Origin of the sequence: Bacillus sp. MZGC1, from assembly GCF_002998605.1 — a bacterium.
Classification (GTDB): Bacteria; Bacillota; Bacilli; order Bacillales; family Bacillaceae; genus Bacillus.
In genome coordinates this window covers 228126-282945 of sequence record NZ_PVRE01000006.1, presented here as the reverse complement: position 1 = coordinate 282945, position 54820 = coordinate 228126, and the positions used below count along the sequence as shown (strand labels likewise).

The 54820-nt window shown below is 39.5% G+C and carries 74 protein-coding genes and 1 pseudogene (2 of these 75 only partly in view); 58 read left to right on the top strand and 17 right to left on the bottom strand.

All coding sequences use genetic code 11. From position 1 onward, the window contains the following. Positions 1–529, bottom strand: the 5' portion of a protein-coding gene (locus tag C6Y06_RS17995) for a DUF1643 domain-containing protein (RefSeq protein WP_106037346.1). 158 nt of this gene lie to the left of the window's left edge; 529 of the gene's 687 nt are visible here — the first part of the coding sequence; the start codon lies at positions 527–529; the stop codon falls past the left edge of the window. Between C6Y06_RS17995 and C6Y06_RS17990 the strand changes: the two genes are divergently transcribed. From C6Y06_RS17990 to C6Y06_RS17955, 9 genes are all read left to right on the top strand, one after another. Beyond that, positions 487–1296 carry a thymidylate synthase gene (locus C6Y06_RS17990; protein WP_106037345.1) on the top strand — a complete coding sequence of 270 codons (810 nt, stop codon included), beginning with the start codon at positions 487–489 and terminating at the stop codon, positions 1294–1296. The two genes, C6Y06_RS17995 and C6Y06_RS17990, sit on opposite strands and share 43 nt — an antisense overlap. Continuing rightward, positions 1293–1808: a dihydrofolate reductase gene (locus tag C6Y06_RS17985; RefSeq protein WP_106037344.1), complete on the top strand. Its 516-nt coding sequence runs from the start codon at positions 1293–1295 to the stop codon at positions 1806–1808. Before C6Y06_RS17990 ends, C6Y06_RS17985 begins: the two co-directional genes overlap by 4 nt. Before the next feature lie 88 nt (positions 1809–1896). Then, entirely contained in the window at positions 1897–2265 is a 369-nt protein-coding gene (locus C6Y06_RS17980) for a YopX family protein (protein ID WP_142395343.1), read from the top strand. 69 nt (positions 2266–2334) lie between these two features. Beyond that, positions 2335–2637, top strand: coding sequence for a hypothetical protein (locus C6Y06_RS17975; protein ID WP_106037342.1), 303 nt, complete (start codon positions 2335–2337; stop codon positions 2635–2637). A gap of 131 nt (positions 2638–2768) precedes the next feature. Further along, entirely contained in the window at positions 2769–3095 is a 327-nt protein-coding gene (locus C6Y06_RS17970; protein WP_106037341.1) for a hypothetical protein, read from the top strand. 62 nt (positions 3096–3157) lie between these two features. Beyond that, positions 3158–3700 (top strand): hypothetical protein, encoded by a 543-nt coding sequence (locus C6Y06_RS17965; protein WP_106037340.1) that lies wholly within the window; start codon positions 3158–3160, stop codon positions 3698–3700. A gap of 235 nt (positions 3701–3935) precedes the next feature. Further along, entirely contained in the window at positions 3936–4091 is a 156-nt protein-coding gene (locus tag C6Y06_RS20125; protein WP_189288387.1) for a hypothetical protein, read from the top strand. Further along, positions 4088–4855, top strand: a complete 768-nt coding sequence (locus tag C6Y06_RS17960) for a nucleotidyltransferase domain-containing protein (protein ID WP_106037339.1) — start codon at positions 4088–4090, stop codon at positions 4853–4855. Before C6Y06_RS20125 ends, C6Y06_RS17960 begins: the two co-directional genes overlap by 4 nt. Further along, positions 4855–5067, top strand: a complete 213-nt coding sequence (locus tag C6Y06_RS17955; protein WP_106037338.1) for a hypothetical protein — start codon at positions 4855–4857, stop codon at positions 5065–5067. The genes C6Y06_RS17960 and C6Y06_RS17955 overlap by 1 nt, the downstream gene beginning before the upstream one ends. A gap of 14 nt (positions 5068–5081) precedes the next feature. Here C6Y06_RS17955 and C6Y06_RS17950 read toward each other — a convergent pair whose 3' ends face one another. Beyond that, positions 5082–5774: a hypothetical protein gene (locus C6Y06_RS17950; protein WP_106037337.1), complete on the bottom strand. Its 693-nt coding sequence runs from the start codon at positions 5772–5774 to the stop codon at positions 5082–5084. A 309-nt stretch (positions 5775–6083) separates the two neighbouring features. Here C6Y06_RS17950 and C6Y06_RS17945 point away from each other — a divergent pair, with 309 nt between their 5' ends. The 9 genes from C6Y06_RS17945 to C6Y06_RS17915 all read left to right on the top strand — a co-directional run bounded on the left by C6Y06_RS17945 (position 6084) and on the right by C6Y06_RS17915 (position 8939). Beyond that, entirely contained in the window at positions 6084–6602 is a 519-nt protein-coding gene (locus C6Y06_RS17945) for a hypothetical protein (RefSeq protein WP_106037336.1), read from the top strand. Beyond that, positions 6603–6815 carry a hypothetical protein gene (locus C6Y06_RS17940; protein WP_106037335.1) on the top strand — a complete coding sequence of 71 codons (213 nt, stop codon included), beginning with the start codon at positions 6603–6605 and terminating at the stop codon, positions 6813–6815. 1 nt (position 6816) lies between these two features. Beyond that, entirely contained in the window at positions 6817–7197 is a 381-nt protein-coding gene (locus tag C6Y06_RS17935) for a hypothetical protein (RefSeq protein WP_106037334.1), read from the top strand. 4 nt (positions 7198–7201) lie between these two features. Continuing rightward, the gene (locus C6Y06_RS20120; protein WP_189288385.1) at positions 7202–7372 is read left to right on the top strand and encodes a hypothetical protein; all 171 of its coding nucleotides are present in this window, start codon (positions 7202–7204) and stop codon (positions 7370–7372) included. Further along, complete coding sequence (locus tag C6Y06_RS17930; protein WP_106037333.1) at positions 7369–7557, top strand: hypothetical protein; 189 nt, start codon at positions 7369–7371, stop codon at positions 7555–7557. The genes C6Y06_RS20120 and C6Y06_RS17930 overlap by 4 nt, the downstream gene beginning before the upstream one ends. Positions 7558–7638: 81 nt before the next feature. Beyond that, positions 7639–7809 (top strand): hypothetical protein, encoded by a 171-nt coding sequence (locus C6Y06_RS20115; RefSeq protein ID WP_169510695.1) that lies wholly within the window; start codon positions 7639–7641, stop codon positions 7807–7809. After that, positions 7803–8363 carry a thymidine kinase gene (locus tag C6Y06_RS17925; RefSeq protein WP_317615048.1) on the top strand — a complete coding sequence of 187 codons (561 nt, stop codon included), beginning with the start codon at positions 7803–7805 and terminating at the stop codon, positions 8361–8363. Before C6Y06_RS20115 ends, C6Y06_RS17925 begins: the two co-directional genes overlap by 7 nt. A gap of 14 nt (positions 8364–8377) precedes the next feature. Beyond that, complete coding sequence (locus C6Y06_RS17920) at positions 8378–8563, top strand: hypothetical protein (RefSeq protein WP_106037331.1); 186 nt, start codon at positions 8378–8380, stop codon at positions 8561–8563. Next, the gene (locus C6Y06_RS17915) at positions 8556–8939 is read left to right on the top strand and encodes a hypothetical protein (protein WP_106037330.1); all 384 of its coding nucleotides are present in this window, start codon (positions 8556–8558) and stop codon (positions 8937–8939) included. Before C6Y06_RS17920 ends, C6Y06_RS17915 begins: the two co-directional genes overlap by 8 nt. 27 nt (positions 8940–8966) lie before the next feature. Here C6Y06_RS17915 and C6Y06_RS17910 read toward each other — a convergent pair whose 3' ends face one another. Continuing rightward, a complete protein-coding gene (locus tag C6Y06_RS17910; protein ID WP_106037329.1) occupies positions 8967–9236 on the bottom strand; it encodes a hypothetical protein in 270 nt (89 codons plus the stop codon). Positions 9237–9312: 76 nt separating this feature from the next. Between C6Y06_RS17910 and C6Y06_RS17905 the strand changes: the two genes are divergently transcribed. The 9 genes and pseudogenes from C6Y06_RS17905 to C6Y06_RS17860 all read left to right on the top strand — a co-directional run bounded on the left by C6Y06_RS17905 (position 9313) and on the right by C6Y06_RS17860 (position 19802). Continuing rightward, positions 9313–9843 (top strand): Holliday junction resolvase RecU, encoded by a 531-nt coding sequence (locus C6Y06_RS17905; RefSeq protein WP_223251477.1) that lies wholly within the window; start codon positions 9313–9315, stop codon positions 9841–9843. 91 nt (positions 9844–9934) lie between these two features. Then, on the top strand, positions 9935–11422 hold the full coding sequence (locus C6Y06_RS17900; RefSeq protein WP_106037327.1) for a recombinase family protein: 1488 nt from the start codon (positions 9935–9937) through the stop codon (positions 11420–11422). 29 nt (positions 11423–11451) lie between these two features. Beyond that, positions 11452–12387, top strand: a pseudogene (locus C6Y06_RS17895) (nucleobase:cation symporter-2 family protein); the annotation flags it as partial. A 435-nt stretch (positions 12388–12822) separates the two neighbouring features. Continuing rightward, positions 12823–13923 (top strand): type III polyketide synthase, encoded by a 1101-nt coding sequence (locus C6Y06_RS17885; RefSeq protein ID WP_106037326.1) that lies wholly within the window; start codon positions 12823–12825, stop codon positions 13921–13923. Continuing rightward, the gene (locus tag C6Y06_RS17880; RefSeq protein WP_034661005.1) at positions 13920–14429 is read left to right on the top strand and encodes an isoprenylcysteine carboxyl methyltransferase family protein; all 510 of its coding nucleotides are present in this window, start codon (positions 13920–13922) and stop codon (positions 14427–14429) included. Before C6Y06_RS17885 ends, C6Y06_RS17880 begins: the two co-directional genes overlap by 4 nt. Positions 14430–14493: 64 nt before the next feature. Then, a complete protein-coding gene (gene fbpC, locus C6Y06_RS17875; protein WP_306172627.1) occupies positions 14494–14601 on the top strand; it encodes a Fur-regulated basic protein FbpC in 108 nt (35 codons plus the stop codon). A gap of 133 nt (positions 14602–14734) precedes the next feature. Then, on the top strand, positions 14735–18334 hold the full coding sequence (gene dynA / locus C6Y06_RS17870; protein WP_106037325.1) for a dynamin GTPase: 3600 nt from the start codon (positions 14735–14737) through the stop codon (positions 18332–18334). Between the two features lie 41 nt (positions 18335–18375). Continuing rightward, on the top strand, positions 18376–18639 hold the full coding sequence (locus tag C6Y06_RS17865) for a YpbS family protein (RefSeq protein ID WP_034661003.1): 264 nt from the start codon (positions 18376–18378) through the stop codon (positions 18637–18639). Positions 18640–18914: 275 nt separating this feature from the next. Next, entirely contained in the window at positions 18915–19802 is an 888-nt protein-coding gene (locus C6Y06_RS17860; protein WP_034661001.1) for a 5'-3' exonuclease, read from the top strand. Positions 19803–19818: 16 nt separating this feature from the next. Here the strand turns inward: C6Y06_RS17860 and C6Y06_RS17855 are convergent, their stop codons facing one another. Genes C6Y06_RS17855 through C6Y06_RS17845 form a run of 3 tightly spaced genes read right to left on the bottom strand, consistent with a single transcriptional unit; the run spans position 19819 to position 21075 of the window. Further along, complete coding sequence (locus C6Y06_RS17855; RefSeq protein ID WP_003215584.1) at positions 19819–19944, bottom strand: hypothetical protein; 126 nt, start codon at positions 19942–19944, stop codon at positions 19819–19821. A gap of 44 nt (positions 19945–19988) precedes the next feature. Next, the gene (locus C6Y06_RS17850) at positions 19989–20384 is read right to left on the bottom strand and encodes a reverse transcriptase-like protein (protein ID WP_034660999.1); all 396 of its coding nucleotides are present in this window, start codon (positions 20382–20384) and stop codon (positions 19989–19991) included. Between the two features lies 1 nt (position 20385). Further along, complete coding sequence (locus C6Y06_RS17845; protein ID WP_003215661.1) at positions 20386–21075, bottom strand: queuosine precursor transporter; 690 nt, start codon at positions 21073–21075, stop codon at positions 20386–20388. Positions 21076–21169: 94 nt separating this feature from the next. Here C6Y06_RS17845 and C6Y06_RS17840 point away from each other — a divergent pair, with 94 nt between their 5' ends. The 3 genes from C6Y06_RS17840 (at position 21170) to C6Y06_RS17830 (ending at position 22377) form a co-directional block, all read left to right on the top strand. Further along, complete coding sequence (locus tag C6Y06_RS17840) at positions 21170–21841, top strand: ribonuclease H family protein (RefSeq protein ID WP_034660998.1); 672 nt, start codon at positions 21170–21172, stop codon at positions 21839–21841. Position 21842: 1 nt separating this feature from the next. Continuing rightward, entirely contained in the window at positions 21843–22025 is a 183-nt protein-coding gene (locus C6Y06_RS17835) for a zinc-finger domain-containing protein (RefSeq protein ID WP_003215998.1), read from the top strand. Between the two features lie 169 nt (positions 22026–22194). Beyond that, positions 22195–22377 carry a hypothetical protein gene (locus tag C6Y06_RS17830; RefSeq protein ID WP_034660997.1) on the top strand — a complete coding sequence of 61 codons (183 nt, stop codon included), beginning with the start codon at positions 22195–22197 and terminating at the stop codon, positions 22375–22377. 51 nt (positions 22378–22428) lie between these two features. On the opposite strand, the gene cspD is transcribed toward C6Y06_RS17830, so the two are convergent. After that, positions 22429–22629, bottom strand: coding sequence for a cold-shock protein CspD (cspD, locus tag C6Y06_RS17825; protein WP_003215784.1), 201 nt, complete (start codon positions 22627–22629; stop codon positions 22429–22431). Positions 22630–22888: 259 nt separating this feature from the next. Here cspD and C6Y06_RS17820 point away from each other — a divergent pair, with 259 nt between their 5' ends. Further along, positions 22889–23590 (top strand): AIM24 family protein, encoded by a 702-nt coding sequence (locus C6Y06_RS17820; RefSeq protein ID WP_034660996.1) that lies wholly within the window; start codon positions 22889–22891, stop codon positions 23588–23590. A 33-nt stretch (positions 23591–23623) separates the two neighbouring features. On the opposite strand, the gene C6Y06_RS17815 is transcribed toward C6Y06_RS17820, so the two are convergent. Then, on the bottom strand, positions 23624–24775 hold the full coding sequence (locus C6Y06_RS17815; RefSeq protein ID WP_106037324.1) for a diglucosyl diacylglycerol synthase: 1152 nt from the start codon (positions 24773–24775) through the stop codon (positions 23624–23626). 228 nt (positions 24776–25003) lie between these two features. Then, on the bottom strand, positions 25004–25912 hold the full coding sequence (gene metA, locus C6Y06_RS17810) for a homoserine O-acetyltransferase MetA (protein WP_034660994.1): 909 nt from the start codon (positions 25910–25912) through the stop codon (positions 25004–25006). Positions 25913–26050: 138 nt separating this feature from the next. Here metA and C6Y06_RS17805 point away from each other — a divergent pair, with 138 nt between their 5' ends. From C6Y06_RS17805 to C6Y06_RS17750, 12 genes are all read left to right on the top strand, one after another. Further along, positions 26051–27733 (top strand): formate--tetrahydrofolate ligase, encoded by a 1683-nt coding sequence (locus C6Y06_RS17805; RefSeq protein WP_034660993.1) that lies wholly within the window; start codon positions 26051–26053, stop codon positions 27731–27733. 74 nt (positions 27734–27807) lie between these two features. After that, positions 27808–28290 carry a glutathione peroxidase gene (locus C6Y06_RS17800; RefSeq protein WP_003216059.1) on the top strand — a complete coding sequence of 161 codons (483 nt, stop codon included), beginning with the start codon at positions 27808–27810 and terminating at the stop codon, positions 28288–28290. A gap of 13 nt (positions 28291–28303) precedes the next feature. Beyond that, entirely contained in the window at positions 28304–28915 is a 612-nt protein-coding gene (locus C6Y06_RS17795) for an HD domain-containing protein (protein WP_066030751.1), read from the top strand. A gap of 30 nt (positions 28916–28945) precedes the next feature. Next, on the top strand, positions 28946–30082 hold the full coding sequence (locus tag C6Y06_RS17790; RefSeq protein ID WP_034660989.1) for a conserved virulence factor C family protein: 1137 nt from the start codon (positions 28946–28948) through the stop codon (positions 30080–30082). Positions 30083–30389: 307 nt separating this feature from the next. Beyond that, positions 30390–32066, top strand: a complete 1677-nt coding sequence (gene ilvD / locus C6Y06_RS17785; RefSeq protein ID WP_012010311.1) for a dihydroxy-acid dehydratase — start codon at positions 30390–30392, stop codon at positions 32064–32066. Positions 32067–32148: 82 nt separating this feature from the next. Beyond that, positions 32149–32583, top strand: a complete 435-nt coding sequence (locus C6Y06_RS17780) for a BrxA/BrxB family bacilliredoxin (RefSeq protein ID WP_034660988.1) — start codon at positions 32149–32151, stop codon at positions 32581–32583. A gap of 66 nt (positions 32584–32649) precedes the next feature. Continuing rightward, complete coding sequence (locus C6Y06_RS17775) at positions 32650–33438, top strand: class I SAM-dependent methyltransferase (protein WP_106037323.1); 789 nt, start codon at positions 32650–32652, stop codon at positions 33436–33438. Positions 33439–33868: 430 nt separating this feature from the next. After that, the gene (locus tag C6Y06_RS17770; RefSeq protein ID WP_060596585.1) at positions 33869–34486 is read left to right on the top strand and encodes a YpjP family protein; all 618 of its coding nucleotides are present in this window, start codon (positions 33869–33871) and stop codon (positions 34484–34486) included. 18 nt (positions 34487–34504) lie between these two features. Next, complete coding sequence (locus tag C6Y06_RS17765) at positions 34505–35032, top strand: phosphatidylglycerophosphatase A family protein (RefSeq protein ID WP_034660983.1); 528 nt, start codon at positions 34505–34507, stop codon at positions 35030–35032. Positions 35033–35135: 103 nt separating this feature from the next. Beyond that, positions 35136–35930 carry a thymidylate synthase gene (locus C6Y06_RS17760; protein WP_066030754.1) on the top strand — a complete coding sequence of 265 codons (795 nt, stop codon included), beginning with the start codon at positions 35136–35138 and terminating at the stop codon, positions 35928–35930. Then, positions 35927–36412, top strand: coding sequence for a type 3 dihydrofolate reductase (folA, locus tag C6Y06_RS17755; protein WP_060596580.1), 486 nt, complete (start codon positions 35927–35929; stop codon positions 36410–36412). Before C6Y06_RS17760 ends, folA begins: the two co-directional genes overlap by 4 nt. Positions 36413–36431: 19 nt before the next feature. Beyond that, on the top strand, positions 36432–37055 hold the full coding sequence (locus tag C6Y06_RS17750) for a lysophospholipid acyltransferase family protein (RefSeq protein ID WP_060596578.1): 624 nt from the start codon (positions 36432–36434) through the stop codon (positions 37053–37055). Between the two features lie 35 nt (positions 37056–37090). On the opposite strand, the gene trhA is transcribed toward C6Y06_RS17750, so the two are convergent. Further along, positions 37091–37729 carry a PAQR family membrane homeostasis protein TrhA gene (gene trhA / locus C6Y06_RS17745; protein WP_060596575.1) on the bottom strand — a complete coding sequence of 213 codons (639 nt, stop codon included), beginning with the start codon at positions 37727–37729 and terminating at the stop codon, positions 37091–37093. A 14-nt stretch (positions 37730–37743) separates the two neighbouring features. Further along, positions 37744–38712, bottom strand: coding sequence for a sigma 54-interacting transcriptional regulator (locus C6Y06_RS17740; protein ID WP_106037322.1), 969 nt, complete (start codon positions 38710–38712; stop codon positions 37744–37746). A 181-nt stretch (positions 38713–38893) separates the two neighbouring features. Between C6Y06_RS17740 and ilvA the strand changes: the two genes are divergently transcribed. From ilvA to ypmT, 7 genes are all read left to right on the top strand, one after another. Further along, positions 38894–40162, top strand: coding sequence for a threonine ammonia-lyase IlvA (ilvA, locus tag C6Y06_RS17735; RefSeq protein WP_060596699.1), 1269 nt, complete (start codon positions 38894–38896; stop codon positions 40160–40162). Between the two features lie 36 nt (positions 40163–40198). Further along, positions 40199–40450 carry a YpmP family protein gene (locus tag C6Y06_RS17730; protein ID WP_034660976.1) on the top strand — a complete coding sequence of 84 codons (252 nt, stop codon included), beginning with the start codon at positions 40199–40201 and terminating at the stop codon, positions 40448–40450. 187 nt (positions 40451–40637) lie between these two features. Beyond that, the gene (locus C6Y06_RS17725) at positions 40638–41480 is read left to right on the top strand and encodes a DegV family protein (RefSeq protein WP_034660975.1); all 843 of its coding nucleotides are present in this window, start codon (positions 40638–40640) and stop codon (positions 41478–41480) included. Positions 41481–41503: 23 nt separating this feature from the next. Next, a complete protein-coding gene (locus tag C6Y06_RS17720) occupies positions 41504–42094 on the top strand; it encodes an SCO family protein (RefSeq protein WP_060596571.1) in 591 nt (196 codons plus the stop codon). A 69-nt stretch (positions 42095–42163) separates the two neighbouring features. After that, the gene (locus tag C6Y06_RS17715; protein WP_223251476.1) at positions 42164–42925 is read left to right on the top strand and encodes an SGNH/GDSL hydrolase family protein; all 762 of its coding nucleotides are present in this window, start codon (positions 42164–42166) and stop codon (positions 42923–42925) included. 9 nt (positions 42926–42934) lie between these two features. After that, a complete protein-coding gene (locus tag C6Y06_RS17710; RefSeq protein WP_034660973.1) occupies positions 42935–43501 on the top strand; it encodes a YpmS family protein in 567 nt (188 codons plus the stop codon). 22 nt (positions 43502–43523) lie between these two features. Further along, positions 43524–43721: a protein YpmT gene (gene ypmT / locus C6Y06_RS17705; protein WP_034660972.1), complete on the top strand. Its 198-nt coding sequence runs from the start codon at positions 43524–43526 to the stop codon at positions 43719–43721. 31 nt (positions 43722–43752) lie between these two features. On the opposite strand, the gene C6Y06_RS17700 is transcribed toward ypmT, so the two are convergent. From C6Y06_RS17700 to C6Y06_RS17690, 3 genes are all read right to left on the bottom strand, one after another. Further along, positions 43753–44469, bottom strand: a complete 717-nt coding sequence (locus tag C6Y06_RS17700; RefSeq protein WP_223251475.1) for a DUF4397 domain-containing protein — start codon at positions 44467–44469, stop codon at positions 43753–43755. Between the two features lie 69 nt (positions 44470–44538). Then, positions 44539–44799, bottom strand: coding sequence for a hypothetical protein (locus C6Y06_RS17695; RefSeq protein WP_034660970.1), 261 nt, complete (start codon positions 44797–44799; stop codon positions 44539–44541). Between the two features lie 54 nt (positions 44800–44853). Further along, a complete protein-coding gene (locus C6Y06_RS17690) occupies positions 44854–45285 on the bottom strand; it encodes a MarR family transcriptional regulator (RefSeq protein ID WP_034660968.1) in 432 nt (143 codons plus the stop codon). A 137-nt stretch (positions 45286–45422) separates the two neighbouring features. Between C6Y06_RS17690 and msrA the strand changes: the two genes are divergently transcribed. After that, a complete protein-coding gene (msrA, locus tag C6Y06_RS17685; RefSeq protein WP_066030756.1) occupies positions 45423–45959 on the top strand; it encodes a peptide-methionine (S)-S-oxide reductase MsrA in 537 nt (178 codons plus the stop codon). Beyond that, positions 45956–46387, top strand: coding sequence for a peptide-methionine (R)-S-oxide reductase MsrB (msrB, locus tag C6Y06_RS17680; RefSeq protein ID WP_060596568.1), 432 nt, complete (start codon positions 45956–45958; stop codon positions 46385–46387). The genes msrA and msrB overlap by 4 nt, the downstream gene beginning before the upstream one ends. Before the next feature lie 51 nt (positions 46388–46438). On the opposite strand, the gene C6Y06_RS17675 is transcribed toward msrB, so the two are convergent. Beyond that, the gene (locus C6Y06_RS17675; RefSeq protein WP_106037320.1) at positions 46439–47467 is read right to left on the bottom strand and encodes an SDR family NAD(P)-dependent oxidoreductase; all 1029 of its coding nucleotides are present in this window, start codon (positions 47465–47467) and stop codon (positions 46439–46441) included. Between the two features lie 242 nt (positions 47468–47709). Here C6Y06_RS17675 and C6Y06_RS17670 point away from each other — a divergent pair, with 242 nt between their 5' ends. After that, positions 47710–48432: an acylneuraminate cytidylyltransferase family protein gene (locus C6Y06_RS17670; protein WP_066030758.1), complete on the top strand. Its 723-nt coding sequence runs from the start codon at positions 47710–47712 to the stop codon at positions 48430–48432. A 28-nt stretch (positions 48433–48460) separates the two neighbouring features. Here the strand turns inward: C6Y06_RS17670 and C6Y06_RS17665 are convergent, their stop codons facing one another. Both C6Y06_RS17665 and C6Y06_RS17660 read right to left on the bottom strand, forming a co-directional pair. Then, the gene (locus C6Y06_RS17665) at positions 48461–49423 is read right to left on the bottom strand and encodes a CgeB family protein (protein WP_060596564.1); all 963 of its coding nucleotides are present in this window, start codon (positions 49421–49423) and stop codon (positions 48461–48463) included. A gap of 15 nt (positions 49424–49438) precedes the next feature. Further along, positions 49439–49840 carry a hypothetical protein gene (locus C6Y06_RS17660; protein WP_106037319.1) on the bottom strand — a complete coding sequence of 134 codons (402 nt, stop codon included), beginning with the start codon at positions 49838–49840 and terminating at the stop codon, positions 49439–49441. Positions 49841–50047: 207 nt separating this feature from the next. Here C6Y06_RS17660 and cgeC point away from each other — a divergent pair, with 207 nt between their 5' ends. The 5 genes from cgeC to C6Y06_RS17635 all read left to right on the top strand — a co-directional run. Then, the gene (gene cgeC / locus C6Y06_RS17655) at positions 50048–50368 is read left to right on the top strand and encodes a spore maturation protein CgeC (protein ID WP_034660957.1); all 321 of its coding nucleotides are present in this window, start codon (positions 50048–50050) and stop codon (positions 50366–50368) included. Between the two features lie 17 nt (positions 50369–50385). Continuing rightward, positions 50386–51681, top strand: a complete 1296-nt coding sequence (locus C6Y06_RS17650; protein WP_106037318.1) for a glycosyltransferase family A protein — start codon at positions 50386–50388, stop codon at positions 51679–51681. Positions 51682–51839: 158 nt separating this feature from the next. Beyond that, entirely contained in the window at positions 51840–53216 is a 1377-nt protein-coding gene (locus C6Y06_RS17645) for a sigma-54 interaction domain-containing protein (RefSeq protein WP_066030761.1), read from the top strand. Positions 53217–53333: 117 nt separating this feature from the next. Next, positions 53334–54734 carry a lysine 2,3-aminomutase gene (gene kamA / locus C6Y06_RS17640; RefSeq protein WP_034660953.1) on the top strand — a complete coding sequence of 467 codons (1401 nt, stop codon included), beginning with the start codon at positions 53334–53336 and terminating at the stop codon, positions 54732–54734. A 2-nt stretch (positions 54735–54736) separates the two neighbouring features. Continuing rightward, positions 54737–54820, top strand: the beginning of a protein-coding gene (locus tag C6Y06_RS17635) for a YokU family protein (RefSeq protein WP_080869528.1). The gene runs 198 nt beyond the window's last position; 84 of the gene's 282 nt are visible here — the first part of the coding sequence; the start codon lies at positions 54737–54739; its stop codon lies beyond the right edge, outside the window.

The window sequence follows — 54820 nt, the reverse complement described above, 5'->3', positions numbered from 1 at the left end:
ATCCCCAACCGCAAATAAACACATCTTCAGATTTTGTGTTTAAGTACTTTTCGATAACAGTATAGTTTTTCAAAACAGCATCATCATAATCTTTTTTGTCGTTTTCCATAAGTTCTTTTAAATAAGTTATTAGTTGATTAGAATCAGTTAAATAAAATGGAAGCACATTAAAGATAAAAATTTTGGATGCATCTTGTTTGTAAGCTGCGGCTATTATTTTATTTATGGTGAGGTCTGATTCATGCTCATCAGCTTTACTAGGATTTTTAAGAATATAGGTTATTACCTTATTAGTATCTTTATCAGTTTTTATGACTAATGATGTTCTAACATTAATCGTTTTTCCTTGCTGACTTACAAATGAGTGGCAATCACAGTTTTTTTCAATTACATACTCAGGATAAGAAATGGATTTGTTAGTTCTTTTAGCTATAGAAAGCACCGCCTTTATTATTGTCAGTCTATTATAACCTAAGGAGAGATAATTTGGAAAAAGAATATTTGGAATTATTACAAAAAATTTATACATATGGTCATGACTCAGGAGACAGAACGGAAACGGGCATGAGAAGCCTTTTCGGAGAAACAATGGAGTTTAATTTGTCTGAAGGGTTTCCATTGGTTACAACTAAGAAAATGTTTACTAGAGGAGTCTTTGGTGAGTTGCTATGGTTTTTAAGTGGCTCAACATCTAATACAGAACTAGAAGAAAAGTATGGAATTAAGTTCTGGAAAGAATGGGCGAATGAAGCTGGACAGCTGCCAAACATTTACGGCAAACAATGGACTAGATGGGAAGACGGCCGAGGGAACATTTTTAATCAGATTAAGTATGTGATTGACCAAATTAAAAACAATCCAACAAGCAGACGCATCTTATTTACAGGATGGAACGCCCCAGAGATGCAATGGGAAGATACTGCATTACCATGTTGTCACAGTACTGTTGTTCAGTTTTACGTGGAAGGTGAATACTTGCATATGTATCACTATCAACGTTCAGGAGACATGTTTCTAGGTGTTCCAGTTAACATCGCATCATATGCAACACTACTGACTATTATTGCTCAACAATGTGGTTTAAAGCCAGGTATCATGAAACACACAATTGGCGTAGCTCATATTTATCACAATCATATGGATCAAGTTAAAGAACAACTAGTCAGATCTCCATATCAGGCACCAAAGCTTAATGTTAAACGGAAGCCTGAATCCATCTTTGAGTATACTCTAGAAGACTTTGAAGTTATTAATTATGAACACCATCCATTAATCAAAGGGGAAGTGGCAGTTTGATTAGTTTAATAGCAGCGTGCGACATGAACATGGGTATTGGATTAAACGACAAACTCTTGTTTTCTGTTAAAGAGGACATGCAAAGGTTTAAAGAATTAACTCAAGGTAAGCTATGCATACAAGGTCGAAAAACATATGAATCGATTATTAAGCTTAACGACAAGCCTCTGTCTAACAGAACAAATGTTGTTTTAACAAAGGATAAGACATATAAAGCCTTACCAGGCACATTTGTTTATCATTCGATTGTTGAGGTATTGAAATTAATCAACGGACAAGCTAATCATGGAGATGAAGTTATGGTTATAGGAGGCAGTGAGATATACAAACAGTTCCTTAACCATGCAGACAATGTTTATTTGACAATGTTTCATGATATGTCTAAAGCAGACTCATATTTCCCAAGTCTTGATGACAATTGGTTAAGGAATAGTAGTGAACATCATTACAGAGACAAAGGGAGATCTATAGGGTACAGTTTCATCCATTACAAAAATACAAATAACATATAATTTATATTGACTAAAAAACAAATTACATATATTATAAAGATAAGCCAAATCGGTTTATCTTTTTTATTTAAAGGGAGGCATTGATGGAATGAGAGAAATTAAATTCAGAGGTTGGTATGGTAGCAAGATAGGAATGATGACACCGACATTTAACGGTGATATCAATAAGATTTTCGCTGAAGAAGATGGAATTTATACGCAGTTCACAGGGTTGAAAGATCGTAACGGCGTTGATATTTATGGTGGGGATATTGCTCTTGATCCAGTTAAGAATATCAAAGGAGTCATTTGTTACGATTCTCACCAAGCTAGATATAAGTTCGTTCCTTTAGATTTGTATCACGCTAACGCAGGGAACGGTGGATGGACAGGGTTGGAACTAAACGTTAACAGAAGACTTCCAGAAGTCGTAGGCAACATCTATGAAAACCCTGAGTTACTAATAGAGGAACAATGAATATGAGCAGAGCAAAACTAAACTACATAAAATCTGAATTTTAATGAGAATTCAAAGGAGAGATACATAATGACTTTTAAAAGAACATGTGATGTAGAAAGACAAGATCAATACACTATTGAATTTGATGAAAATGTCTTAAATGAAGAATGGATGCAGAATTTCAGAGAAACATTCTATGACTTCACTACATTAACAGAACATGCTGAACATATAGCAAGGACTAGAGCAATATTAGGCTCTACTTTTATTGATGGCTATGGTATACCCTTGGAAAATGGCCAAGCTCCAAGATGGGCGAATAAAGAAGATATAAATGAGGCAATTAATATTATCGATGGGAATGCAAGTCTAAATGTAAATTCTTATTAAATTAACGAAAAGGAGATTGGATTAAATGAACAAGAGATTTTGGCTTAAAAAAGCAATTCAAGCGATCTTATCCCAAAATAAAAGCAACATAGAGAAAGTAGAAGAAATCGTAGAGTTGTTTGGTGAATCCAATGTATCAAAGACTAAATGAGTTAGAAAAAAGCAAATACAAGCTTAAATCGGACATCTTAGAGAAAAAAAGAGACCTGCTACATATTAAAACAAATCAAAATCCATTAGCACTAGAGCGACTGTTTGAACTAAGTGAAGTATTGCAGCTGACAGAAGAATCAGAATGGGTCAGCTCATCTATGGCCTTGAAAGCAGCAAGGATCAACAAAGAGTTTCTAAAGCTATTCGATTTCAAAGGTGATGGCAAAGCTTACATAAACAAAGAAGAGTTTAGTAGACTTCATGAAGATTTTATTAGAATAAAATTCGAGCAGAACAACATTTAGCTGTTAATTTAATACCAATCAACTCTATACTGTTTATGTAGCAAATTATGGAGGCTGATACTATGAATGGAAGAGAACAAGCTGAAGAGAAGATTATTGATTTTTTGAATTCTGATGAAAGGGTTGCGATTGTCACAGGAACTCATATGCATCAAAAGATAGACCTAGTTATGAATGTGTTATGCGAGCACTTGTTTTCTGAGAATATTCTTTTCAGAACCTACACACTAGAAAACGCATCAAGATTCTTAAAGTCATCAACAAAACTTAAAACAGGTGTAGCGTATCGTGGAGGTCTTAATAACATTTATGTAGACACCTTAAAAGAAAGAACATGGGGCAAGCATGGTGATCCAATCCATACTGCGGTTATATATCCACTTAAACCTATGAGTTCTGAAAAACTAAGAACAGAAGCTTTATCTAACTTGCTTGATCGAGTGAAAGTTAAAAAACTCATATTGGTAAGTAATCAAGATGCATTGGATCTCACATGGGCTACATCAATTAACACTAAGATTGTTTATGACTCTCTAGAGGATGATCCAGAATATCATCAAAGGGTAATAGATGACATTGCAAGTAAAGGATTTAAAAGACTGTAGGGGCTACTGCCCCTCAGTTTAAATTAGGAGGTTAGAATTGTGATAATGTTTGTATTGCGTGAAGACAGCAGTCCATTTTTCAATTTCACTATAGACCAAAGTGTATTTAAGGTAGGCGATATAATTGAACACGAAAGTCTACATGGTAAGCATAAAGTTCTGTTCACTGATGCTGCAACAGTAACTGTTAAACCATTGGTTTAAAACGTTGATTTTATCGAAAGGGGTAGAATAAATGATTAAAGTTTTGAAATCAAAGATTAAAAGAGAAGAAGAACTCCCAAAAGAATACGTAAAAGGATTTTATTCAGGAGTATTCTACACGAACTTAATCGTATTGCCTGTGCTTGTATTATCACTATTTCATATGTGGGGAGTCATTAACAGATGAGTCAATTAAAAATCAATTCAAATATCAACTGGTTAGAAGAAAGAACGATTATTTTAGCTCCAACTGGCAGCTATGCTTATGGAACAAATACAGAGGAGTCTGATAAAGATTTTAAAGGCATCTGTATCCCACCAAAGGAGTATTACTTAGGACTCGAATCCTTCAATGAATACAACAATAGCGGAGGAAAGAATTTTAAAAACACTAAAAATGATGTGGACATTAACATTATTCATATCAACAAATTTGTTAAGGATGCAATGGCGGGTGTGCCTAATAACATTGAGCTGTTATTTGTTAGAAATGAAGATTACCTCAAAGTAACATCTCTTGGCCAGAAATTAATCGATAACAGACATTTGTTTTTAACTAAGAACATTCAAAAGAAGTTTGGTGGTTTTGCACATTCTCAAATGCAGAAACTAAAAAACACCAACTCAAACGGTGCAACAAGAAAAGACCTAGTAGATGCTCATGGGTACGATACAAAATTTTTCATGCACAGTATCAGACTTCTTACAAGTGCTATTGAAATTCTTAAGACTGGAGGCTTTAGCACGTTCCGACCAAACCGAGAGCTTCTTATTGATTGCAGGTCGGGAAAGTTTAGTTTTGAAGAAGCACTTCAGATGATCGATGCCTATGACCAAAAGTTGAAAGCTGCTGTTCATTTGTCAAGCATTCCTGAGAGACCAGATTATGATACGGTAAATAGGTTGCTAATTGAATTAAATGAAGAAGCTTTAGAAAAAGGAGTTTACTAATGAAAGAACTACATGTTGAAGGGACATTTTTTAAAGAAGACGCTTCTCAGTTTACCTACGATGATTTCATTGAGTTGATTGAATCAAATGGCATTGAGTTTGGAGGAAGTACCTGCATCCAAGATGATGAAGGTAGCTTTTTAAGCGATTCTGGTGTTGTCATTACAGATCAAGTTAATATGCAGCGAATGAGAGAAATCGAAAAAGGATAAGTGAGTTTAATCACCTATCCGTTATGAGAATTTCTAGACAATGCAGTTGTCATATAGATTGCTTTTTCGTCCTGACCCATTTCTAATAATCTGGCTATCATTTCTATCTCAAGATGAGCGTAATAGAAAGCATTATCAAGAGAAGTAAAGAAGAAATACTTGCTTAACTCTAAAGGCATATTAACTGCTTTTATAGATTTAATATTATTTAATTTCTTCTGAGCCATAATTCTTTTATTGCCGTCAACGCAAAGTAAAGGGACGGGTACTCCAGGGTTGTACACTATGATTGGTGGTCGATTGTCTTTGATCTTATCGGATACAAATGTAGTGGTGCTGTCTACATATATATCTTTCAAATCGACATCTTCAGGAACTAACGAATTTTGTTTTACTATTTCATTGAGAATATCGACATCATAATGATATCTGTAGGTGCCAACGCTCGTCTTGAAATCAAAACTAAAAAACTCAACATCTTTATTCCTTAATTGGGACATCTCATAAATAGGAGTAGTATTAGATTTATGTCTAGCATAATCTTCAATATCTTTATCACGTTCGATAAATATGTCACACCAATACTTAACCCAAGATTTATAAAAAGACAGTCTTCCTACATTAGACTTTATTGGCGGACTTTCAAGATAGGCTTGGAAATCAAATTTGTAGTATGTTGTTTTTAAGTTATTAAAATATGCAGGCATTGTTAATTCCTTTCAAGTTTTTCTAAATTATATCACAAATTCAAAATAAAGGAGAGATGGACGTACGATTGTTTACACCGTATTCGCACTGTCTCACATTCTTAAAAGAGAAATGAATAATCAGTTTAAAAGATTGGGATTCAATAATTTAAAGGAAAAAAGATGGTTCTTAATCAAGGTTCTCGGTTATTCGCCGTACTTTAGTGAAATGACAATCAATGAATTGAAAACGGTTATAAGTGAATTGAAAAAGCATAATGCAATTTCAGATATTAAATAACAAATAACATATATAAAGGAGATTGTAAAATGGATAAATATTATTACAAAGTAGAGAAAACTTCTAACTTACACAGAGATCTAGAATATGGATTTTTCATCAAAGGACAATTTATGCAAGATAGGAACGAGGAAATTTCAAGTTTAGTTGGGATCGAAGACTTAGCGAGTAAAGCAGCATATGATTTTCATGGAGGTCTTTTAATAAATGAAGCATATGCTGATGAGATTGATGATAAGCATTTCATCAGAAAGGAACAAGAATTAGATGGACGTATTTTCAAACAGTTTAAGAAAAGTTCAAGCTACTTTAAGAAGTGGGATGAATTTATGAAAGAAAATAACCTGACTCATGCTATTAGAATGCAAAGTTTAAATTTTTTAGTGTTTGTATACGGCCTAACTGGTGCTATTGAGTTCATTACTCACAACGATACATTCTATTTAGAAGCGAAAACAGAACAGGAAAACAAATCTTTGATTCCTATTACTGAAAGAGAATTGCTTGAAATGAAATTAGAAATGTCAAAGAGAAAGGAAGCGAGTTAATTGGATTTAAAACACTTTAAAAAACTTACATCAAATTTATCTGCATTTACGGCTGAAGAAATTGATGATCTTTGTTGGATGACGAGTGAAAAACTTAACGGCTACCAACGTGAATTGGAAAATGACACAGGTAACTTATCCGATTGGGATCACTTAAGAGCATTTTATACATTAAAAAGTATTATCGATGAAGTTAAATCAGAGGAGTGTTAATTTGACAGATCAAGAAAGAGCTATGAAAGATATGTTTGCTTTTATAGAAAAAAATGAAGAAGATCAAATGTTTAATAACGTTAAATCTTACATCAATAAAATCAAGCGACAGCGTGACGCATTAAAAGCTGAATTAAAAAAGTATGAGTCCGATGAGAAGATCACAGAACTTAAGAATGAAATTGATGATTTAAAAGCTAATAGCCTATTTATTTTTAGTGAGGATGAGAAGAACGAAATAATTCAATTTAAGAATGATCACGCCAAATGTGAAGCAAATATTTACTATTATTTTGAAGGAACACAGTTAGGGGTAGCCGTTGGATTACAATGTAGCAAATGTGGTCTGAATAAGGACATTACAGATTATTCTAGGTGGTGATTTAATGATCGTTACAGCATGGGTTTTGTTAATTGCATTTGGACTTGTTGTGCTAGGTGAATGGGAATTAGAAGGTGATGTGAAGTTTACTGTTTGGATTGGAGTAGCTAAGTTTATTTCAATGATTATTGTTGCCATTGCAGACGGAGTAATTTGGGGAGGATTGTTCCAATGATACTCATTGCGATAATTTATTATATATTAACCACTCTAATTAAGTTTTGCTTAGTTAGATGGGCAAGAAAAAATGGATGGGGGCATGATAAAACAAGCTGGGCAGTCATTTTTGTGCCTTTAATCGGTCTTGGATATTTAGTTATTATGTGTGGCATTGTTATACAACTTAAGAATTCTAAATAAAATCGGTCTTTTAACCAGAAATAAGTATTCATATTTACTACATAAATCAAGCACTTTTTACATTGAAAGGAGAAATTACATATGACTATTAGAATTCCGTTTGAACAGGATGCATTAAAACAAGCGTACCTATCTCAAGTTGGCGGTAGAATTTCTTTTCAAAAGGGCAAAACTCCAGTATTTTCGTTTAATAGTGAAGAAGATTATAAGAGATATAGACAACTCATTCTTGGAGGAGGTGATGAATCATAACAGTAGGATCATTAACAATTGATGTAGGAAGTATGTTTGCTGAGAAATCAACAGCGTTGCAGCGTCACGGGAAACGATTCATGTTAGCTGGAAAGAAAGTGGTGTTTCTCAAACCGTCCATAGATAACAGATACTCAGAAGACTTCATTGTGACACATGATGGTAAGAAAGTTGAGGCGTTAAACATACAAATAACAGATAAAAACAAGGTTGGTATACCCCTAGATTTGTTTGAAGCTGATGTTGTTTGCATTGATGAAGTTCAATTTTTCCCAGATCAAATGATCACTCACATTGAGAAACTAATCGAACAAGGGAAGAAAGTGTTTGTTGCAGGATTAGACATGGACAGATATGGTAAGCCATTTGGAATTGTACCGTACTTAATGGCCAAAGCAGATCATGTGACTAAACATCATGCAGTTTGTGCTTTTTGTGGCGATGACGCTTGGGTTTCACTTGAAGTTTCTAATGATTCAAATACTCAAGTTAAAGTTGGGAACGATTATAAGCCAGCATGTAGACAATGCGCTTATGAAAGGGGAGTTAAATAATAGAAGAAAATAGTTTGGTTGAGCTGCACAGCAAAATGAAAAAACAAATGGAATCAATTGAAGAAGCGATACATAACAATGATTTTTCAAAAGTAAACCGTCTAGGCATCAGTCTAAGTAACAATAACGAAGAATTAATGCAAGAAGCAAGAGACTTGTCCAACAATGAAAAAGGGAGATATGTAAATACATATGCTTAACTTACATAACTTAAAAGGCGCTTATCAATTAAAAAATCAAGGAGGTGATTTTGCTTATTTTTATAATGAGAAATCAAACAACTTAATTGTTATCAACAACATTGATGATGAAGAAATTAGAGATGTTACAGACAATACATCACAGGATGCTTACATGTACTTAACAAATAAACTCAACATCGAAACAAATTTAACTGCCATTTGGTACAAAACTGAATTTGATTCAAGTGACTATATTCTTGCTGAGGATGTAAACGGTAAAGAGTTGCTCCACTTAGACTTAATTGAGTTGGAGAACGCTGTTTTAGAAGATTACAAGTTTGATAAGAAGTATGTGAAGCTAATCAATGGAGAAGCAATCGAATTAAAATTTTAAACCCCTGTCTAATGACAAGGGTAATCATCAAGAAGATTTGAAGTTTTTTATTAAAGTATTCACTTCTTCGACTAAATCTGGGTATTGGTTGTTATCAACGAACTCGTATTCAACTTCATTAGTTTTAGCGTTTGCTTTGAATACGAGTTCAGTATTTTTAGTTTCTGACTCCTTGTAAACAACATAATGTTTTTCAAATAAATGATTCTCGGACATGTCTACATGAAATCTAACTGTAAATCCTTTTGACTTTAAATAGTCAGTTAACTCGTTGTGCTGGTTGATGAGCTCAGTCAATTGGAACACTCTCCTAGATATTGATAATCATAGAATACCCCATTTAATAATTAAACACAAAGAAAGGATTGGTTCATTGAGCACAAACTTAGGAAAAGTTTTTGAAGCAAATATACAACAATCTGCGAAGGATCAAGGTTTATTCTTTTACCGAATTAAAGATGTAAATCCAATGGCATTAAAACGGAATTTTGGAGTATCCAAAAATAAATATGATTGTATTCTTTTCGCTAAGGGGCATTTGTTTCCACTAGAATTAAAGTCTACAAAAAGTAAGTCCGTATCCTTTTCAGAGAGTATGATCAAGTCACAGCAAATAAAACATCTTAAAGAAGCTGCAGAATGTGAAGGAGTTATACCTGGTTTCCTGTTTAACTTTAGAGAGCCTGAAAACCGAGTTTTCTTTGTACATATTAAAGACTTTCTTACATATAAGAATATCGCTGAAAAGCAATTAGAGCACACATACATAAGCAAGGTGAACAAGTCCAGCATACCTATTAGCATCTGTAAAGAGATTGGAACAGAGGTAAGTTGGATGAAGAAGAAAGTTAATTATACATACTACATAAATAAGATGTGCGAGAATTTAATTTCAAGGAGGTGATGCATATTATTGACAGGGATCAGGATAAGTCTCTGTCTTTATTTTTGTTATAATATTTACAACTAATAATAAAAATGTGTGGTGATTAAATATGAACATTGATGAAAATTCAAAAGTGGCAGTCTATTCAAGAAAATCAAGAGAAGACCCAGACACAGAAGATACTTTACTGAAACATAGGGATCAACTAAAAGCACTCTTAAATAGATACAGTTTTACAGATGTAGAGTGGTTCGAAGAAGTTGTCTCTTCTGATTCTATTGATAATAGACCTATTTTTTCTAGATTGTTGCCTAGAATCAGATCAGGTGAATTTGATGTTGTATGTGTAATTGCGAACGATAGACTTTCCAGGGGATCACAGATAGATTCAGGACGTATCATGGAAGCCTTTAAAGAAAGCAACACTCTACTCATAACTCCTCAAAAAATATATAATATGTCCAATGAGAGTGATGAAATGCTCTCAGAGTTCGAATTGGTTATTGCTAGAAATGAATATAGAGCTATTAAGAGAAGGCTGTTAAATGGTCGAAAAGGTGCTGTCAAAGAGGGAAGACCGCATTCTGGATCTGTTCCATACGGGTTTAAATGGGACAAGAATGACAAGAAAGCAAAGGTTGATGAAGAAAAAATAAAAATTTATCGTATGATGATTGATTGGTTTCTTAATGAAGAAATGTCTTCCATGGCAATTGCAGATAGACTGAATCAATTGGAAATCCCACCTCCTTCTAGTAGAGGGAAAATGTGGTATGGAGAAGTGGTAACCTATCTTTTGATAAATGATTTTCATAGAGGATTTGTCTGGTATGGAAAAGATGAACAGAACAAAGGTATTCATCAGCCAACCAAAACAGAGGAAGAGCATATAAAAATTGTAGAACGACTATCAAAACTAAGGACATATCCAGAGGCTGGAAGACGTTTGAACATGAACACTAACAGACTTTCAGGAATAGTTAGATGTCCTTATTGTTTGAAAGTTCAAAGTATAGATCAGCCAAAAGGAAGACAAAAACACGTAAGAAAGTGTCTCAGAAGATCGACAGCTCGTGAACCAATGTGTGATACAACAAAAGGGATAAATGAAGACATTTTATACCGAGCGATACTACAAGAAATGAAACAGTATAGCTCTGAATTATTCAAAAGGAATGAGAATACTAAAACTGACGAACAAGCTACTTTTTCGGGGCAGTTAATTGAATTAAAAGAAAAAGCGATTAAAAAACTGAGAGGAAGAATTGATCGGTTAAAAGAACTCTACTTAGACGGTGATTTAGACAAAAATGAGTACAAAGAAAAATTAGAAAAAGCACAAGAAAATTTAATAAAATCTGAAAAAGAGCTCAGTGAATTATATTCATCAGTTGAATATCAAAAAGAAAAGGCATTAGAAAAAAGAACTTACCTATGGCAAAAAGAAGATGTTCAGGCATTGCTAGAATCAGATCAGGGAATGTCAGAGTCAGAGATCAATATAATTCTCAAAAAACTTATTAGCCATGTGTCATATAAAGTTAAAGATGAAGATGGAAAACAGCCTGAGTTGAGTGTAAAAGTTTATTATAATTAAAGTGTATTCATTGTTGTACTCAAGCTATATCTGTCGTCACCATTATTGGCATTACCCTTATTCCGGTAGCGATGAACAATATGGCAGGTGGAGAAGGAAGTGCAGATTATGGTTCTTTTGAAAATCTAGGCCTCGCTTTCCTTGTGCTGTTTATCATTGTGCTGCTCTATCGATTCACAAAAGGTTTTATGAAGGCGATCGCTATTTTAATCGGTATTCTCCTTGGGACAGCAGTCGCTGCATTTATGGGGAAAGTGGAAACAGCTGAGGTGGCGAACGCTCAAGTTTTCCGCATGATTGAACCATTTTATTTCGGCATGCCTACCTTTGAATTTGCACCCATCATGACCATGACGTTAGTAGCCATTGTGTCATTAGTCGAATCAACAGGTGTTTATTTCGCATTAGGTGATTTAACAAACCGGTCATTAAAAGAGAAGGATTTAGCGAAAGGCTATCGCGCAGAGGGGATTGCTGTTTTATTAGGCGGTATCTTCAATGCCTTTCCTTACACAGCCTACTCGCAAAACGTGGGGTTGATCCAGTTGACAGGAGTCAAGAAAAATCAAGTCATCGTTGTGACAGGAGCATTGCTCATGTTATTTGGACTTTTTCCTAAAATTGCTGCATTTACGACGATTATTCCAAAGTCAGTTCTTGGCGGCGCAATGGTCGCCATGTTTGGGATGGTCATTGCCTACGGTATTAAAATGCTCTCGCGCGTGGATTTTGCCAAACAGGAAAACCTACTAATTGTTGCTTGCTCAGTTGGGATCGGCTTAGGTGTCACCGTCGTGCCGCAAATGTTTGAGCATTTGCCAGAATCAATGAAATTATTAACAAGTAACGGAATTGTGGCCGGTAGCTTTACCGCTATTTTGCTTCATATTATTTATCACATGATTCCATTTAAAAAAGAAACAGGGCAGGATCTGATAGAAGAACCTAAGCAATCTGTTATGTAAACACCTCTCATTAAGAGGTGTTTCAGCGTGTAGACAAACCCTCGCATTCGGTTTCAGTCCTGTGCGCCGATGCTCACGAATGTTAAATTCGCTCCGCTTCGGTGCTCGTCCTTCCTAGACTTCAAAGGTTTTCTATCACGCTGAAAAGAAGACAAAGGGCTAAAATAAAGATCATTTTAGCCTTTTGTCAACAATCTGAAACACCTCTCATTAAGAGGTGTTTTTTTGCATAAAAAAAGCAGGTTCGCTTGGCTTGGAACGAACCTGTGAAGGAGGAAAACTACATCATGTTTTCAACTATATTATCCAATATTTATCAATTGTCGTCAAGACAAAAAGTTAGACGGAGGAAAATGTTTTGACTGAATTGTGACGATTTGGCATGTATATCCTTTTTTCGATAGGGGATATTAACCGAAAAAAGAGGTGAAGCCGATGGCGTACATTCTTTCAATTGGAACGAGTCTCCCCAAGCATCACGTGGATCAGAAAACAGCTGCTGAATTTGCTAGGTCTCAATTTAAACGATCGTTTAAAGATATTGATCGGCTGCTGAGAGCTTTTCAAAATGGAGAAATTCAGAGCAGGCAGTTTGTGCAGCCCATTGAATGGTATCAGAAGCACCACTCTTTTGAAGAGAAAAACAATATCTATTTGGAGAAGGCACTGGCTCATGCAAAAGAAGCGATCTTACATTGTCTTCAAGAGCAGGCGTTTCTGAAAAAGCCGATTCCGGTTGAAGAGATCGATGCACTGTTTTTTATTTCAAGTACCGGCTTATCGACCCCAAGTCTTGATGCAAAGCTGATGAACGTACTTCCTTTTTCTCCTTATACGAAACGAATACCGATCTGGGGGCTAGGGTGCGGGGGTGGTGCGGCAGGGCTGTCTCGGGCTTATGAATACATAAGGGCATATCCAGAAGCAAAGGTGCTCTTCGTTGCCTGTGAGCTGTGCAGTTTAACCTTTCAGCCGCAAGATCAATCAAAAAGCAATTTAATCGGCACCTCCTTATTTGGAGACGGGACGGCTGCGGCTCTTTTAGCTGGAGAAACGGCTGCACTAGAATATGCCCATTTAAAAACAGTCCCTAAAGTACTAAGTACACAATCCGTCACGATGAAGGATTCTGAGGATGTGATGGGCTGGGAATTTACAAGTGACGGCTTTCGGGTTATTTTCTCCCGTGACATTCCGTCTATGATTTCAGGCTGGTTAAAAGAGCAGGTGGATCAATTTTTAGAGGAGCTTGGATGTTCAACTAAAGACTTATCCGTTTTTCTTGCCCATCCTGGAGGAAAAAAAGTGATTGATGCCTATGTTGAAAGTCTATCTTTACGAGAGGATCAGCTATTTTCTTCAAAAGAAGTACTCAAACAACACGGAAATATGTCCTCTGCCACAGTTTTGTATGTCATCAAGCATTTCCTTGAACATCAATCAATTGAAGCGGGGGATATTGGCCTTTGCGGGGCGCTTGGTCCAGGCTTTTCCTCAGAACTGCTGCTTATGAAATGGGAGGATGTCTTGTCATGATCATTTGGCTTGTTATCGGTTTCTTCGTTTGTCAGCGGCTCATTGAAATGATTGTGGCCAAAAGAAATGAAAGAAAAGTAAAAGCGATAGGTGCCATTGAATTTGGTGCTAGTCATTATCCCTATATGGTCGCTATGCATACGGCCTTTTTTCTCTCACTCATAGTTGAGATAGGGCTTTTACATAAGGGGCCGTCCCGGTATTTTCTTGTGCTGCTCCTTTTCCTGATGGCTACACAGGTCATTCGATACTGGGCATTATGCTCCCTTGGGACGTACTGGAATACAAAGATTTTAGTCGTGCCAAACGCAATGATTGTAAAAAAAGGGCCGTATCGTTGGTTGAAACACCCTAACTATGTAGTCGTGGCGATTGAACTTTTGCTGATCCCGCTATTGTTTGAGGCGTATGTCACTGCCATTTTGTTTACGTGTTTAAATGCATGGATGATGGCTGTAAGAATTCAAACAGAGGAGAAAGCGTTAAATCAGTATTTGCTAAATTAATATTGAAAATCATTATCAATTGTGCTACACTTTCATTAATGATAAACATTCTCAATCATGAAGGATGGACGGTGATCACATGACAATGATTTTCTTACTCGGTACGGTGTGTGTATACAGCCTATTAATTGGCTTCGTATTAAAAGGTGTCTCCAAAAAATCTGCTTCCTGATCTCAGTCAATTGCGACTGATCGGGCAGCAGATTTTTTTTATTTCCTCAGATCAGAAGAAAAATCTCTTTATTTTGTGTAAAATGGTATCACATACATAACTGACTTTTCTAAAAACAAAGGGGTTTATCGTCATGAAAGACTTGTCTATTCGAGATTCGCTCGTTCAAACTACAGGAGCTTTATATCAAAGCTTTCTCAAAAGGGATGATCATGAGCGCGCAGCCAAACTTGCATCGATTATCAAAAAGGAAGCAGAAGAAGAAGTGTATATCGCATTTACCGGCCACTATTCTGCTGGAAAGTCATCACTTGTGAATCATCTGCTTCATGATCACATTTTGCCAACGAGCCCAATCCCAACAAGTGCAAACTTGGTCGTCGTGAGGAAAGGGGAAAGTGAAGTGCAGCTTCACACCTCTGATGACCATTTTGTAAAAATGAGCGGTTCTTATGATAAAGAAGCAGTACAGCGTTTTTGTAAGGATGGAGAACAGATTGAGATGGTGGAAATTAGCGGTGACTATAGAGGACTGGAAGAAAAGGTGGCACTGATTGATACGCCAGGAATTGATTCAACGGATCATGCCCACTTTTTGTCTGCTGCCTCTATTCTTCATCAAGCAGATGCTCTTTTTTATGTCGTTCACTACAACCATGTTCATTCTGAAGAAAACATTCGTTTCATTCGTTCCATTAAAGAAAAAGTGCCAAATCTTTATTTCATCGTGAATCAAGTGGACCGGCATGATGAGCATGAGACAGCATTTGAAGACTACAAAAATCAAGTGGTAGACATGCTCCTTAAAGAGGGCATTGAAGAAGATCATCTATACTTTACATCTGTAACCGATGAGACGCACCCAAGAAATGAAATGATTCGTTTAATCGAAAAACTACAAGAATTACAGACGTTGCCGAAAGCATCACTTCGGGCTTATACGGAGCAGAAAATTGAGCATGTTTTAAAAGAACACATTGACTCGTTAAAAGAAGAGCTGCAAGGTGAAGAGCTTGATTCACAGCTTCAAGAAAAAAGAAAAGAAGTAAAGGAGTTTGAAGCGAAAAACTACTTCATTGAAAATGGAGCCAAACAGTTAGAAGATGAAGTATCTTCTGAAGTCGAGAGCATTTTAAAGAATGCCAACCTCACTCCATTTAAAATGAGGGAACTCGCAAGCGACTATATTGAATCAAAAGCACCTGGCTTTAAAGTGGGACTGCTTTTTGCTAAAAATAAAACTGAGCAAGAAAAAGAAAAACGGGCAACCGACTTCTTAACAGATGTCAAAGCGAGGATGAAAGCTGAAGTGGACTGGCATATTGCTGAGCTGCTTAAAAAAGAAGTCAAGAAGCATCAGCTTGGTGAAGAGTTATTAAATCAAGTGATGGCATTTGAAACACCTGTGCAAGAAGCACTCCTTGAAAGTGTGATTCATCATGGTGCGACGTTCTCCAATGAATACGTACTGCAATATGCAAAAGATGCTGGCGAAGCCTTGAGAAGACAGGCAAAACAGAAAGCGATGACACTGATTGAACAAATGTCTGAGTCGCTGAAAGCCCAGGTTATGAAAGATAAAGCAAAACATCAAGAAAAATGGGCTCAGGCTGCAAAAGAACTCCAAACGCTCGAGCAGTGCATCGAAAAAAATGAACAAATGAAACGAGATATTCAACATGTATGGGATATATGGCAAAATGGAACGGATGAACAGATCGAAGAAGATTGGTTTTATGCGAAAAAGCAGCGAATGCAGCATCACCAGCTAAAGCAGGATCACGCGACCATTCATCCCGAAGAGAGCGAGCAAGAAAAACCGCACAAGCAGATAGAGCAACATCAAATGCGTCAGTCACAGCATGTCACGACGGCACAGTCAATTGACCAGTTTGAACAGCTTTCTCAGATTTTATTGCCATTAGACGCTCTCAAATCTCAAAGAAAGTCCTTTGAAAAACGAACAAAACGGCTGCAAGCGAAAGAATTCACACTCGCTTTATTTGGGGCTTTTAGTTCGGGGAAATCTTCCTTTGCAAATGCCCTTGTTGGGAAAAAGGTACTGCCATCCTCTCCCACGCCAACAACGGCAACGATTAATAAGCTGACGCGACCGACGGAAGATCACCCGCATGAAAGTGTAAAAGTGGTGTTCAAAACAGAACAGGATATATTAGAGGAGCTCAATCAGATCCTCGGATTTTCAATCTCAGAAGAAAAGGGAGAGACGTTTACATCCAAGCTTGAACGAACGCTGAAAAAAAGACAGCTTGAACAAGATCACCGCATCATTGTTGAACATTTTTTACAAGCGCATACACGTTTCCTTCATCACATTACGAAGCAAACGCCGCTTCATGTCACTCTTCAAGAACTGAGGCCATATGTGGCAGAAGAAGCTGTTTCTTGTGTGGTGAAGGAAGTGACGGTGTATTTGAGTACACCTTTAACAGATAAAGGGCTGACTATTGTTGATACGCCAGGCGCCAGCAGTATGAATAAGCGCCATACAGAGATTGCCTTTCAATATATGAAGGGCGCAGATGCTCTTCTTTATTTAACTTACTACCAGCACTCTTTCTCGAAGGCAGATCGGTCATTTTTACGTAAGCTTGGGCTTGTAAAAGATTCATTTAGCATGGATAAAATGTTCTTTATTATCAATGCAGCTGACCTCGCAAAGGATCAAGCAGAGCTTGACACCGTCTTTGACTATGTGAAAAATGAGCTCACAAAAGAAGGCATCCGAAACCCAAACCTTCATCATGTGTCCAGTAAGGAAGAAATCGAAGGAAAGGGAGAGACAGCTTATAATCAATATGCAAAGCTTAGAAAACAGCTCGACTATTTTATTGAGGAAGAATTAACGAAAGATGCGATCGAGCTTTTGTATTTTGAAGCCGGCAGGTTATGTAGCACAGTCGACAAGCTGCATGCGACACTGCATCAGTCAGAAGATGAGAAGCAAGCGGAAAAGAAAAAGATAGACACATCCTATGAAGCGATTCTTGATCAAATGAGCCATATCAAACAATCTAAGCTAGTGACAGAAAGTGTGAAAAAGGACTTACATGAACAGCTCTATCATATTGTGCAGCGCCTATCACTATTTGCGAATGATCTGTTAAAGACTGCCTTTTACCCTGGAAGATCTCAAGGAGACTTCAGGCAGCAGTTGAAAAAAGCGCTTGAACAGGCACTGAAGGATTATGAATTTGAATTTGTACAGGAGTTAAAGGCGCTTGATATCCGAATGGAATCGTTTATTCATCAATATTTCCAAGAGGAGTGGGAGAAAGGATTGCAGGCGGCAAGTGCAGAAGACCCCTACTTTTCTCTCACACTCTCGCCGCCAGAAGAGAAAAATGCTGAGCTGAAACAAATTGAAGTCGAAGCTGAACTGACACCATTCGAACCGCTCTTAAAGAAGCAAAAATCAGCGAAAGTTTTCTTTGAACAGAATGGAAAGGCTGCGTTCATTGAAGCGATTCGAGATATTCTTCATCAGTTAACCACGAAATGGGCAGATAAAGAAAAAGAAGAATTACTGAGCAGGTACGACACAATGGTGAAGACCTTTACTGAAAGATATGAAACAGAAGCGCTCGAGCAGCTAAGTGAACAAAAACAAACATTTATAACGAGCCTAACGACAGATGCCAAAGAACAAGCGATTATTGAACAAGTATATGAACAAACAAACGAATGGAAGAACCAGTTGAAAACCATTTGATTCATGGTAGACTAAATAAAAAAGAAAGCAGTTGATAGAAAATGACGAGCGTACACGAAGAGATTTCCGCACACTCACAAAAGCAGCATGCTCATATTCAGTCCTTTCTTGAGCTTGAACAGAAAAGAGAACAAGCAATAGAGACTGCTGTATTCAAATGTGAGCAAAACGAGCCATTTACAACAGATGACATCAATGCCATTACGTCGAAGATGAATGAGCTTGCACGAGGCGGTATTGTTCCGCTGCGTAAGCATGTGACGAATGATATGGTCAGGGAGTATGTCAAGCGGAAACAGAAGTAAAGAGTAACTTTCTCTTTTTTGGTCATCTTAATGAATGTACCGAGAAAGGGGAATGATCATGAAAAAAAAGCAACAGACAAAGCAGCAGGATGAGCGTGACCCTAAACAAAAAGACATGCCGTCCTATGCAGAAGCAGAGTCGAAAAAAATGCAATACGGTCAAAAGTAAACAGGGTGCCTCTTCTTTTCTAAAAGAAGAAGGCGCCTTTTTTATGTCGAGTTTTGTGTTCTGTGATAGAATAGGAGTATTGTTTTGAAAAAGGGAGTTTATAAGAATGAATAAACACGTACTGCTTGTAGATGGAATGGCGCTTTTGTTCAGATCGTTTTATGCAACGGCTGTACATCGCAATTTTATGATAAATGATCACGGTGTGCCGACAAATGGAGTCAATGGCTATTTGAAGCACTTATTAACGGCTGTACAGACATTTGAGCCAACGCATATTGTTTGCTGCTGGGATATGGGAAGCCAAACATACCGAAACGAATTGTTTCAAGATTATAAAGCAAATCGGGGAGAGGCGCCTGTCGAGCTCATTCCGCAATTCGATTTAGCAAAAGAAGCTACAGAAGAACTGGGAATTGTAAACATTGGTTTAAAGGGCTTTGAAGCAGATGATTGTATCGGTACTCTTGCTGCGCTCTACCAAAAAGAAGCACGGGTGACTGTCCTAACTGGAGACAAAGATTTGCTGCAAATTTTGAATGAAAAAGTCACTGTTGCCTTGATGCAAAAAGGAATTGGCAATTATAAGCATTATACAAAAGTCTTATTCGAAGAGGAAATGGGAATCTCTCCAAAGGCGCTGATCGATATGAAAGCGCTCATGGGTGATGCAAGTGATAATTATCCAGGTGTCAAAGGAATCGGAGAAAAAACCGCATTAAAATTTATCCAAACATATGAAACGATTGACGGTTTGTTAGAAAATGTCCATGAACTAACGGCTGCACAGCAAAAGAAAATGCAAGCAGGATTAGAAGATCTGAAGCTTTCTCGTCTATTGGCAGAGATCAAATGTGATGTCCCGCTCAGCTGTCCAATTGATGAGACGAAAATGAACATCAATCAAGAACGTGCTGCTGCTATGCTGAGGTACCATCAAATCAAAGGAATCGAACCGATGATGAATCGTTTAAGTACAATAGAGATCAGCTAAAGCCGATCTCTCAGGTTCATCTTTTTGTATTGCTTTTCTTCGCTCTATTTTCCAGCTGAGAAAGTGGCTGTTTATCTTTTGTTTGCGCATCACCTTGTGGGGTTGTCCCATTTGTGACACGACCTTTATTTTCTTTATCCAATCAGTATCACCTCACACACATTAGCATAACCGAAAAAAAGCGATTCATCCTTTAGAAAGGTGAATCGCTTTTCTAGCGAGCTGATCCGCTATTTGATTTTCCTTACTCGGAATCCATTTAATGAAAAATAAATCAAACTGGCTTTGAAGTTCGATCATCTCTTTGATAAAATGCTGAAAGGCTGGATTTTTAGCAAATCCTGCATTGGCTGCGCGGTCAACTACTTGTGAATCTGTTCGAAATGAAACGGTACGCAATCCTTTTTCCGCGCATATTTTCATTCCCTCGATCAGAGCGGAAAATTCTGCTTCGTGATTGCTCATTGATCTAAGAGGAATGGAGAAGGATTCAGCCTTTCCATCATATTTAATGAAAATGCCGATGCCAGAGGGACCTGGATTACCTGCACTTGCACCATCAATGTATATTTCAGCTGGCACATTATTTCACCCTTTCATCAAGCGGAACCATTTTTTTCGCTGCATACGCGTAAGGTGTCGCAATCGCAGCTACGATAAATTTAATGACATATGTCGTGATGAAGATTTCAATCCATACATGAAATGGATACGTGCCAAGAAAGGCAATGGTGGTGAAAATCAGTGTATCAAGAAGCTGGCTAATCATCGTACTTCCGGCGTTGCGCACCCAGAGCGCACCATCGGAAGGAAATATCCGGCGAATAAACGAATATACATAAACATCTAGCATTTGACTGATGATATAAGCAGCAAGACTGCCAAGTGCAACCCTTGGCATAAAGCCAAATATCGTTTCCAGCGATGATTGTGAGATATCAGATGGAGCGGGATGGAAAAGCAAAGCCTCCTGCATGACAACAGTTAGTGTTAAAAGGGTGGCAAAGCCAATCCAGACAGCTTTTCTCGCTTCATTTTGTCCATATTTTTCATTTAATACGTCCGTTGCAAAGAACACACTGCCATATAAAATATTTCCAAGTGTTGCCGTTAAGCCAAATAATTCAACGGTTTTGACAACTTGTAAATTTGCGGCAACTGTCGCAAAGCCAATCCAGACAAAAAGGCCCATCTTGCCAAATCCTTTATAAAATAGAAGAACAATGATAAAATTAATGATCGCAAATAAGATCCAAATACCTTCATTAAACAAGTGACATGAACTTCCTTTCTCATTGTAAAATGTAACTTTTTGATTATAGCATAACGTATGTTTACCTTAAAAGCACGGGAAGGCGATGTGATCAATGAAATTAAGAGCACACTACACAATGAAAGTGAAATCAATTGGGTCCATTGCTTTTTTCCAAGAAGATTGGATGGAGCTAAATGAGGCCTTGAGGTTAGCAAAATATATCGACAAAAAAGAACCACAGTCACTCCTGTCATTTGAAGATGAAAAAGGGGCCATGTGGTCCATAAAAGAGCTTGAAAAGCTAAATGAAGAACTAAAGCTTGAACCTGATCAGCTTCAAGTCTATTTTGATGCAAGTTTTCATAAAGAAACTGGCGACTCTGGTCTTGGAGTTGTCGTCTACTATAAGCTGGGAAAAGACGCTTATCGATTGAGAAAAAATCAGCCTTTCCAAGGGAGCACCAATAATGAAGCAGAGTATGCGGCTTTATTTGAGGCAGTAAAAGCTTTAAAAGACCTAGGGGCAAGCAGAAATTCTGTCACGATTAGAGGAGATTCACTTGTTGTCATGAATCAGTTAAAAGGAGAATGGCCTTGTTATGATGATGTACATAACAAATGGCTTGACCGAATTGAAGCGGCTTTAAAAGAGCTGAAGCTGACGCCAACCTATGAAGTCATCGATCGGAAACAAAATGCAGAAGCGGATCAGCTTGCAAGACAGATTCTTGCAGACGTCCCAATCGAAAGTACATTGAAATTAGAAGCAGACGGAGCTGAATAATGTGGATAAAAAAACAGCAGTACAAGAATTGACCGATCTTCAAGACACGTATTGTTCAGATTGTTTGATTAAGAAGCATTTTCGGAAAGAATTTGGCAAAAAATATGCCCATTCCTTTTGTATACAGCAATGCACCGTTGGAGAGAAAATAAAAGAATATGGACAGACGCTGCTCAAAAAGTAAGCGGACGCACCGGTTTTCCCTGCTCAAACATCCGTTCATGAAAAAAAACGAATAGAATGTGTAAAAAAAGAACATATTCTGAAAAATGAGCCGATATAACTATAGAAAGTTTTGGTTGAGTTACTTTTCGACTAAGTGACGGATATTAGAGGAAAAGGGGAAGGCCGGTATGAATAATCAGGAGTTCGAAACGGTATTACATCGAACATTTCAAGAGGTGTACAGCGATCTAGAGCAACTAGTAGATGTAGCAAAGAAGGGAAGACCTTTTCTCGAAAAAGATATCTCTGAAATTGAACAACGACTGAAGCAAAATATTTTAGCGATTGAAATTCAGCTGAAAATCAAATAAGAGAGGCATAGGCCTCTCTTTATTTTGTCTTTACATCATTGATTTAGTTGATTAGATTTTTGTTACGTTTGCAGCTTGAGGTCCACGATTACCTTCAACGATTTCAAAAGAAACTTCTTGTCCTTCTTCTAAAGACTTGTAGCCGTCACCTTCGATAGCTGTGAAGTGAACGAATACATCGTCTCCGCCTTCAACTTCAATGAAGCCGAAACCTTTTTCATTATTGAACCATTTTACTTTACCGTTTTGCATATTGCTTTTTCCTCCTAGTACTGTAGCATACCTTTTGGCATACTAAAAAAAATTTTCATCACCTAACGACTTTGCAGTTGTTAAATGATGGTTCCACTATACACCATCAAAAGTAAAGCGTCAAGCGGAAGAGCCAAATTTTGAGCAGAATATTTGATTTTTTTTGGCGAATAACAATAATAGCTAAAACGTCCCCATTTTCTGAAACTTTATGCACACCTTGTCCGTATATAAAAAAAATACAGGAAGAGGTGCTATCATGAATCGTTATACACTTGAAGAATTTGTTCAGAATACGCAGCAGGAAGATAAAGGAGAAGGGGTCTTCGAACTTGAAACATCAAGACTTTTAGAAATTAATTTGACTGATACCATTTGGGCAAAAACAGGTTCCATGGTTTCGTACCGAGGCAAAATCAAGTTTGAACGCGAGGGCGTTTTTGAACATGGCGTCTCAAAGATGTTCAAAAAAATGCTGTCGGGAGAAGGCACTTCACTCATGAAGGCAACAGGTGATGGGAAATTATATGTGGCAGATCAAGGCAAAAAAATCTCAATTCTTCGTTTGGCTCAAGGGGATTCCATTTTTGTGAATGGGAATGATCTGCTCGCATTTGAACCGTCAGTGCGCTGGGATATCAAATTGATGAAAAAAGTGTCGGGCATGCTTGCAGGCGGTTTATTTAATGTCAAATTAGAAGGACCAGGCCTTGTTGCGATTACGAGTCATTATGAGCCGCTCACATTGATTGTTCAGCCGGGTGACTCTGTATATACAGATCCGAACGCGACAGTTGCATGGTCAGGGGATTTAAAAACTGAATTTGTGACAGATGTTTCATTCAAAACCTTTATTGGCAGAGGAAGCGGAGAGTCTATTCAAATGAAATTTAGCGGAAGCGGTTTTGTTGTCGTGCAGCCGTTTGAAGAAGTGTACACAACAAATGGAAATCAAGGATAAAGAAAAAGGTGTCCGTCAATGACGGACACCTTTTTATGATAATGCACGAGCATACGTTTTGTTATTCGTGATGAGATCTGATTGCTCAACGATATCTTCCAAAATGGTTTGAGAAGAATGCTTTAAGTGCAGTTTTTTAATGTTTTGTTTCATGACTTCTAACTTTTCTTCATCTTGCAGCAAGTTGGTCACAGATTCTAAAATGTCTTCATGTCTGTTGATGACGATGGCCGCACCATAATCTTCAAAGAAATGTGCATTTTCCTTTTCTTGTCCAGGGACAGGCTTGTAAAGAATGACCGGAACACCGATTGCTGTTGCTTCTGTTAAAGTAATGCCGCCTGGTTTTGTGATCATACAATCTGTTATTCTGAACAATTCATCAATTTGTTCCACATATCCAAGCGCCTTCAATTGATCTGGATGTGCTTGTTCAAGATCGCTCAGTGATTGTTTCAGCGCTTCGTTCTTTCCGCATACAACAACAATTTGTACTTCACTGTCTAGAAGCAGCGCTTCACATAATTCCTTGACATTTTTCAGTACACCATGAGCACCGGCCATAATCAGAAGAACTTTTTTGTTTGATGATAATCCATATTTTTTATAAATCTTCGATTTTGGCACGTCTGCTTCAAATTGTGGTCTAATAGGAATGCCTGTCACTTTGACATCGCTTGGATGTGTGCCGATTTCCACTAATTTTTGTTTCACATAATCGGTTGCAACATAGTATCGGTCGATGTTTTCATGTACCCAAATCTTATGAAGACAGAAATCTGTCATGACATTAAATGTCGGGATGACTTTGCCTGTTTTGTTCCGGTATTCTGGAACAACAATCATCGGGAATGTAATAATAATGATATCCGGATTGTGTAATTGAATGAGTTCATCAAGACGCTTATTTCCCATTTTTAAATAAATGTTAAATTTGCGTTTATTGTAAATTTTATCTACACCGTAATAAAACAAGCGATAAAATTGTTTCCCAATGGAAAAGCTCTTCAAGTATAAATATTGAGTCACTTCTGACACAATGGGATTTGATTCTTGATACAAATTAGAAACTACAACATGTTCAAACCCTTGGGATTTGCATTCATCATACAGTGTTTTAGCCACCTGCATATGTCCATTTCCATAATTTGCGGTCAAGATTAATATTTTTTTATTGGTATTCAAGAATATTCACCTCAAATGTAATCAACAACAACAAAACTTCGTACGAAAACTATTAATCTCATAGGTCTACATATACATAAAGATAACATATAAACAGCCAGAGCATATCATTCGTTACGAAAGAATTAAACTAATTTTAAAAAACAACGAGACTAAATTGATAATGGAAGACAGAGCCATTTGTATTTTAACACATTTTGATCATTTATCATCAGACCACAGTCTATTTTATTCCCAAACGTATGGTGTTTCTTGATAAACATAATAATTGAGCCAATTCATAAACAGTAAAGTGGCATGGGCTTTCCAGCGATTCACTGGGACTAATGTGTCACCATCTTCTATAAAATAGTGGACAGGTTTTTGGACTGTATCATGCTTCAACAAATCTCTTTCATATTCCTGCTTCAATGTGTCCGTATCATATTCAGGATGTCCAGTTAAAAATACTTGTTTATCATCATCTGAAACAATTAAACAAACACCCGCTTCTTCAGAGATACTCAATACTTTCAAATTCGGCGTGTTTTTTAATTGTTCTGTATTAATATCTGTATGCCTCGAATGTGGGACATAGTATACTTCATCGAAACCTCTGACTAATCTTTCTTTTTTCTCTTTCACAAGATGCTCAAATACGCCAAACTTTTTCTCGGGAAGCTTGATTTTTTCAATCCCATAATGGTGATATAGGCCTGCCTGTGCACCCCAGCAAATATGAAGGGTAGACGTCACATTGGTTTTACTCCAGTCCAAGATGTCCTGAAGCTCTTTCCAATAGGACACTTCTTCAAAAGCTAAATGCTCAATTGGTGCGCCGGTGATGATCATTCCATCAAATTTCTTATGGCGAATCGATTCAAAGGTCGTATAAAATTCATCTAGATGCTCTCTCGACGTATTCTTCGGTGTATGCGTACTTGGAATCAAAAACGTAAAGTACACTTGCAAAGGAGAATTTCCGAGCATTCTTAGCAGCTGCGTTTCAGTTTGTATTTTTTTTGGCATTAAATTTAAGATCACGATATTCAAAGGACGGATATCTTGCTTGAATGCCCTTGTCTCATCCATGACGAAAATGTTTTCGCTCTCTAGTATTTGTTTTGCCGGCAGATGAACTGGTATGTTAATAGGCAACTCGCCACCCCCTGAACCAAAGCTAATTTCACTTCATTATAGGAACTTTCTGGCGATATTTCAATGTTTCAATTATGTTACAATGAAAAACAGAGCAAAAACAAAGCTGTTTCTGGAAAAAAAGGAGGCCGTTTATTTATGATCACAAAGCATTTATCAGATATTGACATCGCCCAAAAGGCAAAGCTGAGACCTATTCAAGACATCGCAGCAAAGCTGCAAATACATGACGAAGAATTAGAATGCTATGGTTTCACAAAAGCGAAAATATCTTTGACTATTTTTGACCGTTTAAAAGAACAAAAAGAAGGACATGTGATTCTTGTCACATCGATCAATCCAACGCCAGCAGGTGAGGGGAAGTCTACCGTAACAGTCGGCCTCGGTCAAGCCTTCGAAAAAATTGGGAAAAAAGCAATCATTGCGATGCGCGAGCCTTCATTAGGTCCTACAATGGGCATAAAAGGCGGTGCAGCGGGTGGAGGATATTCACAAGTGCTGCCAATGGAAGAAATCAATCTTCATTTTACAGGAGATTTTCATGCCATTACTTCTGCGCATAATGCCTTATCTGCGTTCATTGATAACCATATCCATCACGGAAATGAACTCGGCATCGACTCGCGCCGCATTGTATGGAAGCGAGTGCTTGATTTAAACGATCGTGCATTAAGACAGGTCGTTGTCGGACTTGGCGGTCAGTTAAATGGGTATCCTAGAGAAGACGGATTTGACATCACAGTTGCCTCCGAAATGATGGCCATCCTTTGTTTAGCAGAAGACTTAACCGATTTAAAAAAACGTCTTTCTTCTATTGTTGTTGCCTATAATCAAGATGGCGAGCCAGTCACAGTTGGAGCACTTGGATATGAAGGTGTTCTTACGTTACTTTTAAAAGACGCGCTCAAACCGAATCTTGTTCAAACGATTGAAGGAACTCCGGCCCTAGTACATGGTGGTCCTTTTGCCAATATTGCGCATGGATGTAATAGTTTGATTGCAACCAAAATGGCTGCGAAATTAGCCGATTATGTGGTAACAGAAGCTGGATTCGGAGCAGATCTTGGAGCAGAAAAGTTCCTGCACATTAAAACAAGAGCTGGTGATTTCAAGCCTGGTGCAGTGGTCATTGTGGCGACTGTCAGAGCATTAAAGATGCATGGCGGAATGAAGAAAACTGAACTCAAAGAAGAGAATGCACATGCCGTATTAGAAGGTATACATAATTTAGAAAAGCATATTGAAACTGTGCAAGCATTCGGTCTTCCATACATCGTCGCAGTAAACAGGTTTATCACTGATACAAAAGAAGAGATTCAATCGATAGAAGATTGGTGCCACGCACATGGCCATCCAGTCAAAGCTGTGAATGTATGGGAAGAAGGAGGCGAAGGCGGGACAGCACTTGCCGAGGAACTCGCGACACTTATTGAAAAGAAGAAGAACCACTTTTCCTATTTGTATGAAGAAAATGATTCTATTGAAGAAAAGTTATCTAAAGTTGCCCAAGTGGTTTATGGAGCAGACGGGGTCACACTCACTTCAAAAGCAAGAAAGCAGCTGGCAGCCATCGAGAAAAACGACTGGGGTCATTTACCGGTTTGTATGGCAAAAACGCAATATTCACTTTCGGATGATCCAGCTTTAATTGGGAGACCTAAGGGCTTTACCATTACGATTCGTGAGTTAAAACCATCTGTAGGAGCAGGATTTATTGTTGCTTTAACCGGAAGCATTCTGACAATGCCTGGATTACCTAAAAAACCTGCGGCGCTCGAGATGGATTTATTAGAAGACGGCAGTGTGACAGGGCTCTTTTAACAGGAGGCATAAAAAGCGATTTTATAAAAGAAGCATGTTACGATAGGAAAAAGTGAATCCTAGGAGGCTATGAGATGTCAATTTATGATATTCAGGTCAAGACCATTAACGGTCAGGAAAAATCAATGGCAGATTACAAAGGAAAAGTACTCATTATTGTCAACACAGCAAGCAAATGTGGACTGACTCCTCAATTCAAACAATTGCAAGAGCTATATGATCAATATCATGAAAAGGGCCTTGAAATTTTAGGATTTCCGTGCAACCAATTTATGAACCAGGAGCCAGAAGGGGAAGAAGCGATTCAGGAATTCTGTTCTTTGAATTATGGCGTAACCTTCCCTATGTTTGCGAAAGTAGATGTCAATGGTGACAATGCGCATCCGCTTTTCAAACATTTAACAAGTCATGCAAAAGGTGTACTTGGAACGAAAACAGTGAAATGGAATTTCACAAAATTTATCGTGGATCAAAACGGAGAAGTCACTGAGCGGTTCTCTCCGAAAACATCACCAAAAGAATTAGAAAGCTCCATCATCGCTCTTTTGGACAAATAAGGTGCTCACAGTCATGCAGAAAAAACAATTGGAGGCAGCTGCCTCCTTTGTTTCAGATCAGCTGAAATATGAACCGACTGGACACGATGCGGCTCATATTGATCGTGTGCGCCAGCTTGCCCGCCAGATTGCTAATCAGGAAGGCGGCTCTCTTTTTATGATCGAAATGGCAGCGATTGTTCATGATGTCATTGATGAAAAGCTGTCGAGTGAATGGAAGCTTTCACCGCAACAACTTGAGCTTCAGCTCCTTTCTTGGGAAGTTAATACGCGGGATATTCGTTATATCATGGATATCATTACCACGATGTCTTTTCGTCATCGACATAAGCAGAATAGGCCTATGACGTTAGAAGGGGCCATTGTTCAAGACGCAGATAGACTCGATGCGATAGGAGCAAGCGGTATTGCAAGAGTGTTTACTTATGCAGGCGCAAGAGGGGAGCCCCACTATACAAATAACACGCAGCAGGGCTCCGTGCTAAAGCATATGGAAGAAAAATTGCTCAAATTAAAAGACTTGATGAACACCTCTGCAGGAAAGCAGCTTGCTGAGGAGCGGCATGAATTGATGAGCTTATTTATCAAGACGTGGAAAGAAGAATGCGGCCTTACAGATGAGTAGGGTCTTTATGTGTGTAAGGAGGATGTATAGATGAAAATAACAGCGATAGAACCGACGCCAAGTCCAAATACCATGAAGGTCATTTTGACAGAAGCACTTGCCGGCGGTAAAAGCAACAACTACAAAAAGGATCAAAAAGACGAAGCGCCAGAAATGATCAAGCGCATTTTGAACATTGAAGGTGTAAAAGGTGTTTATCATGTCGCAGATTTCTTAGCGGTCGAGCGTAATGCAAAGTTTGACTGGCAGGGCATTTTACAACAGGTGAGAGAAGCCTTTGGTCAAGAAACAGAAGGCCTTCAGGAAGGACCGCAGTCAGGCGGTGACACATTTGGCGAAGTCAAAGTGTTTGTCCAAATGTTTAATGGGATTCCGATGCAAGTCAAATTAACTGACGGCGAAAGAGAAGAGCGGTTCGGAATGCCTGAACGCTTCCAAGCAGCCATTTTAAAGCTCAGAAGCAGTTCAGACAATGTCGTATTTGAACGTGTGTGGAAAGAACATGGCGTTCGTTTTGGTGACTTTGCTGATATCGGCCAGGAAGTCACAGAAGAGCTGCAAGCAGCCTATGATGACGAGCGTTTAGCCCGCTTAACAGAGGCGGTCAAAGAAGGGCAAGAAGCCGTAGATAGACAGGTGAACCGAAAAGCATATGATGTAACAGAAGACATGCTGCGCGAGGAAGATTGGAAAAAGCGTTTTGCCCATTTAGAGCAAATGCAGCCAGAGCAAAAGGATATACCTGTTTTAATGAAAGCGATGGAGGACCCAAAAACATCCATTCGCAGACAAGCCGTTGTGAATGCTGGAATGATTGAAGATCCTGCTATACTGCCTATATTATATAAGGGACTTAAAGACAAAACTGTGACGGTCCGCAGAACCGCTGGAGACTGTATTTCAGACCTTGGTGATCCTAGCGCTATGGAAGCAATGATCGAAGCATTAAAGGATCCGAGTAAACTTGTCCGCTGGCGAGCAGCTATGTTCCTCTATGAAGAAGGTGACGAAACAGCACTTGACGCATTAAAAGAAGCTGAGCAAGACCCTGAATTTGAAGTCAGCCTTCAAGTGAAAATGGCGATTGAGCGCATTGAGCACGGAGAAGAAGCGAAAGGCTCTGTATGGAAGCAAATGACAGAAAGTAGAAAAAATGCATCAGAATGATGAGAAATATGAGCAAGCTGCCAATGAAAGGCAGCTTGTTTTTCTTAAAGTGATAGACAGAAAAATTTTTTTAGAAAAATTATTTTGAATATTGTTGAAATATGCGAAAAAACTCTATATAGTAGTACCAATATAGAATATTGGAGGTCAGATTTTATGACACGAACCTTGCTGAGCGCTAGTTTCAGCAGACATGTTGGTCATCAGTCATTCATCGGTGGCTAAATAAACAGAAAATTTGTAAAATAAAATCAACTCAAAATCATGCAGTCAACAAGACTTGTAGTATAGGAGGCTTTTTAAACAGATGGCAGAACTACGCAGTAATATGATTAAACAAGGAATTGACAGAGCACCTCACCGAAGCTTACTAAGAGCGGCGGGGGTAAAGGATGAGGACTTCGGCAAGCCATTTATTGCCGTATGTAATTCCTATATTGATATTGTCCCAGGACATGTCCATCTTCAGGAATTCGGGAAAATTGTGAAAGAAGCCATTCGTGAAGCTGGCGGGGTCCCATTTGAATTCAATACGATTGGGGTCGATGATGGAATTGCGATGGGTCATATCGGGATGAGATATTCATTACCAAGCCGTGAAATCATTGCTGACTCTGTAGAAACCGTTGTATCTGCTCACTGGTTTGATGGAATGGTTTGTATTCCTAACTGCGATAAAATTACACCAGGGATGATGATGGCAGCGATGCGTGTCAATATTCCGACTGTCTTTGTCAGCGGTGGACCGATGGAAGCGGGTAGAACAAGTGATGGCAGAAAGATTTCTCTTTCTTCTGTATTTGAAGGCGTTGGTGCATACCAGTCAGGTAAAATTAACGAAGAGGAATTAAATGAATTAGAACAGTTTGGCTGTCCAACCTGCGGTTCTTGTTCAGGTATGTTTACAGCAAACTCAATGAACTGTTTAGCAGAGGCGCTTGGAATTGCTCTTCCTGGAAATGGAACGATTTTGGCGACATCACCAGAGCGAAGAGAATTTGCGAAAAAGTCAGCAAAACAACTGATGGAGCTCATTAAAAAGGATATTAAACCACGTGATATTGTGACTGAAAAAGCAATTGATAACGCATTTGCATTAGATATGGCACTTGGTGGTTCAACCAATACCGTTCTTCACACACTGGCGATCGCAAATGAAGCAGGTGTTGAATATTCACTTGAACGTATCAATGAAGTAGCAGAGCGTGTGCCTCATTTATCAAAACTTGCTCCAGCTTCGGATGTTTATATTGAGGATTTACATGAAGCAGGCGGCGTCACAGCTGCGCTAAATGAATTGTCCAAAAAAGAAGGCGCACTTCATTTAGATACAATGACCGTCACAGCGAAAACGCTTGGTGAGAACATTGCAGGACATGAGGTAAAAGACTATAACGTCATTTATCCAATCGATAAGCCATTTACTGAAAAGGGCGGCTTAGCCGTTTTATTTGGAAACCTTGCGCCAGATGGAGCCATCATTAAAACGGGCGGGGTACAAGATGGGATCACACGTCACGAAGGACCTGCGATCGTATTTGAATCCCAAGAAGAAGCTCTTGAAGGCATCATTAATAGAAAAGTAGAAGCAGGACATGTTGTCATTATTCGCTATGAAGGACCTAAAGGCGGACCTGGTATGCCAGAAATGCTTGCACCAACTTCACAAATTGTCGGCATGGGACTTGGGCCAAAGGTTGCTTTAATTACTGACGGACGTTTTTCCGGCGCTTCTCGTGGTTTGTCCATTGGACACGTCTCTCCAGAGGCAGCTGAAGGCGGCCCGCTCGCCTTTGTTGAAAATGGTGACCATGTCGTGGTTGATATTGAACAACGCATTTTAAGCGTCGATGTTCCAGAGGAAGAATGGGAAAAAAGAAAAGCAAACTGGAAAGGCTTTGAGCCAAAAGTGAAAACTGGCTATCTTGCTAGATATTCAAAACTTGTGACATCAGCCAATACAGGCGGAATCATGAAAATTTAATCTGATATGGAACATTTGAAAATTGGCTCTCTCTATAGTATCCTTTATTCACAACATAAGGATTTTTAGAGGGGGCTTTTTTATGTCAATGGCATATGAAGAATATATGCGCCAGCTCGTTGTGCCAATGCGCCAAGAGCTGACAAGTGCAGGATTTCAAGAACTTAAGACGGAAGAAGAAGTAGAACAAACCATGCAAGAAGCTGAAGGAACAACATTTGTTGTCATTAATTCTGTATGCGGATGTGCTGCCGGATTAGCACGTCCAGCAGCGACTCAAGCTGTGATGAAGGCAGAAAAAGCTCCAGACAGAATCGTCACAGTATTTGCTGGGCAGGATCGGGAAGCAACGGCAAAAATGAGAGAATACTTCACGGGTGAAGAGCCATCATCTCCTTCTATGGCCCTTTTAAAAGGAAATGAACTCGTTCATTTTATCCCGCGTGACGAAATTGAAGGTCATGAAATGGAAGATATCATGAAAAATGTCTTAACTGCATTCGAAAAACATTGCTAATACAAGTGTTGAAATGCCCTGTGATCAGATCAGGGCATTTTTTCTTGATCATGATGGAGGAACAATATGCTCATTACAACAAGCTTTAGAGCAAATGAACAAACGATTGAAACAGCGAAGGCTCTTGCAGAGGATTTACATGGTGAGTATGTAGAAAGACGCAAACAATCCGTCAAGCAGCTTGCGATGAAACGAGGAGATGTACTTGTTGTCGGGAAAGAAAGATTCGAATGGTATCAGCCTAATGGTGAAAAGTTCTTTTTTCATCCAAGCTCAGCGATGTTCAGGGTGAAGCGGCTCTTGCGCGGAGAAAAGGATCCTTTAATCGAAGCAGCACAGCTAAAGCCGGGAGATTCCTTTTTAGATTGCACACTTGGCTTAGGGTCAGATGCTATTACTGCAAGCTGTGCGATAGGCAGGAATGGAAGGGCCATCGGTATAGAAAAGAATCCCATTACGGCGTTACTAGTGCGAGAAGGACTGAACACATGGGAGACAGGGATAGAAGAAGCAGATGAAGCGATGAAACGGATATCTGTGATCAGTGGAGACAGTATCGAGCAGCTAAAGCAGTGTCCTGACCGTTCATTTGATATTGTCTATTTTGATCCGATGTTTGAGGAAACGATTCAAGAATCTACAAGTATAGCGCCGCTGCGTCATGCGGCAGAGCATCACTTTGATCACGAAATAGCCGTGAAAGAGGCGTTAAGAGTGGCAAGAAAAAGAGTGGTTTTAAAAGATCATTGGAAAAGTACACGATTTACAGCGGAATCCTATCAATTTCACGTCATAAAACGAAAAACAGCCCAATTTCATTATGGTTATATTGAGAAAGAAAAAAGCCCTCACTAAGGGCTTTTACAGCGTGTAGACAAACCCTTGCATTCGTTGTCAGTCCCGCGCTCCCTCACGAATATCAAATTCGCTCCATTCCAGAGCTCGTCCTTCCTAGACTTCAAAGGTTTTCTATCACGCTGAATAGAAGACAAAGGACTAAAATCAAGATTATTTTAGCCCTTTGTCAACAATCTGAAAAAGCCCTTTCTAAGGGCTTTTAATCCGTAATCTCCATATAGACAAAATAAAACAGTGTCAGCAAGGAAGCTGTGATGAAAAACCCTTCAAGCATACCCATTCCTCCCAAATTTTAGTCGTCATTACTGTCATTGTAAACGTTTTATTATGAAAAAGAAAGTCTCAAATCAGTGACCAAATTGAATGACTGAAAATTCATTATATGCTAGAATAGCAGTATGATAACTTATGGAAGGAATTAGATATCATGAAGATGTGGATGAGAAAAACGCTTGTTGCGCTCTTTACAATTGCAACTTTTGGTTTAATCTCTCCTCCGTCGGCTTTGATGACAGACAAGCCATCTGAACTTTCTTCATCTGATAAAACGCCTTATACAGCGGTTTATGATACATCAGATGAATTGCGCAGCTGGGAACTATCGCAAGAGGACAACAAAGAGCAGGTAGACCCCTTTGAGCAATATAAGGAGGAGGTTCTATCAAGTGCAGAAAATCAATCCTTTCTCAAATTCGGCCGTAAAATCACACCTGTCATTGAAGACGAGTACAGAGAAGAGATTCAACCGAAAATTGAACAAGTGTTAACAGATGTTTTAACAAATTTCAAAGATGACGAAAAATTTCAAGATGTTGTGTTAACTGATCAGCCTTCAAGCGGAAATGGCGAAAAAATCTTCCACATCTACAACCGAAAGACTGGAGAAGATTTGCTCCGTTTTCATGTGAGAAGAGATCAGCCGCCACACAGCGGATATTGGTTTAACTTTCACTACCATACAGCAGAAGATGGATTCCAGACGCATCATGAACTCGGTAATATTTACTGGGACAAAAACACCCCACCGAGCTGGATGAGCCACTAGAAGGAGATGTCATGCCAATTGAAAAAGTATACAATGAACGAAATGGTGCAGATTACAAAACAAATGTTAAACGAACGTGGAGTGAAAATTGAAGATATTGCACATATTGTGCTAAAGCTTCAAGAAAAATATCATCCAAACCTTCCACTTAGTGTCTGTATTGAAAATGTTGAAAAAGTGTTGAATAAAAGGGAAATTGTCCATGCGGTTTTAACAGGACTTGCCCTTGATCAGCTGGCTGAAAAAAAGCTATTGCCAGAACCATTGCAGCACTTAGTTGAAACAGACGAGCCGCTATATGGTATTGATGAAATTATTCCGCTTTCCATTGTCAATGTATATGGATCAATCGGTTTGACCAACTTCGGTTATTTAGATAAAGAGAAATTTGGTATTATTCGAGAATTAGATGAAGGTCGTCCAGGTGAAGTGCATACCTTCCTTGATGACCTTGTCGCCGCGCTTGCCGCAGCAGCAGCTAGCCGTATTGCTCACTCACACCAAGATATTAAGGACGAAGAGCAGGATCGAGTGAATCAAGTATAAAAAGAAAAACATGTCTGCTCATCATGCAGGCATGTTTTTTTGGTTTAAACAAAAGCAGAAATAAGGTAAACTACAACAAGAACATAAATAAAGGATGAAAAAAATGAAACAATACAAAGAGTTATGCCGTCATGTATTACAGCACGGGGATGAAAAAGGTGACAGAACGGGAACAGGTACAATCAGCACGTTCGGTTACCAGATGAGATTTGATTTGCAGGAAGGATTTCCGCTTTTAACAACAAAGAAATTGCACCTGAAATCAATTATTCATGAGTTACTGTGGTTTTTAAAAGGTGATACAAATGTCAAATATCTTCAGGAAAATGGCGTCCGGATTTGGAACGAATGGGCAGATGAAAATGGCGAACTGGGCCGTGTGTACGGAGCGCAGTGGCGATCTTGGGCTAGTGGGGACGGTGAGACTGTGGATCAGATCACAAAGCTGATCCACGATATCGAGCATAATCCGAATTCAAGAAGACTGATCGTCAGTGCTTGGAACCCGGGTGAAATTGATCAAATGGCGCTGCCTCCATGTCATTGTCTGTTTCAATTTTACGTATCAAACGGGAAGCTTTCCTGCCAGCTTTATCAAAGATCGGCAGATATCTTTTTAGGCGTGCCATTTAATATTGCTTCATATGCCCTTCTCACGATGATGATTGCCAAAGTTACACATCTTGAGCCAGGAGAGTTTGTTCATACGCTAGGAGATGCTCATATTTATCAGAATCATCTTCCGCAGGTGAAAATGCAGCTAGAGCGCGAGGAACGCACGCTTCCGCAGCTTCGCATTACAAGAGATGTGAAGAGCATTTTTGATTTCACGTTCGATGATTTTGTGCTTGAGAACTATGACCCGCATCCGCATATCAAAGGAGAAGTCAGTGTATGATTTCGATGATTGTGGCGACAGGAAAAGACAGAGTCATTGGTCAAGATAATCAAATGCCTTGGCATTTACCAGCTGATTTAGCATATTTTAAGAAAGTCACAGGCGGGCATACGATTGTCATGGGCAGAAAAACGTTTGAATCAATTGGAAGAGCGCTGCCTAACCGCCGAAATATCGTTTTGACAACAAGTTCTTCTTTTGAAGCAGAAGGATGCGAGGTTGTCCATTCCATTGCTGATATTTTGGCAATCGGGGAGAACGAGACAGAGTTATTTATCATCGGCGGGTCTAAGCTGTATGAAGAAATGATGCCATATGCGGATCGTCTATATATCACGCATATTCACCATGCGTTTGAAGGAGACCGCTACTTTCCTGATTACAATGAAAACGAATGGACGGTTGTATCACGCGAAAAAGGCCATCGTGACGAAAAGAACCCCTACAATTATGAATTTGTCGTATATGACAAAAAAGGATAAATGAGTAGGAGGAGTACGGTTGTTTCGTTATTGGTTTTTAACGATTTATGTTGCCCTATCCTTTTTTAAAAGTATGAGGCATTTGCATGCTCATGAATTAACTGATCCGCGCATTTCCTATACGAAACGAATGCATCTCATTCATGAGCATGCAAAAAGGTTTGCCCGGGGCTGTATTGATCAGTCAGGATCAGTCATGACCATTCACCAGCAAAAGAAGCTGCCAGATGGACCCGTTATTTATATCACACAGGCACTGAATCCAGTCACGACGACATTATTGATTGGTCACCTTGAGAAGCCATTTGCTTTCATGGCAAAGCCGAATCTTTTTCGATATCCCATTTTAAAACAATGGCTGAAGAAGATGGCGGTTATTCATCAGAATCAATCTGATGATGCCTTATTAGAAGAAGCAAAGGAAAGAATCTTATCTGGGCAGAGTGTATTGCTTCCAGAAGCAAAGCGTCACATGGCAGAGGCACTTGCTGAAGATTGTGATTGTCCGCTTGTACCGATTGAAACAAGTGGAACGGATCGTCTATTAACTGGGAAGATCGTCAAAAGGCTTCGCCCTGTTAATGTTGATATTCATATTAAAGCACCTGTCATGATGAGTGATTACGCCCAAAAGCGCGCATAGAAAAACCAGCATCCGAAAGTGGATGCTGGTTTTTTTCATGCAGCAGGAATGTTCACACAATAGAAGAGAATGCAGAAGAACATCGATGCACTGCCGCCGAGTACAAAGCTGTGCCAAATGGCATGATGATAGGGAATTTTCCGCCAAATATAAAAGATGGTTCCGACTGAATACAATAGACCGCCTAACAGTAAGAGGCCAAATCCTGCGCCCGTTAACCCAATGTAAAGTGGTTTGATGGCAATGATAATCATCCAGCCCATTAATAAATAAACAAGGGTGGACACAATGATAAACCGTTTGACGAAAAAGATTTTAAAGACAATTCCGCCAGCAGCGAGCGCCCATACAATCGCAAGAAGCGTATAGCCTAGTGCGCCTTTTAATGGTCCTAGTAAAAAGGGCGTATATGTACCAGCAATCAATACATAAATAGCCGAGTGGTCGAGGATTTCAAATACATCTTTTGTTTTTTTGTGCCGAATGCTATGAAGCAAGGTCGAGCTTAAATAGAGCAGCAGCATGGATAAGCCAAATATCGAAAAGCTGATGATGTCTGTGACAGTGCCGTATTGAACAGCGAATAAAACGAGAAAAACAATGGCTGGTATGGATAAAATAACGCCAATGCCATGTGTAATGGCGTTTGCAATTTCTTCTTTTACAGTAAACAATGGATAGCCTCCTTTTATTGAACCGGTATATAACCATCAAGTGACTTCAGGAATGAAAGACCTTCAAGTGTAATCTTCGTGCCGGCCCTGCCTTTTCCTTTCGTCACGTAAGCTTTTTTCTCAAGATCATCTAATCGGCTCCTCACCTGCTGAGGGGTCAGCGGAATGTCGCCTTGTTTGCTTAATTCAGACAAGATGCGTCTGCTGGCTGCTTCTCCTTTCTCATTGAGAGATTTAATGGCTTCCAGCAGGAAAACAAACTCTTGTTTTTCCATTAGTGTGAGCTGGTGTTCTTCCTTTTTTCCTTTTACGTCCGGCGAAAGAGGTGTTAACACAAAAGGCGGTAAGTGGTGTAAAAAAACCGTTTGCCCCTCGAGAATGACTGCAGCATAATGAACGATATTTTTGAGTTCCTGTACGTTTCCTTCAAACGGATACTCCTGCAACGTTTCCCAAACACTTGGATCAATATCAGGCGTCATGCTCAGCTCCTGAAAGAAAGCAGTTGTTAACACAGGAATGTCTGTTTTTCGATCTGCTAATGACGGGAGGGGCAAATGGAAAACATTTAAGCGATAAAACAGCTCAGGTAAAAAGGTAGATGACACCCTCAATGCCTCTATTGATAAAGACGAAGTGGCAATGACTTTTGTTGCAGGAGAGGTTTCTAGAAAACGAATGACCTGATGCTGCATAGGAATATTTAATGCGGCGATTTCGTCTAAATAAAGAATTTGACTGGTCTTTTCCGTGAAGGCTTTCTGTAAGGTATCTTCATCTAAGATGGGGCAATATAGATGTGTCAGTGAAGCGTTTGTAGCAGCTGCATTTGCAATTTCCTGGGCAAATAGTGTTTTGCCTGTGCCAATTTCTCCTGTTATCAAGACCGGCTGCTCGTGTTTTGTGAATTGCTTTGCCAGATGAATGGCACGCTTAATTTCTTGATGCTCTCCATATATAGACGTAAACGAATGTGTGGTCATCGGGTGATTCCTTTCTTTGTGGTTCTAATTGGTTCAATTGTAACACCCAATAAAACCAAATGTACAGAAAAACGAAAAAGTTTATGAAATTTATGCTTGATCCATGATCTATTGGTTTATTTTTTGAATATTCATGTTATAATGACAAATTAAATAAGGTTAAAGAGAAAGGATCTTGTACATGAAACCGTTGCTCAAAGAAAACACGCTAATTCAAGTGAAAGACATTTTAAAGGCCCATCAAAATTTGAAGGATGTAGTGATTCATACACCTCTTCAAAAAAATGAGCGACTTTCTGAACGATATGAATGTAATGTCTACTTAAAAAGAGAGGATCTTCAAGTAGTTCGTTCCTTTAAATTAAGAGGCGCTTTTAATAAAATGAGCCAGCTTCCAAAAGATAAACTAGAAAACGGCATTGTCTGTGCAAGTGCAGGAAATCACGCGCAGGGTGTTGCATATTCTTGTAAATATTTAGGGATCCACGGGAAAATCTTTATGCCTGCCACGACACCAAGACAAAAAGTATCTCAAGTCGAGCTTTTTGGAAAAGAATATGTTGAAATTATCTTAACCGGAGATACGTTTGATGATTCATATCATGAAGCAGTAAAATGCGGAGATGAAGAGAAGCGCGAGTTTATCCATCCGTTTGATGATTTGGATGTGATGGCAGGACAAGGAACGACTGCTGTAGAAATATTAAATGATATCGAAGTGGAGCCTCACTTTTTATTTGCAAGTGTTGGAGGCGGAGGTCTGTTATCTGGGGTTGGTACATATATCAAAAATATCGCCCCAGAAACCGAAATCATTGCAGTCGAACCACTTGGCGCAGCTTCACTCCATGCTTCCCATGAAAAGGGCGAGGTTGTGACACTTGATTCAATTGATAAGTTTGTAGACGGAGCAGCGGTTCAGCGGATTGGCGAAAAGACGTTTACATCGCTTCAGTCCGTTGTCGATAAAATCAGTCTTGTACCTGAAGGAAAAGTATGTACAACCATTTTAGAGCTGTATAATCAATGTGCGATTGTAGCAGAGCCGGCAGGCGCACTGTCGATCGCAGCGCTGGATGCCCATCGCGAGGAGATTAAAGGGAAAAATGTTGTCTGTATTGTCAGTGGAGGAAATAATGACATTGGCAGAATGCAGGAAATCAAAGAACGGTCGATGATCTATGAAGGGCTTCAACATTATTTCATTGTCAATTTTCCGCAAAGAGCAGGAGCGCTTCGGGAATTTTTAGATGAAGTATTAGGGCCAAATGATGATATCTCACGCTTTGAATATACGAAAAAGAATAACCGAAGCAAAGGCCCCGCGCTTGTTGGCATCGAATTGAAAGAAAGAGATGACTATGCGGCGCTGATTGAACGGATGAATAAAAAAGGATTCCATTATGTTGAAGTGAATAAAGATCAAGATTTATTCCACCTATTTATTTAGGCGTAACAGAACATTGGAAAAGAGGATTGATCGTTTGTGCTGCTCAAAACAATATGTTTTAGACGGATGGATGGAGCTCAGATCAAGGTAACAGAAGTCCCTGTACTAAAGGGAGATGAGACGTATGGTTTCATGCTCACCTTTAGACTTGAAGCTTTCTTGAAAAAAGTCTATGTATCTAAAGGAAAGAGAGCTGTGTACTCTTTCAGAGAGGATGTGAAACGTAACGTCAAGTGGAGCACATATGAGCAGATCTATCAGGAGCCTACACTGAAACACAATGCGTAAATAGAAATCTTTGTCAAGTGGAGTGAGCGGCCGTTTTGAAATGACAGCTGCTCAGCTTGGCAAGGATTTTTTTCATGAAAAGAAGAAAATGTGACAATTTCAAAAACGTCATGACAGTTGTTTTCAAGTATGCACGAAATAAGGTAATATCATAAGTAAAGACTAAGACAGCAAGGATGAGACGATAGTGAAACAAATTAAAATTGTAACAGATTCAACTGTGGACCTTCCGCAAGAAAAAATCAATGATCTTTCCATTCACGTGATTCCGCTCAATATCTCCATTTCTGGGGTTGATTATATTGACCGAGTGAATATACAGCCAGATGAATTTATTGAAAAAATGGAGGCCGCTGAGGAATTGCCGAAAACGTCTCAACCTGCGATCGGTCAATTCGTCGAATTATATGAAAAGCTCACGGCAGATGGAAGCGAAGTCATTAGTATCCATTTAACGGGTGGGATGAGTGGAACTGTTCAAACTGCTGAAAGCGCTTCGAAAATGGTAGACGGAAACATCACGGTGATTGATTCAAATTTTATTTCCTATGGATTAGGGTTTCAAGTCAGCAAAGCAGCAGAGCTTGCAAAAAATGGTGCAAGCCGTGAAGACATCATCAAAGAAATGGATAAAATCCGCCTTAAGACAAAGCTATTTGTCACAATCGATACATTAGAAAATCTCGTGAAAGGTGGAAGAATTGGAAGAGGAAAGGCGCTGATCGGCTCACTTCTTCACATCAAACCAATTGCCAGCTTAACAGACGGGGTATACACGCCGGAAGCGAATGTGAGAAGCTATTCTGCGCTTGTCCGCTATTTGACCAAACAGTATGTACAGGCCGTGAAAGGAAAAACAGTTCAAGCCATTGGGATAGCGCATGCAGATGCATTAGAACTCGCTGAAAAGCTCAAATCAGCGCTGCTTGATCACACACCTGAAGCACTTGTTGACATCGCCTACACAACACCGATTATTTCGTGTCACACTGGAAAAGGCGCAATAGGCTTTACTTTTTATACCGATTGATTGAAAAAGGGGATGGACGTACCATGCTTAAAAAAAGGGGAGCCTCACTTGGTACGCTTATGATTATAAGCGTGCTTCTTTTAGTCTCATGTTCAAATGGACAAATCAAAGATGCGTTAAATTATCAAATACAGCCGTTTGAGTATGAAAATCAGGATGGTCAAAAGGTGTCATTGGATGATTTGAAGGGGAAAATATGGGTTGCAGATTTTATTTTCACAAGCTGTGAAACGATCTGTCCGCCGATGACTGCTCATATGACAGAGCTGCAAAAACGGTTAAAAGAAGAAAAGTTGGATGCGCATATCATTTCCTTTAGCGTGGACCCGGAGGTAGACTCACCGAACAAGCTAAAAGAATTTGCAAAAGCATATCCATTGTCCTTTAAAAATTGGGATTTTCTCACTGGCTATTCACAGTCCGCAATCGAAAAATTCGCAATGAAGAGCTTTAAAACCATTGTGAAGAAACCTGAAGATGAAGACCAAGTGATTCATCAGTCATTGTTTTTCCTAGTTGATCAAGAAGGGAAAGTGATGAAAAATTATGATGGTGTACAAAATACACCTTATGATGAAATTATCAAGGACATCAAAACGCTGAATCGAAGCTAGCATAAGGATGTTCAAATGAGCGAAAACATGATACACTTTTTTAATCAGAAAAAGGAGGGACATCATCGTTTGAAGGCTCGTTTGATTTTGATTGTGATGTCTGTAGCTTTTGTTCTTTCTGCATGTTCCGCGCAAGAGGCTGGCATAAAGGATAAACTAGAAGACACACAAGACGTAAAAGAACATATTACGATCGCAGCGGTTGGAGATTCCTTAACAGAAGGAATCGGAGATCAACATAAAAAAGGATATGCAGGCATGACCCGTGACAAGTTAGAAGCGGTGGACGGCGTGCAATCTGTCACATTAAAAAATTATGCCATTAAAGGCAGTAGAACGGTAGATTTATTAAAAAGATTAAAAGAAAAAAAGGTGCAAGACGGACTGAAAGACGCTGACTATATTTTCTTTACGATCGGCGGCAATGACTTAATGCATGTTGTCCATCAAAATGTGCTCAATTTGACGTTTGCTCCTTTTCAAAAAGAGCAGGGTCCTTTTGAGGAGCGCTTTAAAACCATTCTTGCTCAATTGAGAAAGCACAATGATCATGCGAAGATCATGTATGTCAGCATGTACAATCCATTTAAGTTCAGTTTGTCTGAGCTGCGAGATATTGATGAAGTCGTCAAAGATTGGAATGCCGCTGCCAAAAAGGAACTGAAAAAAGACGGCAACGCTGATATCATCAATGTAGCAGATTTATTTGAGGAAGATTCTGATGAAAAATTACTGGCAGATGATGATTTCCACCCAAACCAAAAGGGGTACTCTCTTATGGCAAATCGTTTATTCTCCAAAGTGAAAAAAGAAGGACTGCCGAAGGAATAGGGTGAACGTATGAAAAAGTGGAAAAGCTTATTTTTTATTTTACTTGCAATCAATCTATTGATTGTTCTTGCCTGCGGTATTTTGATGATGCTGCCAGGCGGTCAATCCGCTTCAACTAAAGAATTAAAAAGCGAGTATTCTTTTAATATATCTAGCTCAAAGGAATCGCTCACCAGCTTTATCAATGATTACTTGAAAAATCAAGGATCAAGTGATATGCCAGACTTTCATGTGGCGATCGATCAAGATGTGAAAGTAACAGGCGCAATTAAAGCTTTCTCTTCGACTATTGATGCAAACGTCTCATTTACGCCAACTGTCGAAGATAATGGTGATGTGCTGTTGAAAGTGGATGGCCTTTCAATTGGACAATTGAGCATTCCGATTAGTTTTGTTTTAAGCTACATGGGCCAGTTCTATGAACTGCCAGAATTCGTTCATGTGAAACCGGATCAAAAAACGGTTGAAGTACGCCTTTCAGAAATGCCACTGACGAATGATATGTATGTGAAAGCAAACAAAATTGATCTAGAGAACGATGAAATTGAGTTCTCATATTATCATCCAAAGCAATAGAAAGTGAGTCAGGAGTGAAATCATGAAGCGAGTCTATCAATATTTTAGTTTACTGTCGCTTTTATTTGCTGCGTACTTTGGCATTACAGCTGCCACTGATTTAAGAGCAGAAAATATCGATCAGTTTTACTTAAATATTGCCTATTGTGCATTATTTCTAGGTATCATGATTCTTGCTTTTGATTTTCAAAAGCAAGAAAAAGCTGAAGATGTCTCGTAAAGAGCCTTTTCCATTGAGGAAAGGCTCTTTTTTATATTTGCTGAGACAAGACCACCTTCGCCATAAGCTCTGGCTCTCCGTTAGCAAAGCCATGAAGCAGAATGAGGTATGCGCGATTTGCTTGCAGATGAACTTTTGGGATATCAAGCAGTACACTTTGAGTACCGGCGGCTTTTAATTCAAAATGATATTTATTCGGGGAGAAATGATGAATGTGAGTGCTGTTTACATAATGAAGCTCCTTTGATAACACCCCTTGATCACGTTCATATATATCAATGGAAGGAAGGTCTGGAGACAGATGGACAAATGTAAGGGCTGACAGGTCCTCGTGTTGAATCACAGGGTCTTGCCGCTCTGTCAGCAGCGCAAAACCTGCATGAGCACCTGTGATACATAGGGTGTAAATCTCGCTACGTTTAATCATCATGCAAGAATGAAGAACTCTTTCTTTTGTGGCCAGCTTGAACACTTCTATCTCATAAATTCCCTCATCCCACTCCATATAAGCTGTCAAATGACTGTAAGGCATTTTTTTCAAGACCTCATTCCGATTCACATATACAGCGAGCTCACTAAGATCTGGTGCAGCGTGAAAGAGCCGAATAAAGGCTTTGGATGAAGGGCTGCTTTGAGGGTGCTCGAAGCCCGCAGCGAGTGGACGGTATGGAAAGTCATGATAAGAGAGCTGCTGCATGTCATCAATCCCTACTTTCTTATGCGATGGTGTTTTTTGTAGCGTATGCATGAAAAAGGCGATCTGTATAGGCAAAAGAAGCATAGAAAAAAGCCTGACGTTTTCCGTCAGGCCCGCAAGTTAAGAAGGAGAAGAATATTGATGATATTCAGCTAGCTTAATGAACGTTTTTTCATCCTCAATTAAACCACAAACGCCGCACTGGACTTTTATTTGAGGACCTTGATAGCTCACGTGAAAAGGAGAAAGCTGCTCTCCTTCGTATCTTTCGACAACTGCTCCGGTCGCAGGATCCAGCTTCACAGGTTCTGAAAGCTGCTCAATCAGATTAAAGCGCGTTCTGTTTGTTTTACAGTTTGGACAAAGATAAGGGCTTGTCATGGTTCATTCCACCTCTTTTTATCCGTAGCATGTCCAGAGCGCTAAAATCTATGCTTAATCCTTTTGACTTTTATCCAGCTTTTTAAATAATTTGATCATTGTTTTCAGTTCTTCGTCGTCGAATGACTCAAATCGCTCCATAAAGTATTCTGTTTTCTTTTTCTCAAAATGCTCAGTAATTTCCTTACCCTTATCGGTTAAGTGGATTTTGATGATGCGGCGATCCTCTTTAGAACGGATACGGGTAATCCAGCCCTTTTCTACGAGTGTGTCGGTCACAGCTGTGATATGGCTTGCTGACACCCCTAGAATGGACGCAAATTCCGTTACTTTTTTTGCACCTTGCTCACGAAGCAGATTTAAAATGAGAAATTCATTCCGAGATAATTCGTTTTCGAGCAGGCTGTTAATCTCATAACGGATCTGCTTAAATACGGTTCTCAGTAAAGAATCCATTTCATACATCATTTGTTTTCTTTGTTCCAATCATTAAACCCCCATTATATTTTAAGATACGACAGAATGCTTTCTTTTATTTTAGGTATACAAGTCGTATCATTTTCATTATTTTTCATCATGTTATAATATGATGATACCATTTTTTAAATGAAGGGGGCACTAATATGTCTGAAAAACAAGAATTAGCCACATTTGCAGGAGGCTGCTTCTGGTGTATGGTTAAACCTTTTGATGAACAGCCGGGCATTATCAAAGTTGAATCAGGGTATACTGGCGGACATACAGTGAATCCGACCTATGAGGAAGTATGTACAAATACAACGGGACATAGAGAAGCGGTTCAAATCACGTTTGATCCAGACGTTTTCCCGTATGAAAAGCTATTAGAACTGTATTGGCAGCAAATAGACCCAACAGATGATGGAGGGCAATTTGGTGATAGAGGAGAGTCCTACCGCACAGGTATTTATGTTCATCATGACGAGCAGAGAAAGCTTGCAGAAGCATCGAAAGAGAAGCTGAACCAAAGCGGCACTTTCCAAAAGCCAATTGTGACAGAAATTTTAGATGCTGGTCCTTTTTATCCCGCAGAGGAATATCATCAGCATTATTATAAAAAGAACAAAATGCATTACGAACGATATCATGTCGGTTCGGGCAGAGCGGGTTTTATTGAGTCCCATTGGAGTGATAAATCATGACAAACGAAAAAGAAAAGCGTCTGAAAGAATTAAACCGAATGCAGTACGAAGTCACGCAAAATAATGGCACTGAGCCGCCATTTCAAAATGAATTCTGGGATCACAAAGAAGAAGGCATTTATGTGGATATCATTTCAGGCAAGCCGCTTTTTTCATCTTTAGATAAGTTTGATGCCCATTGCGGCTGGCCGAGTTTCACAAAGCCGCTTGAAGATGAGGAAGTAGCGGAGAAGGTGGATACGAGCCATGGGATGGTGCGGACAGAGGTGCGCAGCAAGACAGCTGATTCTCATCTAGGTCATGTCTTTCCTGATGGACCAGGACCAAATGGTCTTCGGTATTGTATTAACTCAGCCGCTTTGAAGTTTATCCCAAAAGATGATCTTGAAAAAGAAGGCTATGGGGATTTGAAACATCTATTTGATTGATCTATTTAAAAATCGTCACATGGAAGGCATCTGCTTCCGTGTGACGATTTTTTATTTTTTATGATGCGTGTGATGTAATTGTTCAATGATGTGGAATAGCTTTTCTTTTGTAATGAGAGGCGCTTCATTTGATGTGTAATTGGTTAAGTCGACTTTTTGAAAGTCAGCGTGCAGTTGTGGTCTTGGTAAAATGGCATAAAATTGTTCATGCTCAAATAGTGCATCTGCTTCGTGCGGAAATGTGAGCTCTTCGTGAAGCTTTTCTCCAGGTCTTTTCCCAACAACGAGAATATCCGGGGGTGCGACATTGATTTGAGTGGCATATTCATGAAACGCTTTTAAGAGATCAGCAAGCTGTAATGACTCCATCTTGAGAATGAATGTTTCGCCGCCTTTCATCATGATGGCTGCTTGAAGTGTGAGGGAGACAGCCTCTTCGATGGACATAAAAAAACGTGTCATATTAGGGTCAGTTACGGTCAAAGGTTTTTCATTTAACAGCTGCTGGAGCATGATGGGAATGACTGAACCTCTTGATCCAAGCACATTGCCAAAACGCACAGAGCAAAACATCGTTTTTTGATTCGGAATACTTTCGTTTGCTTGGAAAAATAGTTTTTCTGAAATCAATTTTGTTGCACCCATGGCATTGGTCGGAGAAACTGCTTTGTCAGTTGAGATGTTGACAACATGACTGACTTCATGTTCGATTGCAGCCTCAATGACGTGCTGTCCGCCGATAATATTTGTTTGTACGGCTTCAAACGGATTGTCTTCACAAGTGGGTACTTGTTTTAAGGCGGCTGCATGAAAGATGATATCAACGCCTTTGACGAGCTGTCTCACGCGGCTTGCATCTCGTACATCTCCTAAAGCGAATGCAACTTCTGGATGATCTGTATACTCATTTTTCATCATGTATTGTTTGCTGTCATCTTTGCTGAAGACGATAATCTTCTTTGGAGAGCATGATGTTAATTTTTTCACAATTTGACGGCCGATCGAACCCGTACCGCCTGTGACTAATATCGTTTTGTCACGAAAAAAAGCCTTCAAACTCGTTTCTATCTTTTTGGACATATCTAATCCCCCAACTCTCATTTCTCTACTTTGCATCATATGTGAAAGAGCGGTATCCGTTTGAGGAAAAGAACCACTTTCTATATAAATTAGGTGAACAAATTATAACCATCTGCTTGACGTCTTAATAGAATATGGAGAGATAAGAGAACAAGTAGAAAAACGAGAGACCTGAACACTTCAGTACTGCGATCAGCTCGGTGAAAATGAAGAGAGCTTTGCGCGAGGGGAGAAGGGAATACATGTATAGGGGAAATCGTATTTTAGCCTTGATACCAGCTTTTAGAAGCAGGCGCGATCAGCATGATGAACACATTCGCGTATTGGCGGAGCGGCCGCTCATCTATTGGACCATTCAGCCGTTACTGCAAATGATTGAGTTAGATGAAGTCATCGTCTCTACAGAGGATGTCAATACTCAAATCATTTCTTCTCACTACGGAGCCCATGTGATTGAACTGCCAGACACGCATGTAACGGAACAAACACCGTCACTCATAGCTGTGAAGCATGCGCTTGCTTATTTAGAGCGTGAGGGGAAGACCTTTGATATTGTTCTATATTTACATCCATCGTCTCCTTTAAGAGAGCCGGAAGATATTGAGAAGTGCTTGCAGCTTTTAGTAGAAGGGGGTTATGACTGCATGGCATCTTTTACAGAGGCGCTAGAAAACCCAAATGAAACATGGACACTGCATGAGAATAATGAAGCCACTTTATATAAGGACAATCATTACTTTTTCATGCCAAAGCATGAGCAGCCATATACGTATGGCCGTTTAAATGGAGCAGTGTATGCTTTTCATGTTCCATATGCAAAAGAATGCATTCATTCCTTTTTAGAAGGATCTGTTGGAGCGTATATCATGGATCGCCAAAAATCACTCGTGGTGAAACAGGAGGAAGACCTTGAGAAAGCGGAGAAAGTCTTATTGGCTCGCCGAGATGCGGAGGGTTATGCATAAGATGAATTTCAACGAGAAAAGCGCCCGGTCATAGGGCGCTTTTTACGATCTCATAAAGCCTGTGTGGAAATGTCTCAAATGTATTCCAGGAAACGACTTGTTCGTAATTGTTTCGTGCGATCGCTTTTCTTTTCTCGGGATTTGATCCATAATATTCAACCTGTTCCAGCAAATCGTCCTCATCTTTATAAAAAACGAAGCTTGAAAAAGCTTGCGGCGGTTGTAGATCCGTCAATTGAAAGCTTCCAGCTGCAGCGATATCAAACGCTCTGTTGTTCAGGCTTACATTTTGAATCATGGCTTTGTTTTTATTATAGGCAAACTGAGCCGGCCTGTGCGGGTTAAGAACAATCGCTGATTGCTGATAGATGTCCGCCATTTGCTGAGGGCTCAGCCAATTGGTCACTAGTGTGAGATCTCGATAATGTCTTCGTGACTTATTTAAATGACGATGCCATTCCTTACCTGCAACGAGAATCCGCCATTTGTTCTGTTGTAAGAGTGTATCAATGGCGATGATGCGATTGGGGTAAGGGTAGCCGGCGAGTGCAATGTCATAGTTGCACATCTCTTCAGGCGATTGTTTTTTTTGAAAAACACGTGTATTTGCCGGAATGGGAAAGTAGTGGGTGTGACCTATGCCCAATTGTTTGTAAAATGGCAAAGCTCCTTCATCAATCGTTAATATGAGCCGCGCATCACGCGTGCAAGCAGCTGACACATCTGTATAAAAGGGATCTTCTGTCATCCACAAAACGATCGGGATCTTTTCTTGTTTGAATTGATGAAGCACTTCGCTCGGAACATGATCACCGATCATCATCAAAACAAAATCCGGAGAAAATGTCCGGATTTTGTGCATGTGAGCGGGTAGAGATTCTCGATCAATTTTCACACATGAAAAGGGGGAATCAATGAAGCTCTCTTCTACCCATTGATCAAACATGTGATAGATTCCGCCGTAGCCAGAGCTGATATAAAGAAGCTTCATGATGACCCTCTCACATTAAGATGTGAACGTAACACTTTCAACTTTATCTACATCTAATAAAGTCGTTGCAGAGCCTGTTGGTGTGACTGAGCTTTCTTGTGTAACAAATACAACACCCGTTAAAGCATTGAATGCTACGAATTGAACTGGCCCGATTAAGTCTCCTGAGTCAGTGACAATGCTGATGACGGTTCCTGGTGCAAGTCTTGCAAAAATCCATCTTGCTGGCTGAGATACATCGAGTGTTGTAGCAGAATCTGAAGGTGATGCCTCAGCTGTCACTTCACTTAATAAATCGTTCAATTTTTCTTCCATTTGAACTCCTCCTTCTTCAAGATTAACTGTTAATGCACGAGTAAGTGGTTTGAAAAACACTTTCAATAGTTCTTTTTTTAATTCGGCACGCTTGTCGCTCATTTTTTCCCCATCCTTTCTTCATCAATTCAAACTCACCCCTATGTATATGCCGTTCACTTTTTTTGGTATAAGCAGAACGCTGATTCCTTGTTCTTTTTTTCATTTAATTACTTCACACATTTTTAAAAATGTTTTCAAATGCTGAGGCTAAATGAAGTGATTCTCATACTCTAGTAAAGATTAAATGTGAAGAGAGAGGGATTATGAATGGAATTTGAACAATTATTAAATGGTTGGAACGAAGAGTTACTAGAAGCAGAAGGAGTACTTGAAGTCATCTTGATTTTACTTCTTCTTCGTCTTTTAGAAGAAAGTGAGGAAGAGAGTGTGTCAGACATCAAAGAATTACTTCGTCCATGGCTTGAGCTTGGCATTCCGCTGCCACGTGTTCATTTAGTCAATGGAGAGGTCCTTCAAAACGTAGTTGTTGTGCAGCTCTTTGATACAGTAGCGGTCTTTAAAAACGTGACAAATCAGCTAAGAGTGAATGTTCCTTACGTGAACATTGTCAGCTGGGGGGCTTTTTAATCTAATTAAAAAGGATAATGATCATGAAAGTATCGGTAATTTTAACAAGCTACAATAAACCTGATTTCATTGATCGTGTGCTAAAGAGTATGGTGGAACAAACGTATTCAAATTGGGAGCTTCTGATTATGGATGATGGCTCAGAACAAGGCACCCTCCAAAAGATCCAGCCCTATTTAGACGATGAACGCATTCATCTGTATTCACGCACGGTTCATCCTGCAAAACGGCTGTTAACCGTTCGGTATGCGACGCTTATTAATGAAGCGCTAACCCGTATAACAGGTCAGCTCATTTGTTATTTAACAGATGATACTGTGTATCATCAAGATCGTTTGCAGAAAATGGTGGATGTTTTTCAGTCGAAGCCTCATATCGATATCGTTTATTCCTCGCAGCGGGTCGTGCATGTTGATAAGCATTTAGTTGAGACCATGAGCTTTGTCCGTGAAGCAGACCAAATCTTGGAGCATGCATCCTTTCAAGTGGATCATTGTTCGGTCATGCACAGAAGGCGTTTGCTTCCGCTAATTCATGAAAAATACGGGCAATATTGGGATGATGAGCCGAAACACTGGCATCATGCAGATTCTGTTTTTTGGATGAGGCTGAATCAATTTGCCGCGTTTTTTCCATTAAGAGATGTACTTGATACAACGTATAAAACCCCTCATTCCTTTCATCATCTGTTTTCGAGTATGCCGTATGATCTCATTGACGGAACGGTGATTGAAAAGGAAGGGGATTACTACCAAATCGCAGGCGGCAATCTTCATGAAATTGAAAGGTGCTGGGTGAACGAAAAAAACAGGCGCGCGATTCGGGTGCCATCGTTATGTGCGATGAAATATGAGATGAAAGACATGCTGGCAGTACCAAATTATACAGTTGTCACGGCAGATCATGGGAAAACGTTCTATTATATTGAAGATCAGAAAAAAAGGCGATTTGCTTCAAAACGTGACGTGCAATATTTTCAGTTTCACCCTAAGGAGATCTATACGATTTCAAATGAACGGCTTCAGATGTTTGAAGATGGCGGCATGATTCAAGTTTCTCCAGTATTTAGTCCGCCAAACAGGCGGCTGTTTAAATGGAAACAAGATGTCTATTTACTGATGCATCATACCTTTTACCGTATTGATCCTGATGTCGTGAAGCGATTTGCTTTTTATCATCAGCCAATTAATTTATACCCTTCCCAATTTACGTTATTTCAAGAAGGAAAGCCGATAGTGCCGCTGTATATGGAATCGCTGCAAGAATTCGATATGTCTCTTTATCAAACATCAGGGCGAAAGCACTCCTCATAAGAGGGGTGCTTTTTTGGCGCTATAGACAAAAAAAGCAGGAAGTTGCAAGGAAAAAGCGAAACATGAAAGGACAGGAGAAGGTGTGATGAAGATGATCAAGCCGCTGAAAATTCGGCAATAGACGCCGGTTTTTTGGCACTGAAAGTGAGGGGGAAAGAATGGGGAAAGTTGTCGAAAGAGCGGATTGGTTTGAATTAATTTTAGAAGCCATTGATGAAGCCATTCATGTTGTAGATGATCAAGGCATGACGATCTTTTACAATCATAATGCCGCTAAGTTTGACTGTTTACAAAAAGAAGAGGTGATTGGCAAGTACATCCTTGAGGTGTATCCCTCTTTAACAGAAAAAACAAGTACGCTTATGCATGTTTTGAGAACTGGGAAGCCCATTTATCATTCGCTGCAAACCTATTTGAATAAAAACGGAGAAAGAATTGAAACCGTCAACACGACATTGCCCATTATTGAAGAAAGCAAGTTAATAGGCGCGGTCGAAGTCGCAAAAGATGTATCGAAGCTGTCAGCCCTTTCAAATCGTTTAGATCAGAAAAAACGGATACACGATGTGGCTGGGGCAGAACAAATGCATGATTTTGCTTCATTTTTAACAAATGATCCGTTCTTAAAAGAAATGCTTGAAAAGGCAAAAAAAGCAGCTGCTTATCCGTCATCAGTTGTTGTCTACGGGGAAACAGGGACAGGGAAAGAAGTGCTCGTTCAAGCCATTGTTCATGAATCTGACCGGAAAAACCAAGTGTTCATTCCGCAAAACTGTGCAGCACTTCCAGAATCGCTACTTGAGAGCCTATTATTCGGATCTGTCAAAGGGAGCTATACGGGCGCAATTGATCGCAAGGGGCTCTTTGAATTGGCTGATGGAGGCACGCTTTTTCTTGATGAACTGCAAGCGATGCCGCTCACGCTGCAGACGAAATTATTACGCGTGTTAGAGGATGGTGTTGTGCGCCGCATTGGGGATGCAAAAGCGATTCAAGTGGATGTAAGACTCATTACTGCACTCAATATGGACCCATTTGAAGCAGTGAAAAAGCAAATCTTAAGAGAAGACTTATTTTATAGACTGCATGTGTCATCTTTTCATATCCCGCCGCTTCGTGAGAGAAAGCAAGACATCCCGCTGCTTTCCCGCCATTTCATTCAAACCTATCATCAGCAGTTTTCAAAAAACGTCAAACGCCTTTCTGAAGAAACGGAACAATTGTTTATGGCTCACCACTGGCCGGGAAACGTCAGAGAATTAAAACATACCATTGAGCATGCCGTATTGATGATGCCAGAGGAAGCGGAAGACATCACACCTTCATACCTTCCTGCTCATTTACGTACGCAGAAGCTCGAGGAAGAAACACCCGACGCCTCCTTAAAAAGTCAGGTTTCTTCATTTGAACAAACTTTGATTCAAGAAGCTTTAAATCAGCATCATGGCAATATTAAAAAAACCGCCGCAGCCTTAAAAATCCCTCGACAAACGCTGCAGTATAAACTGAAGAAATATGCAGATGCCGAAAAATAGGCACCACCATCCATTGAATATCACGGGTAAAGCTCCTTTTGTAAAGAATAGGGGCATTTTCCCATGTTGGCACATAACTTGCATAGTATAAGGTGAATGCTGATAGGGGGAATGGATATGAATCAGAAACTGTATGAACCGGCGCGTCATTGGAAGGACATTGAGCTTTGGAAGGATGTACCTGAGGAAAAGTGGAACGACTGGATTTGGCAGCTGACGCATACCGTGAAAACGCTTGAAGATTTAGAGAAAATCGTGAACTTAACAGAAGAGGAAAGAGAAGGGGTGAAGATTTCCACCAAAACCATTCCACTCAACATTACACCCTACTATGCCTCACTGATGAATCCAGACGATCCAAGATGCCCAGTACGTATGCAATCTGTGCCAATCGCTGAGGAGCTGCATAAAACAAAATATGACTTGGAAGACCCGCTGCATGAAGATGAAGACTCACCTGTCCCGGGGTTAACGCATCGGTACCCAGATCGTGTGCTCTTTCTTGTAACAAATCAGTGCTCCATGTACTGCCGCTATTGTACGAGAAGACGTTTTTCCGGCCAGATCGGTATGGGCGTGCCAAAAAAGCAGTTAGATGCTGCCATTGGATATATTAGAGAAACACCTGAGGTGCGGGATGTGTTAATTTCCGGCGGAGATGGGCTCTTAATCAATGATCAAGTGCTTGAATACATTTTGAAAAACTTACGAGACATTCCGCACGTTGAGATCATTCGGATAGGAACCCGCGCGCCGGTCGTCTTTCCGCAGCGCATTACAGATGAGCTGTGCGAGATTTTGAAAAAATATCATCCGGTTTGGCTGAATACCCATTTCAATACAAGCATTGAAATTACGAAAGAAGCGAAAGAAGCGTGCGAACGTCTTGTGAATGCCGGCGTCCCTGTTGGTAATCAGGCTGTCATCCTTGCAGGTATTAACGACAGTGTGCCGATTATGAAGAAGCTGATGCACGATCTCGTGAAGATACGGGTCAGACCTTATTATATCTATCAATGTGATTTATCTGAGGGGATTGGCCACTTTAGAACACCAGTATCAAAAGGTCTTGAAATCATTGAAGGCTTAAGAGGGCATACGAGCGGGTATGCCGTGCCAAGCTTTGTTGTAGATGCACCAGGAGGCGGAGGAAAGATCGCCTTACAGCCAAATTATTTATTATCGCAAAGCCCTGACAAAGTCGTCCTTCGTAACTTTGAAGGTGTGATCACCTCTTACCCTGAACCAGAGCATTACGTCGCAGGGCAGGCAGATGCGTATTTTAATGAAATTTATGAAGAGAAACAAGAACCGGCAATTGGTGTTACCGCACTATTTCAGGATGAAGCGAAATCGTTTACGCCTGAGAATTTAAGCCGGATGAAACGAAGAGAAGCATATGAGACAAATCCTGAGCATGACACACTCAAAAACAAACGTGAAAAACGAGATGAATTAAAAGAGAAAAAATATCAAGCACAGCTCAAAAAAGATCAAACTGTAAAGGAGGAGAAATGACCTTGCTGACATGTGATTGGTGTGAGGAAAACAAAGCAAACGCAGAGCAGACAACAGTCTATTGGGAACTGATCACTGGCACACAA

What these genes read in the sequence shown, in the direction of transcription:
- C6Y06_RS17980 (WP_142395343.1), top strand. Translation starts at nt 1,897, where the DNA reads ATGAGAGAAATTAAATTCAGAGGTTGGTATGGTAGCAAGATAGGAATG.
- C6Y06_RS17975 (WP_106037342.1), top strand. Translation starts at nt 2,335, where the DNA reads ATGACTTTTAAAAGAACATGTGATGTAGAAAGACAAGATCAATACACT.
- C6Y06_RS17970 (WP_106037341.1), top strand. Translation starts at nt 2,769, where the DNA reads ATGTATCAAAGACTAAATGAGTTAGAAAAAAGCAAATACAAGCTTAAA.
- C6Y06_RS17965 (WP_106037340.1), top strand. Translation starts at nt 3,158, where the DNA reads ATGAATGGAAGAGAACAAGCTGAAGAGAAGATTATTGATTTTTTGAAT.
- C6Y06_RS20125 (WP_189288387.1), top strand. Translation starts at nt 3,936, where the DNA reads ATGATTAAAGTTTTGAAATCAAAGATTAAAAGAGAAGAAGAACTCCCA.
- C6Y06_RS17960 (WP_106037339.1), top strand. Translation starts at nt 4,088, where the DNA reads ATGAGTCAATTAAAAATCAATTCAAATATCAACTGGTTAGAAGAAAGA.
- C6Y06_RS17955 (WP_106037338.1), top strand. Translation starts at nt 4,855, where the DNA reads ATGAAAGAACTACATGTTGAAGGGACATTTTTTAAAGAAGACGCTTCT.
- C6Y06_RS17950 (WP_106037337.1), bottom strand. Translation starts at nt 5,774, where the DNA reads ATGCCTGCATATTTTAATAACTTAAAAACAACATACTACAAATTTGAT.
- C6Y06_RS17945 (WP_106037336.1), top strand. Translation starts at nt 6,084, where the DNA reads ATGGATAAATATTATTACAAAGTAGAGAAAACTTCTAACTTACACAGA.
- C6Y06_RS20120 (WP_189288385.1), top strand. Translation starts at nt 7,202, where the DNA reads ATGATCGTTACAGCATGGGTTTTGTTAATTGCATTTGGACTTGTTGTG.
- C6Y06_RS17930 (WP_106037333.1), top strand. Translation starts at nt 7,369, where the DNA reads ATGATACTCATTGCGATAATTTATTATATATTAACCACTCTAATTAAG.
- C6Y06_RS20115 (WP_169510695.1), top strand. Translation starts at nt 7,639, where the DNA reads ATGACTATTAGAATTCCGTTTGAACAGGATGCATTAAAACAAGCGTAC.
- C6Y06_RS17915 (WP_106037330.1), top strand. Translation starts at nt 8,556, where the DNA reads ATGCTTAACTTACATAACTTAAAAGGCGCTTATCAATTAAAAAATCAA.
- C6Y06_RS17900 (WP_106037327.1), top strand. Translation starts at nt 9,935, where the DNA reads ATGAACATTGATGAAAATTCAAAAGTGGCAGTCTATTCAAGAAAATCA.
- C6Y06_RS17885 (WP_106037326.1), top strand. Translation starts at nt 12,823, where the DNA reads ATGGCGTACATTCTTTCAATTGGAACGAGTCTCCCCAAGCATCACGTG.
- C6Y06_RS17880 (WP_034661005.1), top strand. Translation starts at nt 13,920, where the DNA reads ATGATCATTTGGCTTGTTATCGGTTTCTTCGTTTGTCAGCGGCTCATT.
- fbpC (WP_306172627.1), top strand. Translation starts at nt 14,494, where the DNA reads ATGGACGGTGATCACATGACAATGATTTTCTTACTCGGTACGGTGTGT.
- dynA (WP_106037325.1), top strand. Translation starts at nt 14,735, where the DNA reads ATGAAAGACTTGTCTATTCGAGATTCGCTCGTTCAAACTACAGGAGCT.
- C6Y06_RS17865 (WP_034661003.1), top strand. Translation starts at nt 18,376, where the DNA reads ATGACGAGCGTACACGAAGAGATTTCCGCACACTCACAAAAGCAGCAT.
- C6Y06_RS17860 (WP_034661001.1), top strand. Translation starts at nt 18,915, where the DNA reads ATGAATAAACACGTACTGCTTGTAGATGGAATGGCGCTTTTGTTCAGA.
- C6Y06_RS17840 (WP_034660998.1), top strand. Translation starts at nt 21,170, where the DNA reads ATGAAATTAAGAGCACACTACACAATGAAAGTGAAATCAATTGGGTCC.
- C6Y06_RS17830 (WP_034660997.1), top strand. Translation starts at nt 22,195, where the DNA reads ATGAATAATCAGGAGTTCGAAACGGTATTACATCGAACATTTCAAGAG.
- cspD (WP_003215784.1), bottom strand. Translation starts at nt 22,629, where the DNA reads ATGCAAAACGGTAAAGTAAAATGGTTCAATAATGAAAAAGGTTTCGGC.
- C6Y06_RS17820 (WP_034660996.1), top strand. Translation starts at nt 22,889, where the DNA reads ATGAATCGTTATACACTTGAAGAATTTGTTCAGAATACGCAGCAGGAA.
- C6Y06_RS17805 (WP_034660993.1), top strand. Translation starts at nt 26,051, where the DNA reads ATGATCACAAAGCATTTATCAGATATTGACATCGCCCAAAAGGCAAAG.
- C6Y06_RS17800 (WP_003216059.1), top strand. Translation starts at nt 27,808, where the DNA reads ATGTCAATTTATGATATTCAGGTCAAGACCATTAACGGTCAGGAAAAA.
- C6Y06_RS17795 (WP_066030751.1), top strand. Translation starts at nt 28,304, where the DNA reads ATGCAGAAAAAACAATTGGAGGCAGCTGCCTCCTTTGTTTCAGATCAG.
- C6Y06_RS17790 (WP_034660989.1), top strand. Translation starts at nt 28,946, where the DNA reads ATGAAAATAACAGCGATAGAACCGACGCCAAGTCCAAATACCATGAAG.
- ilvD (WP_012010311.1), top strand. Translation starts at nt 30,390, where the DNA reads ATGGCAGAACTACGCAGTAATATGATTAAACAAGGAATTGACAGAGCA.
- C6Y06_RS17780 (WP_034660988.1), top strand. Translation starts at nt 32,149, where the DNA reads ATGTCAATGGCATATGAAGAATATATGCGCCAGCTCGTTGTGCCAATG.
- C6Y06_RS17775 (WP_106037323.1), top strand. Translation starts at nt 32,650, where the DNA reads ATGCTCATTACAACAAGCTTTAGAGCAAATGAACAAACGATTGAAACA.
- C6Y06_RS17770 (WP_060596585.1), top strand. Translation starts at nt 33,869, where the DNA reads ATGAAGATGTGGATGAGAAAAACGCTTGTTGCGCTCTTTACAATTGCA.
- C6Y06_RS17760 (WP_066030754.1), top strand. Translation starts at nt 35,136, where the DNA reads ATGAAACAATACAAAGAGTTATGCCGTCATGTATTACAGCACGGGGAT.
- folA (WP_060596580.1), top strand. Translation starts at nt 35,927, where the DNA reads ATGATTTCGATGATTGTGGCGACAGGAAAAGACAGAGTCATTGGTCAA.
- C6Y06_RS17740 (WP_106037322.1), bottom strand. Translation starts at nt 38,712, where the DNA reads ATGACCACACATTCGTTTACGTCTATATATGGAGAGCATCAAGAAATT.
- ilvA (WP_060596699.1), top strand. Translation starts at nt 38,894, where the DNA reads ATGAAACCGTTGCTCAAAGAAAACACGCTAATTCAAGTGAAAGACATT.
- C6Y06_RS17720 (WP_060596571.1), top strand. Translation starts at nt 41,504, where the DNA reads ATGCTTAAAAAAAGGGGAGCCTCACTTGGTACGCTTATGATTATAAGC.
- C6Y06_RS17710 (WP_034660973.1), top strand. Translation starts at nt 42,935, where the DNA reads ATGAAAAAGTGGAAAAGCTTATTTTTTATTTTACTTGCAATCAATCTA.
- ypmT (WP_034660972.1), top strand. Translation starts at nt 43,524, where the DNA reads ATGAAGCGAGTCTATCAATATTTTAGTTTACTGTCGCTTTTATTTGCT.
- C6Y06_RS17700 (WP_223251475.1), bottom strand. Translation starts at nt 44,469, where the DNA reads ATGCATACGCTACAAAAAACACCATCGCATAAGAAAGTAGGGATTGAT.
- C6Y06_RS17695 (WP_034660970.1), bottom strand. Translation starts at nt 44,799, where the DNA reads ATGACAAGCCCTTATCTTTGTCCAAACTGTAAAACAAACAGAACGCGC.
- msrA (WP_066030756.1), top strand. Translation starts at nt 45,423, where the DNA reads ATGTCTGAAAAACAAGAATTAGCCACATTTGCAGGAGGCTGCTTCTGG.
- msrB (WP_060596568.1), top strand. Translation starts at nt 45,956, where the DNA reads ATGACAAACGAAAAAGAAAAGCGTCTGAAAGAATTAAACCGAATGCAG.
- C6Y06_RS17675 (WP_106037320.1), bottom strand. Translation starts at nt 47,467, where the DNA reads ATGTCCAAAAAGATAGAAACGAGTTTGAAGGCTTTTTTTCGTGACAAA.
- C6Y06_RS17670 (WP_066030758.1), top strand. Translation starts at nt 47,710, where the DNA reads ATGTATAGGGGAAATCGTATTTTAGCCTTGATACCAGCTTTTAGAAGC.
- C6Y06_RS17665 (WP_060596564.1), bottom strand. Translation starts at nt 49,423, where the DNA reads ATGAAGCTTCTTTATATCAGCTCTGGCTACGGCGGAATCTATCACATG.
- C6Y06_RS17660 (WP_106037319.1), bottom strand. Translation starts at nt 49,840, where the DNA reads ATGAGCGACAAGCGTGCCGAATTAAAAAAAGAACTATTGAAAGTGTTT.
- cgeC (WP_034660957.1), top strand. Translation starts at nt 50,048, where the DNA reads ATGGAATTTGAACAATTATTAAATGGTTGGAACGAAGAGTTACTAGAA.
- C6Y06_RS17650 (WP_106037318.1), top strand. Translation starts at nt 50,386, where the DNA reads ATGATCATGAAAGTATCGGTAATTTTAACAAGCTACAATAAACCTGAT.
- C6Y06_RS17645 (WP_066030761.1), top strand. Translation starts at nt 51,840, where the DNA reads ATGGGGAAAGTTGTCGAAAGAGCGGATTGGTTTGAATTAATTTTAGAA.
- kamA (WP_034660953.1), top strand. Translation starts at nt 53,334, where the DNA reads ATGAATCAGAAACTGTATGAACCGGCGCGTCATTGGAAGGACATTGAG.